A 56,807-nucleotide genomic window follows, 5' to 3' on the forward strand; every position below is an offset into this window, starting at 1 on the left:
AGGCCGATTCGATGAGCCCGTGCAGGCGCAGGATGTCCAGCTGCACGCGTTGGCCGTTGTCGATCACGTTCAACATGGGGGTTGCGGGCGCGAGCTGTTCCTGGTGGTGGGCACGCTCTTGTGTGCGGCGCTCGCGGTACAGAACATAGGCCCGGGCGACTTCGTGGTGTTCGCCGCGCATCAGGCCCAGTTCAACCTGATCCTGCACGTCTTCAATATGGAAGGTGCCGCCGCCGGGACGCGAGCGCATGAGGGCGCGGACCACATTCTGGGTGAGCGTGTCCACCACCTCGCGCACGCTGGCGGAGGCGGCGCCCTGCGTGCCGTGCACTGCCAGAAATGCCTTCATCATCGCCACCGCAATTTTTTGCGGCTCAAAGGGCACGACTGCTCCGTTGCGGCGAATGATCTGATAGTGCGCCAGCGAGTTACCCGCCCCTGCTGGTGCGGACTGGGTGTTTGGGGCCTCGGGGGAGGCGGCATGGGGCGTGGAAGGCGTGTTCAAAGCAGCTTGCATGGGGGGTCCTCTTCTGTGGGCTGTCTGGGGTGTGGTGCGCGGCCTGGATGCCGTCGCAGCGTGTGAGTGGTGCGGCGGACTACTGTCTGGCGCACACTATATATGGTGTGTCACATGCATTCAAGACACTACCGGTAGTGTACCGTCGTATTGCCCTCAGAAAAACGAAACAGCATGTCAGCGGCGCCGCAGGGCCTTCTGCTGACCCCGCCGGAACCCGTTGCCCCTGCGGAAAAGCAGGACGAAAACCTCGCAAAGACAAGCGTTTCGAGCGGATTTTCTGCGCGAGGCCGCGTGGTGTCTGGGGACGCGACGATGTGCAAATGCACATAGAAAAAAGTCGCTGAATGTGGCGCTGCCACAGCGCCCTCAGCGGGCGGCTTGAATGTCAGGCCAGGTGGCTGCCGGAAAACGTTGCACGGGCCAGTTCAGTGCTTTTTGTACCTGCGCCCAATCGAAGCCGGAGCCTGGGTCCTGCTTGCGCCCGGGCGCGATGTGCTCATGCCCTGCGATGTGTTCAATGGGGTAGCGCTGTTCGATGTCCTGGCAGAGCGTTGTCAGGGTCTGGTACTGCGCGGGTTCGAACGCAAGCCCTTCAAGGCCTTCCAGTTCAATGCCAATCGAGTCATCGTTGCACTGGCTGCGGCCACGGTAGGCCGACTGGCCAGCATGCCAGGCCCGAAGATCACAGTCCACAAACTGCCAAAGGGCGCCGGTGCGGTCAATGAAGAAATGCGACGAAACGGCCAAACCACGGATGCTCTGGTAGTAGGGGTGTGCGTCCCAGTCCAGCGAGTTGGTGAACAGCTGTTGCACTGCGTTTCCGCCATATTTGCCTGGCGGCAAGCTGATGGAGTGCACCACGATCAGGTCGACGGAGGAACTTGCTGGGGCTGGGCGCACGCCATGGTTGGGGGATTCCAGCCTCGTCGCTGCACTGTGCCATCCCCCGTCCCAAGGCTTTGATCCGCCTGGTGCTGCTTCAGCCGATCTCGTCATGCGGGTCCTGGTCATTGGGGACGGCGATGTTCAGACGAGCGATGCGGTAGCGTATCTGGCGCAGGCTGATGCCCAGACGGGCTGCGGTGGCCGTTCTGTTGAAGCCCGCTTCGCGCAGGGCTCGGATCAGGATATCGCGCTCCTGCTGGTCCAGCCAAGCCTGAAGGTCATTGGGCAAAGGAACTGAGCCGCCCGTGCTAGCGGCAGGCGGTGGTGGTTGGTAGGGAGGCTGCGCCTCGGTGTGGGCGGAGAAGGGGGGGGCTGGTGGCGTTCGCGCTCTTAGTGGGTCGGGGGTGCCAGAGGGCCAGTCCACATGCAGCGCGTCCCCGTCGCTGAGTGCCACGGCCCGGTGCAACAGGTTTTCCAGTTCGCGGACGTTGCCGGTCAGGGGATGTGCGGAAATGGCTTGGAGCGCATGCTCTGTCAGAGAAGGCACTGGCATGCCGGATTCCTGGGCGATGCGCGCCAGAAGTGCGGCACACAGCACAGGCAGATCTTCGCGCCGCTCGCGCAACGGGGGGATCACGATTTCGATCACGTTGAGCCGGTAATAGAGATCCTGGCGGAAGCGGCCCGATTGCACGTCGGCGGCCAGGTCGCGGTGTGTGGCGCTCACGATGCGCACATCCACGGTCTCCTCCTGGGTGGAGCCAAGAGGCCGTACGCTGCGCTCCTGGATGGCGCGCAGCAATTTGGACTGCATGGCCAAGGGAAGGTCACCGATTTCGTCCAGAAACAGCGTGCCGCCACGGGCTGCCTGAAAGTAGCCGTCCCGATCCTGGGTGGCACCGGTGTAAGAGCCTTTCCGGGCACCAAAAAATTCTGCCTCCAGCAGGTTTTCTGGGATGGCGCCGCAGTTCACGGCAACCAGGGGACCATCGGCACGCTGGCTGCTGGCATGCAGCGCTTGCGCAACCAGTTCCTTGCCCGTGCCGGATTCCCCATGAATCAGCACGGGCGCCATGCCTCGTGCCACCTTGGCCACGCGCTGCTTGACGTTGCGAATGGCCTCTGAGGTGCCCACCAGCCGGTCCAGTGCGGTGCCCGCCGCCAAGGGGTCTGCGCTGAACGCCCCCTGCCGACCCTGTACGCCGCCGGTGCGTGCGGCCCGGGGCGCGGGGACACCCCCGGTGCCTTGCACGGCCGATGCGACGACCGAGCGGAACTGCTTCAGATCCACGGGTTTGGTCAGATAGTCGAAGGCACCAGAGCGCAGGGCTTCCACGGCGTTCTCGGCGGAGCCATACGCTGTCATGACCACGCAGCGCTCGCGGCGCTGCTGGTCGCGCAGATCCTGCAGCAGTTCCATGCCGAAACCGTCGGGCAGGCGCATGTCGGTGATGACGGCGTCAAAGCGGTGGGCCTTGAGCTGTTCGCGCGCCTCCTGGACGCTGGATGCGGTCTCCACCCGGTAGCCTTCGCGCAGCAAGGTCAGTTCGTACAAGGTGCGCAGGTCGGGTTCGTCGTCCACGACGAGGATGGAAGCGGTAGGTGCGTTCATGGCAGGGCGTTTCAGACCACGATGGTGTCAAACAGCGTGGCGGCATCGGCAGGGCGTGTGGTGCGGCGAAAGCCGACGGTAAAGGCGTTGCCGCCCACCTCGCCCCGCAAGGTGGTGCGGGTCAGCCGCTGGTAGCTGATGGACGCTCCATGGCGCTGACACAACTCGCGGCAAATATAGAGGCCCAGGCCGCTGGAGCGGCTTTCGGAGGAAAAAAACGGTTCGAACAGGTGACGCTCCACGGACTTGTCCATGGGGGCACCGTCGCTCCAGACTTGCAGGCTGGTCTGGCCGGAGGGCAAGGTGCGGGTGGTCACCGTGAGGGAGTCAGGCTCCTGTCCCACATAGCGCAGGGCATTGTCCAGCAGGTTCACGAGCACGCGGCGCAGGTGTTCGGTGTCGAATTCCACCTGCGGATTGCCCGCTTCCAGCATCACCACCGCCCGGCGCTGCACGGGGTCCTGGGCCTGCCAGTCATTCCATATTTGCGACACCGTTTCGTCCAGAGGCAAGGTGGACGCGGGCGCATGGCTGATCTGGTGCTGCACGCGGGCGATGTCCAGTACCTCCTCGGCAATGCGCGCGAGGCGGTCGGCGTTCTGCTGCACCATGTGGGCCAGGCGCTTGTGTGCCGGGTCGTGCAGGTCTTCTTCGAGCAAGGCATTGGCCTGCACGATGGCGGCCAGCGGGTTGCGGATCTCATGGGCCACGGCGGCGGACATGCGGCCCATGGCCGCCAGCTTTTCCGTGCGCAAGCGGGCCTCCATCTCGCGCAGGTCGTGCAGGAACATCACGCACAGGCGCTCGGTCTGCGTCTGCCGCGCTGCCTCGCGCGTCGAAGTCAACCACGTGCGTACATGCAACCCGGTGGGGCTTTGTCCCGGGTGCAGGAGGTCTACGTCGGCGGTCTGGGGCTGTTCCTGGCGGAAGGTGCGCCGAGCCAGGATCATGAGCGGATTCCAGGGGGTCTCGGATGCCAGGATGAATGGCAGCTCGGGCAGCGAGGTACCCCCGAGCAACTGCAGCCCTGCGGGGTTTGCAATGCGCACAACATCGCTTTCGTCCACGACCAACACCCCATCGGTCAGGTTCTGGATGACCAGTGCGCTGACCTGCGTCTGCACGCGGGCAGCAACCTGGCTTTGCTGCGCCACTTCCTGCTCGCGCGCCAGGCGTGTTGCCAGTTGGTGCACAAGGTAGCTCACGATGAAATAGCCTGTGCCAGTCAGCGCGCTTTGCAGGTAGCGCGGTGCGTCGTCGCCCGCAGTGCCCGAGCCGAGCCACCAGGCCCAGCCCAGCAGCAGCAGCGTGACGCCTGCTGTGGTGCCCAGTGCCAAGGTCAGCGTTCCCAGCACGGCTGCCATCAGGATGGGCAAGCCAAACAGGGGGGTGTAGTTCATGGTGCCCGCGTTCAGCAGTTGCAGGGCGACAATCGCTGCAAGGTCAACACCAATGGAGGGGAGCCATTGGGGGCCGGTCTTGGGTGATGGCGGGCTGTGCCTGCCGAGCACGCGCAGCATGACGGCGGCCACCAGATAGGCCACACACACTGCCAGCACGGCGGGTTCGGTGGTCTGGTTGATGGCCTGCCCGGCCCCTTGCAGTACCAGCAGGGCCAGTGCGACCATGACGCGGCCTGTCAGAAAACCGCGCCACAGGCGCACAAATGGCGCATCCATGGTGGACGCAAAGGTACTTGCGGACAGCGGTGGCATGGTCGGCTTCAGACCGGGCCCAGGCGCCGGTGTTCTGTGCAGCAGTAGGCTTGTTCGCCCACCATCAGAGCGTCTGCCTGCGGAATGTGAACGCCGCAGTGGGCGCAGGCCAGCATGTTCTGCGGGAGGGCCAGCGGAGGTGCAGGCGTTTTGGAAGCGTTTGCATCTGGCGCGCGTCGGCTGCGCCAGATACCGATGGCGATGGCCAGAACCACCAGCAAGACCAGGTATTTCATGCGCTGCGGCCCAGGACGACTTCCATGACAAAGCGGGAGCCCACATAGGCCAGCAACAGCAGCGCTGATCCGGCGTAGAGCACGCGCACGGCATTGCGTCCCCGCCACCCGAAGCGTGCTCGGCCCACCAGCAACGTGGCAAACGTGATCCAGGACAGCAGCGAGAACACGGCCTTGTGGTCCCACCGCCAGGCCCTGCCGTACAACGTGTCACCAAACAGCCAGCCCGCCAGCAGCGTGGCAGTCAGCAGGATGAAGCCCGCCGTCACAAACCGGAAGGTCAGGCGCTCCAGCGTGAGCAGGGGGATGCCGCTGTGGGGATCTTCGGCCTGCCGGATGCGTTGCTCTGCCCGTGTCATCAGCCAGGCGTGCACCACGGCGGCGGCAAACAAGCCGTAGCAGGCAATGCCCAGCGCCAGGTGCAGCGGCAGCCAGGCGGAAGCCGTCACATGCAGCGGCTGGCCCGGAAAGAGCATCGCCAGCACAATGGCAACCGCCCCCAGCGCTGCCAGTATCCAGCGTGACTGCATCTGCGGAAACAGCTGCCGCTCTACCGCGTACACCGTCAGCACCAGCCAGGCGGTCATCGACAAGGCGGGTGCAAAACCAAATCGGGGGGAATCGCCCCACAGGCCCCATACCAGCACGGCGCCATGCAGCAACCAGGCCACCAGCAGTGCATTGCGCGCCGCTGTAGCGCCCAGCCGCGAGGATGCGGCAGCCGGAACGGCGTATGCCACGGCAGCGGCCAGGGCCAGGAGCCAGCTGGCAGGGGAAGCACTGGGTAAAATCATGGATCGCAGTTTAGCCTTTCGCCCCACCGCCAGCACCCTGGCGCGCAGGCAACACCGGACATCTCCCCTATGGCCTCCGCCCTTACCGACAAACTCACGCGCCTCGTCAAGGAGATGCGTGGCCAGGCCCGCATCACCGAAACCAATGTGCAGGACATGCTGCGCGAGGTGCGCATGGCCCTGCTCGAAGCCGATGTGGCCCTGCCGGTGGTGCGCGATTTCATCGCCCGTGTCAAAGAGAAGGCCCTGGGCCAGGAAGTGCTGGGCTCGCTCAAGCCCGGTCAGACGCTGGTCAGCATCGTCAATCGTGAACTGGCCGCCACCATGGGCGAAGGCGTGGCTGACATCAACCTGGCCGCCCAGCCGCCCGCCGTGATCCTGATGGCTGGTCTGCAAGGCGCGGGCAAGACCACCACCACGGCCAAGCTGGCCAAGCACCTGATCGAAAGGCGCAAGAAGAAGGTGCTGACCGTGTCGGGCGACGTGTACCGCCCGGCCGCTATCGAGCAGCTCAAGACGGTGACCAAGCAGGCCGGTGCCGAGTGGTTTCCCAGCACGCCCGACCAGAAGCCGCTCGACATCGCCCACGCAGCATTGGACTACGCCAAGAAGCACTACTTTGACGTGCTGCTGGTCGATACGGCGGGTCGCCTGGCCATCGATGAAGCCTTGATGAAGGAAATCAAGGACCTGCACGCCGCGCTGAACCCGGTCGAAACGTTGTTCGTGGTTGATGCCATGCAGGGTCAGGATGCCATCAACACCGCCAAGGCCTTCAAGGAAGCGTTGCCGCTCACCGGCATCGTGCTCACCAAGCTCGACGGCGATTCGCGCGGAGGTGCTGCGCTGTCTGTGCGCCAGATCACGGGCGCGCCCATCAAGTTTGCGGGTGTGTCCGAAAAGCTCGACGGCCTGGAGGTGTTCGATGCCGAGCGCCACGCGGGCCGCATTCTGGGCATGGGCGACATCGTGGCCCTGGTGGAGCAGGTCACCGCCGGGGTGGACATGGAGGCCGCGCAAAAGCTGGCGGCCAAGGTCAAGAGTGGCGACGGGTTCGATCTGAACGACTTCCTGTCGCAGATCCAGCAGATGAAGCAGATGGGGGGGCTCTCCAGCCTGATGGACAAGCTGCCGTCTCAGCTGACTGCCAAGGCAGGCGCACTGGACATGGACAAGGCCGAGAAGGACATCAAACGCAAGGAGGGCATCATCCAGAGCATGACGCCGCTGGAGCGCCGCAAGCCCGAACTCATCAAGGCTACGCGCAAGAAGCGCATCGCCAACGGGGCGGGTGTGCAGGTGCAAGAGGTCAACCGCTTGCTCAAGGAGTTTGAGCAGATGCAGGGCATGATGAAGAAGATGAAGGGCGGCGGCCTGATGAAGATGATGAAGAAGATGGGCGGGATGAAGGGTATGGGCGGGGGCGGCATGCCCAAGATGCCTTTCTGAGCCCCCGGCGCTGAAATGCAAAAACCCTGAAGAGGCACGGCTTCTTCAGGGTTTTTTGCATGCGGGGGAGACGGGCTTGTGGCGGCCGGCTTATGGCGCTTTCGGTGCTTGCAACCAGTTCTTCAGAGGTTGATTCGCCCAGGCCTTGGCCTCGTCACCGACAAAGATGCGCGGCTGGGATGCGGGGACCTTGCGGCGCCTTTCCTGCGCTGCGATGGATTTCTGCGCCTCGCCCATCCAGTCGGTCACAGAACGGTTTTCTGCGCCCGTCTGGCCAAACAGCGCTTCGGCAAACGGTGTGTGGTCGCCTTTGTACTGGCAATTGAAAGTGGTGCGGCGGGCGTCCGTGGCAGTGAGCAGCACGCGGTTCGGAGCTTTCAGGGGCTCGATGAACGCGCCGCTGTAGCAGGCGGAAAGCACCACCAGCGTTGGCACATCGTTGAGCGGGGCCAGCGCATTGCTAAGGATTTGGGGGGTGAGCGGCGGCAGGTGTTTGCCGCCCGCGTTGATGTTGAGCAGACCGGGGTTGCTGTGGGTCGAAATGAGCAGCAGAACGCGATCTCGCGGGCGCGCCACTTCGGCCATTTTGGACATCACCAGCGCGAAGTTCTCGGGGGTGGCCTGCGGCCAGTCGGCGCTCTGATCGCGTGCCGGGTTGGCCAGCTTGAGCATCAGCGCATTCGGATCGATGTCTTTGACCAGCTTTTCGGCCAGAAGCACGTCGTTGCGGAAAACCTTGGATTGCGAATGCATCGCAAATCCCGCAAAAATGATGCGCCCAGGGGGCTCGGGTGGTGGAGCCGGTGGCGCTGGGGCAACGACCGGGGCCGGTGCTGCCACAGGAGCCTGTGCCGTGGGCACGGCGCAGCCAGTGATGACAAGGGTCAGGGCGAGTGCGCTGGCATGGCGCAACCGCCGACGGGCGGCAGTGAAAAACAGAGACGATTGCATCGATAACAGGGCCGCTCACCGCAGAAACCGCGATGAATCGGTTTCACGCACAGGGGCCGGTTGGAAGGGATGCGTATCGTAACGGTGCCCCAACAACGGGGGGCGCCACCCCGCTGCTGGTTAATTTGCTGTTTTCGGTGCTAGCGCTTATTGGTAAACATTTTATTGCTATAAATAAAATAGCAATCGCAAAAAAGCCGGTGCATGCACCGGCTTGTGGCTTGTGGGGCAATTGTCACATGCCTACAACGCTGCCAGCGGCGCTGGCCGTGCCAGCCGGCTTGCATGCAGCCAGGCTCGGCGCAGCACCGGCGGTGACCAGGACTCCTCGGGGATCAGCAACAGGCGTTGTGCGCGCATGGCCTTGCCCAACGCGATCTGGCTGGTGAACACGGCCAGCGGTATGGCCAGCGCCAGGGGCAGGCCCACAGGCATGAGCCACAGCAGGGCGCTGCTATCGATCACGGCGACACCCACTGCCAGCAGGGCAATCACCAGGCTCATGGGTGCCAGCTGGCGCACGGCGTGGCGCCAGGGCACGGCATGGGCTTCGCGCGGAGGCGATTTCCATTCCAGCTTCAGGCCGGTGAGCGCAATCAGCACGAACAGCGAATGCGCCAGCATGCGGATGGGGGCCTGCAGGATGGCCAGCACGCTCTCCAGCGCGGCGCTCTTGAGCAGGCTGACGGCACCGCCGTATTCCTTTTGCTCGCGGCGCATGAACACGGCGGCCACACCCAGGATGCGGGGCAGGAACAGCATGCACAGCGTCCAGGCCCACAGCGACAGCAATTCGGCCGGCAGGATGTGCCAGTCGGCCACGAGCTTGGCGCCCGACAGCCACAGCGCCGTGCCCAGTGTCAGGAAGGCGAGCCACAGCGGCGCCGACAGGTAGGCCATGGCACCCGTGATGAACATCGAGCGGTGCACCGCGTGGATGCCGGGCTCGGCCATCAAGCGTGCGTTTTGCAGGTTGCCCTGGCACCAGCGGCGGTCGCGCTGCAGTTCGGCCAGCAGGTCGGGGGGTTGCTGTTCATAGCTGCCAATCAGGTCCGACACCAGCCACACGTGGTAGCCAGCGCGGCGCATCAGCGCGGCTTCGACAAAGTCGTGCGACATGATGCCGCCCGCCAGGCCACCATTGCCCTTGATGGTCGCGAGGGCGCAGTGTTCCATGAAGGGTGCCACGCGAATGATCGCGTTGTGGCCCCAGTAGTGGGATTCACCCAGCTGCCAGTACTGCATGCCCAGCGTAAACAGGCGACCGGTGACGCGTGAGGCGAACTGCTGCGCGCGGGCGTGCAGCGTGACGTGGCCGATGGCCTGGGTTGCCGTCTGGATGATGCCCGCCGTGGGGTTGGCTTCCATGAGCTTGGCCATCGAGACGATGCAGTCACCGCTCATCACGCTGTCGGCGTCCAGCACCACCATGTAGCGGTAGTCCTTGCCCCAGCGGCGGCAGAAGTCGGCCACATTGCCGGCCTTGCGGTGCGTGCGGCGTGCGCGCAGGCGGTAGTACACCTGCACCTGGGGTTGCTGACTGTGCTGCGCCAGGGCGCTGCGCAGTTCCTCCCAGGCGGCGCGTTCAGCCTGGGCGATGGCGGGGTCATAGCTGTCGGACAGCACAAACACGTCGAAGGTGGCCCCGTGGCCGGTCGATGCCACCGACTCGCAGGTTGCCCGCAACCCCGCAAACACGGTGGCCACGTCCTCGTTGCAGATCGGCATGATGATGGCCGTGCGCGCGTCGGGTGCCAGTTCATGCTCCACCACACTGCGCACGGATAGCGCATGCCTGTCGCCGCGCAGCATGACCCAAAAGCCCATCAAGCCGGTGAGAAAGCCGGTGACCACCCAGGCCGACAGCAGGGCGAACAGCGCGATCTGCCCATAGCCCAGCCAAGGGTTCTCATACTCAGGCTGCACGCCGGCAAACAGGAAACCCGCCAGGGCCGTGGTCAGCACCGTCAGCACCGCAAAGGTCCAGCGGCGGCGCTGCGCAGCGCCCTCCCATTCCTGGGCTGGCCGGTTTTCGGGCGATGCGGGAGGGCTGGTTTCGGTGCGACCGGTCAGCTTGAGAAGCAGGGCTGTGCCCATGCTGTTCCAGAAGCCGCGCCAGGGCACGGGTGCCATGGACCCCCGGTGGACGGGCGGCGCGGTGACGGCATTGGGATGCCGTTCCTCGCGCAGCGTGCTGCGTTGGGGGTGATGGGGCACCGGGGGGCTTACTCGGGAAGAATGATGTGCGTCCATGTTTCACTCACAGCGTTGTTGTCGTGTTGAAGAAAAGCGCGCAGCTCGATCGGGCGATCGGCCTTTTGGCGCTGTACGCGAACGGTCATGCGCCACTGCTCGGTGGCGGGATTGCGGTAGACGATGTTTTCCAGCACCTTGCCGTTGGCATCGCTGGTCACCACGGCTTTTACGGTCGCGTCAGCGGGCAAAGCCTTGAGGGCGGGGCCGTCGAAATCGACCACGTACTGCGCCTGCTGGCGCAAGGCGGCAGCGGTCTCTTTGGTGTAGCCCACGCCCCGGCGCGATTGCGTGGCCCAGGCCCCGGGCGGCCGCTGTTGTTCATCGCCTTGCCAGCTCAGCTCGTAGGCAAATTCCAGGGGCTGGCCGGGGGCGGGCATCTGGGCAGGCACCCAATACGCCACGATGTTGTCGTGCGTTTCGTCGGGGGTGTTGAGCTGCACCAGTTCGACGCGGCCAGCGCCCCAGTCGTGCAGGGGGCGCACCCAGGCACTTGGGCGGCGCTCATAGCGGGCCTCCAAGTCCTCATAGTTCGACCATTGGCGGTCGCGCTGCATCAGGCCAAAGCCTTTGGGATTTTTGGTGGCAAACGATGTGACCAGCGTCTGCTTGGGGTTTTGCAGCGGACGCCAGAGCCATTCGCCTTCGCCCGTGGCAATCATCAGCCCATCGGAGTCATGGACCTCGGGCCGAAAGTCTTCTTTGCGGGGCTGGTTCTCGCCAAAGAAAAACATGCTGGTCAACGGCGCAATGCCCAGCGTGGCGATGGGCTTGCTGCCCGTGCTGGGCCGCACAAAAATGCGGCTGCGCACGGTGGTGGTGGTCTGCGTGCCCGGCTGGATGTCGAAGCGGTAAGCGCCGGTGGCGCGGGGCGAATCCAGCAGCGCATACACGGTGACCTGCGTGGACAAGGGATCGGGCCGCACCAGCCAGAACTCGGTGAAGCGTGGGAACTCTTCGCCACTGCCCCCCACGGTGTCGATAGCCAGCCCGCGCGCTGACAGGCCGTACTGCTGACCCTTGCCCAGTGCGCGGAAGTAGCTGGCGCCCTGGAAGACCACCAGCTCATCCTTGTAGGCGCTGGAGTTGAGGTGGTTGTGCAGACGAAAGCCCGCAAAGCCGAGGTCGCCCCAGGCCTCAGGCCGCACCTGGTTCTTGCCGTAGTCGAAGTCCGCACGGCTGTAGCCGATGTGGCGCGCGCCCTGCGGTGTCACCTCGTTGATCAGCACCGGCTCCTTCTGGTACAGGCCCAGGTGGAAGAACATGGCCTCGAACGGCAGCTTTTCGGCGCGCCACAGGGCACGGTCGGGGCGCCAGCGGATGTCGCGCACCTGGTCGTAGTTGAGTTTGGCGAGGTCGGCGGGGAGCTTGTCGCTGGATGCGCGATAGGGCTTCTCCGCCCGTTCCCGGGCGATGCGGGTGACGCTGTCGAAATCGAAGCTCTGGGCCTGTGCGGCGCCTGCCAACAGGGTGGCGGCCAGCGCTATCGCGGCCTGTGGGAGGCGGCCGGTGAAGCGTGAACAGTGAGAAAAAACAGCTTGCATGCTGAGACTAGGGCAAACCCTGTGCCAGCTTCAAAAAACTGTTTTAAATCAATGGCTTAAGTCATCAATTGCATGTAAGCAGTTGTGCGACTCGTGGATTGGGGGGGAAATCCAGTGTTTTTGTCGCCGAATGGCGACAGTTTGGCAAGGCGCTAGAGAAAAACTGAATCAAATCAACGACCTAGTCGTGTCGCTCATCAGCGACGTCTTCGTTGTCCACAGCGTCGTTCTTGAAGTTTCCGGGGGTCAATGCGTGCTTTTGCAGCAGCCGGTAGAACTCCGTGCGGTTGCGCTGTGCCAGGCGCGCCGCGTCGGCTACATTGCCATCCGTCATCTTGAGCAGGCCCACTAGGTACTCGCGCTCAAACCTTTGCCGGGCCTCGGCAAAGCTCAGCACCTGGGTAGATGGCGTGCGCAGCGCGCGCTGCACCAGCGTCAGGGGCACCAGGGGCGTGGTGGACAGGGCACACACCTGTTCGACGACGTTGTAGAGCTGGCGCACGTTGCCAGGCCAGGCTGCCAGGGTCAGTGCCTTGAGCGCCTCGGGTGCAAAACCTGACAGGCGCTTGTCGTACTTGCGCGCCAGCTTGTCGAGAAAGTGGTTGGCCAGCAGTGCGATGTCTTCGCGCCGGTCTCCCAGGGTGGGCAGCGCCAGCGTGACCACATTGAGCCGGTAGTAAAGGTCTTCGCGGAACTGGGCCGTGGCCATGGCGGCTTCCAGGTCGCGGTGCGTGGCTGAGATGATGCGCACGTCGATGGGAATCGACTGGCTGGCACCCACGGGGCGCACCGCGCGTTCCTGCAGCACCCGCAGCAGCTTGACTTGTAGGGCGGGCGGCATGTCGCCAATCTCGTCGAGCAACAAGGTGCCGCCTTCCGCCGCCTGGAACAGCCCCTTATGGTTGCTCACTGCGTCGGTAAAGGCCCCTTTGACGTGGCCGAACAGTTCGGATTCGAGAAGGGCTTCGGGGATGGCGCCGCAGTTGACCGCCACAAAGGGGTGGCGCGCGCGCGGGCTGGCGCGGTGGATGGCCTGGGCCAGCAACTCCTTGCCCGAGCCGCTATCGCCCAGCAGCAGCACACTGGCGTCCGACTGGGCCACCATGTAGGCCTCGGCCAGCAGGTCGGTCATGCGGTTGGAACGGCTCACGATGTCGGCACGCCATGCTTCATGGGCGTGGGCATGTGTGACGGCGGGGGCGCTCAGGGCAAGTGCCTGGGCAATCTTTCCCAGCAGTTCTTTGCCGTCGTAGGGCTTGGTGAGGTAGGTGAACACCCCGCGCGAAGTGGCTTCCACCGCGTCGGGAATGGTGCCGTGGGCAGTGAGCAGGATGACCGGCAGCGAAGGGTGTCGCGCACGCACTTCGTCGAACAGCGCGAGGCCATCGCGCCCAGGTAGGCGCACATCGCTCAGCACGAGCTGTGGGCGTGCCACGTCCAGCTGCGCTAAGGCCGCCTCGGCCGAGCCCACGGCGACCACGTCGTATCCGGCGGCCTGCAAGCGCAGCGACAGCAGCCGCAGCATGTCGGCATCGTCGTCCACCACAAGGACGCGGGCGCGGGGCGTTGTGCGGGATGGGGTGGGGGCAGCTGCCATGGCGGTTTCCTTTGACACCTTCCTGAGCGATCAGGGCGTGGGGCGCTGGGGGCTACTGCCCGGGGGCGAGGCGGGGGCGGCAGGAAGCGGGGCCGGGCGCGTGGTCAGGCTGCGTTCGATGGCGCGCACGGCCTCCAGCCGTTCGTTGAGCTGGTCGTTGCGGCGCTGCGCCTCGCGCAGTTGCTGGCCCTGCCGCTCCAGCTGGTCTTCCAGCCTGCGTTGCTGCAGAAGCCGCGACTCCATCAGCCGCGCCAGGGGGTGGAGGGCTTGTGCCGCTGCCGTCGTGTTGCTCATCACCCGCTGCACCAGGCCCAGGGCACGGGCCGTATCGACGGGCTGGCGCGTCTGGGCCAAAGCTGCGGCCAGAAGGAGGGGGGTCTCCACCGAGGCATCTTCCGCCTCGCCCAGGCGGGCAATCTCTTTGGCCAGCTCTGCGGGGGCCATGCGCAGGGTACGGTCCGTTTGCGCCAGCACCTGCAGGACCGGGATGGCATCCGAAGGAGCGCTGGTGGCGGCGGCCGGGTTGGGGCTGGGGGATTCCGTAGCCACCGGGGCTGGCGCGGGGGCGGTCATGGGCGGAACAGGCGCTGCAACCGCTTGGGGCGCCGTCGCATTGCATCCGGCCAACGTGATGGCTGCAGCCAGCAACATCACCCATACCGGAAAGTCCAGGGCGCGCATGTTGGTGGGGTGGACGGGAAGACAACTAGGCAGCATGCGGTAGTTCCATGCGAAAAAAGGTGTGGACGCCATCTTCCACCAGCCGCACCTGGCCGCCGTGGGCGACGATGTACTCTTGGACGATGGAAAGCCCGATGCCGGTGCCGCGCACTGCGTCGTCCGGCTGGCGGATGCCACGGTAAAAAGGTTCGAACACGCGGTCACGGTCTGCCTGGGCCACACCGGGGCCCTGGTCCGAAACGTCCACGCGCACGCAGCCCGCATGGCGCGAGAGGGACAGCCGCACCGTTCCCCCTTTGGGCGAAAAACGAATGGCGTTGGACAGCAGGTTGCTGATTGCCGAGGCGATTTTGTCGGCGTCAATGGGCAGAGAGATGGCGGATCCTTCCACCAGAACCCGCAGGCCCCGGGCTTGCCATTGCAGCCGCTGGGCTTCCACCTGGGCTTCCAGCAGCGCGAGCAGATCGGTGTCGCGCCGCTGCAGCTGGCGTGCCTCAAAGGCTGCAGCATTAAAGCGCAGCAAGGCTTCAATCTCACCTTGTAAAACCAATGTATTGTGGTGAAGGATCTGTGTAACTTCGCGCTGGTCGGCATTGAGTTCACCGGTCACACCGTCCTGCAGCAGCGCCACGCCCTCGCGCATCGCGGCCAGCGGCGTCTTGAGTTCGTGCGAGACATGGCGCAGGAAGCGGGCCTTGTCCGAATCCAGTTCCAGCAGCCTCAGGCGCAGCCATTCCAGCTGCTGCCCCACGCGGCGTACATCGTCGGGGCCGGAGATCACCACGGGCGCTTCAAGCTGGTTCTCGCCCAAACGCCGGATCGTGCCTTCCAGCCGCTTGAAAGGACGGGCAAGCCAGATGCCGAGCGCCAGGGCCAGGACGAGCGCCAGGACGATCACCCCTACCACCTGGTGCGTCACGTTGCGGCGGCTCGCTTCCACCCGGTCCTGCAGCGCGCGGTTACGTTGTGCATTGATCTCCTGGACCGATTGCACGATGGTGGTATGCAGCGCTTCAAGCGTGACAAATTCTTCCGCTACCCGTTGCTCGTTTTCCAGGGCCCGTTCCGGCGGTGCATCCAGCAGTGCCTTCACGGCGTCAAGATGCGCACGCCACTGGCTGGCCTGGTCTTCGGGAAGGCCGCCCTGGTGCAACTGGTCGAGAACGGCTTGTGCCTCTACGGACATTTCGTTGAAGCTGCGCCGCAGCGGCGCATCCCGCAGCACCAGGGACTGGCGCGCCGCGCGTTCCAGGGCCTGCCCGCGCTGGTTCAATGCCTGGGCCGCTGTGCTCAGCGTGGTGGCCTCGGCGGCACCAAGCCGGCTTTGCACCATGAGCTGTTCCAGGGTGTACAGCGCCCGCAACGAGCTCACCCCCAGCAGTCCCGCTATGAGCAGAAAGGCCAGCAGCAAAAGCTGCTGGAACGAGAGGCCGTGCAGCGGGCCGTCGGCCTTGCGAAGATCCGCGCTTGGCGGGGTGTCTGCCGTCATTGCCAAGGGCGCCGGGTGCGCGTCAGGCTGCGACTGCCGCCTCGCGGGTGAGCACTTCGCCGCGCAGCGTGTAGGCCTTGGCTTCGGTGATGGTGACATCCACCATCTGGCCTACCAGGCGTGACTGACCCACAAAGTTCACCACGCGGTTGCATTCGGTACGGCCCATCAGCTCGGTGGTATCGCGCTTGGAAGCGCCTTCCACCAGGATGCGCTGCACCGTGCCCACGCGGCTCTCGCTGATGGACTTGATGTTGGCGTTGATGACGCCTTGCAGGTGCTGCAGGCGGCGCAGCTTTACGTCGTGCGGCGTGTCGTCGTGCAGGCCAGCCGCTGGGGTGCCGGGGCGGGGGCTGAAGATGAAGCTGAAGCTGTTGTCAAAGTGGATGTCGTCAATCAACTTCATCATCTTGTTGAAGTCGTCCTCGGTCTCGCCGGGGAAGCCCACGATGAAGTCGCTGCTCATGGCCAGGTCGGGGCGGATGGCGCGCAGCTTGCGCACCGTGCTCTTGTATTCCATGGCGGTGTAGCCGCGCTTCATGGCCATCAGGATGCGGTCGCTGCCGTGCTGCACAGGCAGGTGCAAGTGGCTGGCCAGTTTGGGCAGCTTGGCATAGGCCTCGATCAGTCGGGGCGTGAACTCATTGGGGTGGCTGGTGGTGTAGCGGATGCGCTCGATTCCCGGAATGTCGGACACGTATTCGAGCAGCAGGGCAAAGTCGGCAATCTCGGCCGTGCCACCCATCTTGCCCAGGTAGGCGTTCACGTTCTGGCCCAGCAGGGTGATTTCCTTCACGCCCTGGTCGGCCAGCCCAGCCACTTCCACCAGCACGTCGTCAAACGGGCGGCTCACCTCTTCGCCCCGGGTGTACGGAACCACGCAGTAGCTGCAGTATTTGCTGCAGCCTTCCATGATCGACACAAAGGCCGAGGCGCCCTCCACGCGCGCGGGCGGCAGGTGGTCGAACTTCTCGATCTCAGGAAAACTGATGTCCACCTGCGGCTTGTCCAGGCGCTCGCGCTGGTTCAGCATCTCGGGCAGGCGGTGCAGGGTTTGGGGTCCAAACACCACGTCCACATAGGGGGCGCGCTTGATGATCTCGGCGCCTTCCTGGCTGGCCACGCAGCCGCCCACGCCAATCTTCACGCCGCGTGCCTTCAGGTGCTTGATGCGGCCCAAGTCGCTGAAGACTTTCTCCTGCGCTTTCTCGCGCACGGAGCAGGTGTTGAAGAGGATGAGGTCGGCTTCGTCCACGTTCTGCGTGGGCTCGTAGCCCTGGGCGGCATTGAGCACGTCGGCCATCTTGTCCGAGTCGTACTCGTTCATCTGGCAGCCGAAGGTTTTGATGAAGACTTTTTTGGCCATGGCAGGCTCTCTTGCAATCAGAAAGAAAAAGGGCGGAGCACCGCAGCGCACCGCAAACATTCGAGGACCGCGCCGAGGCACAGGGCGCGGCTGATGGGTCAACGCATCACTTGCGGATGGCGTCGTACTCGGTGCGGTAGTTGCGCTCGACCGTGTCGCTGCCCTTGCGTGGCTGCTCGGCTTCGCCCTGGGTCAGGATCCAGGCGGTGATCAGCATGCCGGTGCTGTTTTCGATCACGTAGTTCACCTTGTAGCTCTGCCCCAGCACCGTGTGCATCATGACCAGCGTGTTCTGAGGGCTCAGCAGGCGCATGCCGGGCGCCAGGCGGATGGTGCGGCCATTGAGCGTGGCCTCCGATGCCGTGTTGAGGGTCAGGGTGCCGCGCTGGGCCGCATCGGGAAAGGTCCGCATGCCGCCAAGCCCGGGCTGTACCTGGGCGGACACCGGCAGGGCGCCACAGAGCAGGGCGCAGGCCACTGCCGCGATGAGCTTTCGCGCGGGTGCCGTCGGCGAAGTGAGGGAGAAAGCAGGCGAGGAAGTCGTGGTGCAGCGGTTCATGGTTTACATCCAGGGGCTGAAACAGCGATTCTAAAAGCGGGGCCAATCCCGCAGTTCTCAAAAATAATAGCTGCTCGCGCTTGGTTTTAAAGGATTTCCGGCGGTTTCCCATTGAAAACCAATGGTACCAAGCGTCGGCAGCTATGATTTTTTCGGTGCGGCTGCCCAATAAAAAACCCACAGTGCGCAGGCACTGTGGGTTGGATTTGGTGGTCGTAGGTGGACTTGAACCACCGACATCAGCATTATGAATGCTGCGCTCTAACCAACTGAGCTATACGACCGCAGTCCAAGATTATAGAACAAAAATTATTGGTGTGTGAAGTTCGCGGTGCGCTTGTTCATGAAAGCGTCCATGCCTTCCTTCTGGTCCTGGGTGGAGAACAGGGCGTGGAAGAGGCGGCGCTCGAACATCACACCGTCCGACAGGCTGCCTTCGAAGGCGCGGTTGACCGACTCCTTGGCCGCCATCACGGCGATCTGGGAGAAGCCTGCAATGATGATGGCGGCACCCAGCGCTTCGTCCATGAGCTTGTCGTAGGGCACCACGCGGCTGACCAGGCCGGAACGTTCGGCTTCCACCGCGTCCATCATGCGACCGGTCAGGGCCATGTCCATCGCCTTGGATTTGCCCACTGCGCGCGGCAGACGCTGCGTACCGCCTGCGCCGGGGATCACGCCCAGTTTGATTTCGGGTTGGCCGAATTTGGCGTTTTCAGCGGCGATGATGAAATCGCACATCATGGCCAACTCGCAGCCACCGCCCAGCGCAAAACCGCTGACAGCGGCAATGACGGGCTTGCGGATGGAGCGGATCGCTTCCCAGTTGCGGGTGATGTAGTCGCCCTTGTAAGTGTCTGCGAAACTGTATTTCGCCATGGCGCCAATGTCGGCGCCTGCGGCAAACGCCTTTTCACTGCCTGTGACGATGATGCAGCCGATTTTTTCGTCCGCATCAAAGGCCTTCAGTGCCGAGCCCAGCTCATCCATGAGCTGGTCGTTCAGCGCGTTGAGCTGCTTGGGCCGGTTGAGCGTGACGATACCAACCTTGTCCGCCTCAATGCGAACCTCGATAGTTTCGTAAGACATGAAATCTCCTGGGTTTATAGGTAGTTATGAAAGCACGAACGAATATACCCAAGCATGCCCGAACCTATGCGTTGGTAGGTAGAACACCGTACCAATCCGGTGTCATGTCCCTGGCTCAGTTCAACCAGCGCCCCAGGGTGCCAGCGTTGGCAATCGACAGGCTCACCGTATCTGGCACCGTGGCGGTGGTGGTGCGGGAGGTCTTCTTGGGGGGGGTGGACGCACTGCGGGCCGACAGTTCGAGCGGCAATCGCAGCAGTCGGCCGTCCCGCGCCACTAGGGCCGTCAAGGATGTCTCGGTGCCAGCATAGAACGCCACATCTTCCAGCTTGCTGATGCGCCACCCCTGGCCTTTCACATCGATGCCCAGCCACTCATCGCCAGCCGCCATGCCCGCCTTTTCCGCAGGGCCACCTCGCAGCACGGTCTTGATTTGCACGCTGTGGTTTTCTCCCACCCGCAGCCCCAGCCGCTGCGCCCATTGGGGGGGCTCCGCCTTGAGCAAAACGCCGTTGGCTTCCAGCAACTCTGCCAGCGGCAGTTCTGCGGTGCTGTGCACCCACCGCGCCAGTTCTGTATCGAAGGGCCGGTCGGACAGTTCTTTCAATACTGCCAGCAAATCGTCTTGCGACATCGGGCCGCCCTGGCACCGCAGCCACAGCGTGCGCATGACCTCATCCAAGCTGGTCTTGCCGTCGCGGCGCAGGGCCAGGTCCAGGCACAGGGCCACCAGCGAGCCCTTGGTGTAATAGCTGACCGTCGCGTTGGGGGTGTTTTCGTCCTGGCGGTAGTACTTGACCCAGGCGTCAAAGCTGGCTTGCGCCACGGTCTGCACGGCCCTGCCTGGTGTCTGGAGCACCTGGTTGATGGTTTTGGTGATGAGCTTCAGGTACGCAGCATCGTCAATCAACCCTGCTCGGCGCAGCAGCAAATCGTCGTAGTAACTGGTAAAGCCCTCGAAAAACCACAGCAGCTCCGTGTAGTTTTCGCGGTTGTAGTCGTATTGGGCAAAATCGGCGGGGCGCAGCCGCTTGACGTTCCACGCGTGGAAGTACTCGTGGCTGATCAGGCCCAGCAGCGTGGTGTATCCATCACCAGTGCGGGCCTCATCGACCCGTGGCAGGTCGCGCCGGCCACAGATGAGCGCGGTGGAGTTGCGGTGCTCCAGCCCTCCGTAGCCGTCGCCCACGGCGTTGAGCATGAACAGGTAGCTCTTGAAAGGCGCCTTGCCTTCACCATGCCAGAAGCGGATTGCGGTCTCGCAGATCTTCTGGGTGTCTGCAAGCAGGCGCTTGCCGTCAAAAGAGGGCGCTGCACCAGCCACCACAAAGCGGTGCGGAACGCCGCAGGCCGTGAAGCGGCCGGTCCAGAACAGGCCCATTTCCACCGGGCAGTCAACCAGCTCGTCGTAGTTCGCCGCAGCGTAGAGGCCAAAACCCTTCTTGTCTGTCTTGATGGGGTGCAAGCCGGTGGCCACTGACCAAGTGGCCGTAGCAGGCGTGCTGGCAATATCGAGCGTGTGGCGCTGCGTTTCCTGGCCCTGCACGCGCAGGCACAGGCTGGTGCCGTTGAAAAACCCGCGCGAAGCGTCCAGCCAGGCCGTGCGCACCGAGGTGTCGTAGGCGCAGACGGCGTAGGACAGCACAAGGGGCTTGTTGGGGCTGCATTCAGCTTGCCACCGATGCTTGTCCAGTTGCGTGAGCTTCACTTCCCGCGTACCCTGGTGGGCTTTGAGCTCTTGCAGATTTTTGGAGAACTCCCGCACCAGATAGCTACCCGGAATCCAGATCGGCAGCGAGACCTCTTGCTGCGCCGAAGGGTGGGGAATCGTCAGTGAAATGCGAAACAGATGACCGTGCAGGTCCGCTGGCTCAACGTGGTAGTGAATGGCGACGGATTCTGGCTTGCGGGTTGAGGGCATGGGCAACTGCAGGTTCGGGCCTTGTGGTCAGATGGCGCGGCCCGTGGGCACGGGGCCTGCGCGCATGCAAAACGCGTATTAGTTGGCGGCAGGGGTTTCGCTGCTGGCCTCGGCCAGGCGCTTTTCCACTTCCTTGGCGCCGATGGCTCCCGGCACGCGGGCGCCGTTGGCAAAAATCAGCGTAGGCGTTCCTGTGATCTTGTGCTTGCGGCCAAATGCCAGGTTGCGCTGCAAGGCGCTGGTATCGCAGCTCGCTGCAGGCACAGGCTTGTCCCGCACCATGAGATCCTGCCAGGCCGTCACCTGGTCTTTGGAGCACCAGATGTTGCGCGATTTTTCCGCAGAGTCGGGGCTGAGGATGGGGTACAGGAACAGGTACACCGTCACGTTGTCCACGTTCTGCAGATCGCGTTCAAAACGCTTGCAGTAGCCGCAGTTGGGGTCCTCAAAAACGGCCAACTTGCGTTTCCCGTCGCCGCGCACAATGGTGAAGGCGTCTTTGAGGGGCAATGCCGAGAACTCGACGGCTGTGAGCTTTGCAATGCGGTCTTCGGTCAGATTCCGGCGCACTTTCGTATCGATCAGTTCACCCTGGATCACATAGTTGCCCTTGGCGTCCGTATAGAAAAGGTCCGTCCCGATGCGTACCTCGTAGAGGCCCTTCATGGGGGTGGGGCGCACCTCGTCAATCTTGTCCATTTGGGGAATGCGTTCAGCGAGCGCCTTGCGGATGTCCGCTTCTTGTGCAGTGGCGGCAAAGCCGGAGGCCAGCGCGGCGGCAGCGAGCAGGGTGGGAATCAGTTTCATGGTGTTCTCGTTAAAACGGTCTGGTGGCTTCCAGAGGGCGGCCACCGGTGTGGTCAGTAATTTCCCATGGCCTGGCGGGCCACGAAGTGCTTCAGCGGGCCGCTCAGTTCAAAGCCCTTCATTCCCCAGTTGCGCAGCGCCTGCAGCGGCCCTTCCTGGCGGGAGAAGAGTTGTTGCAGGCCATCCGTCGCCAATCCCATCGGCAGCAGGGCTGCCTTGCGCTCGCGCTCGTAGCCCCGCAGCAAACGTACATCAGCCACACTGCGCCAGTAGTCGCGCCCATGCAGTGCGCTGGCCAGGGCTTGGGCGTCTGCCAGTCCCAGGTTCAACCCCTGGCCTGCGAGCGGATGCACGTTGTGCGCCGCGTCACCAGCCAGCACCCAGCTGCGCGGGTTTTTTCCGGTGGATGGCAAGCTGCCACACCAGCGGTCTGCTTTTGCAAGCTGCAGGGGCCAGGCTGCTCGTTCCGCACTGAGCGTCAGCGACCCCAGGGATTCCCGGCTGGCCATCTGGAGCTTCTGCGCGAATTCTTCAGGGGACAAGGCCATCAGCGGCGCGACATGTTCCTGCAAGACGGACCAGACAACCGCCACGGAGTTCCCCTGCGGCCCGCCCAAAGGCAAAAAAGCCAGAATGCCGTCGGGCAAAAACCATTGCCGTGCTACCTGTTCGTGGGCGCGTTCACACTGCAATCGGGTGGCGATGGCGTGTTGCCCATACGGCGTCACCTGAAAACCCACACCAAACTCTTCGCGCGTGCTGCTGGCGCGGCCCTCGCACACCACGGTCAGGGCCGCTGGCACGGGGACATCGACCATTTCCACCTGGGGCTGGTAGCGCAGAGCTTCGGCGAGGCGGGCCTCCAGGGCGGGCACGTCAACGATCCAGGCCAGGGCTTCCACCCCTTGGGTGGCCGCATCAAAATGCACGGCGCCATCCCGGTCTCCCTGTACCTGCATGGATCGCACGGCTGTGGCGTGCTCTGCATCGGGCCAGCTGCGAAGCGATTCCAGCAGTTTGCGCGATGCTGCGTTCAGCGCATAGGCCCGCACATCGGCGGTTGCGGGGGCCTTCGGGCCGGGTGCAGGTAGCAGGGCCACTTTCAGCCGCTCGCGGGCCAGCAGCAGTGCCAGCGTCTTGCCCACAATGCCGGTGCCGCGAATACAGATATCAAAGGTTTGGGCCATGGCGGCATTGTAGGAGCGGGCCTGGGCCCTTGGGCGCGGTGCAAAATCGGGCTCGCTGTCCAACTGGTCATTTTTGAGGAGCACCTTCGCGTGAGTTTCCACCCTGATTCCGATCTGTCGGGCACCATCGCGCGCCTGTTTGTCTATCCCGTCAAGTCGTGTGCCGGCATTGAAGTGCAGCAGGCCTTGCTCACCGATACGGGGCTCGATCTGGACCGTGCCTGGATGGTGGTAGACGCTGAGGGCATGTTTGTAACCCAGCGCGCGCTGCCGCGCATGGCGCTGATTCGCCCGCAGCTCAAAGGCGATGAGATGGTGCTGCGTGCGCCTGGCATGCTGGCCTTGCATGTGGCCATCGATGCGGTCGAGGCGCCCGCCACAGTGACCGTGTGGCGCGACACGGTGCCCGCATGGGACATGGGTGCCGTGGCGGCGCAGTGGTTTACGGACTTCCTCGGTCAGCCCTGCCGCCTTGTCCGTTTTGATCCTGAATACCGCCGCTTGTCCAGCATGGAATGGACGGGCGGTGTCGAGGCGCCGAACCAGTTTGCCGATGGTTTTCCGTTGTTGCTCGCCAGCCAGGCATCGATGGATGAGCTGAACGTGCGACTTCAGGCTGCAGGCCATGCCGCCGCTGGGATCGAGCGGTTTCGGCCCAATGTGGTCCTGGCCGGGGTGGACGCACACGACGAGGACCGAGTGGATCTGGTGCGTGTGGATGCGCAAGAGGGTGAAATCCACCTGCAGCCCGTCAAACCCTGTTCGCGGTGCCCCATTCCTGACATCGACCCCGCGACAGCCGAAAGCAACCCATCGGTGGGGGACACCCTGCGGACCTATCGGAAGGACCAACGGCTCGATGGCGCCATCACGTTCGGAATGAATGCCATCGTGCGCCAGGGGGCGGACCAGATGCTGCGCGTGGGTCAGCGGGTGGCGGCCAATCTGCGCTTCGACTGACGGTGTGAACATGGCGTGAAAGGGTGATAGCTGGCTGGCCCGTAAAATCGGCGGTTTGTCTCCGAAATCCAGAAAGCCCTGCCATGAGCCTCCAATGCGGCATCGTGGGCTTGCCCAACGTCGGCAAGTCCACCCTTTTCAACGCGCTGACCAAGGCCGGCATCGCCGCCGAAAACTATCCGTTCTGCACCATTGAGCCCAATGTGGGCGTGGTGGAAGTGCCTGACCCCCGCCTGCAGCAGCTCGCCCAGATCATCTCGCCCGAGCGCATCGTGCCCGCCATTGTCGAGTTTGTGGACATCGCTGGTCTGGTGGCTGGTGCCAGCCAGGGTGAAGGCCTGGGCAACCAGTTCCTGGCCCACATCCGCGAAACCGACGCCATCGTGAACGTGGTGCGCTGCTTTGAAGACGACAACGTGATCCACGTGGCTGGCCGCGTGGACCCGATCTCGGACATTGAAGTCATCCAGACCGAGCTGTGCCTGGCCGACATGGGCACTGTGGAGAAGGCGCTCAATCGCTACACCAAGGCTGCCAAGTCGGGCAACGACAAGGATGCCGCCAAGCTGGTGGCGCTGCTCACGCGCATCCAGGCTGCGCTCAATGAAGGCAAGCCCGCCCGCTCGGTCGAGATCACCAAGGAAGAGCAGCCGCTGCTCAAGTCCCTGTGCCTGATCACCGCCAAGCCCGCGATGTTCGTGGGCAACGTGAGCGAAGACGGCTTTGAGAACAACCCTTTCCTCGACCGCCTCAAGGACTACGCCGCCAGCCAGAACGCCCCCGTGGTGGCCATTTGCGCCAAGATGGAAGCCGAGATGGCTGAAATGAGCGACGAAGACCGTGACATGTTCCTGGCCGAAATGGGCCAGACCGAGCCCGGCCTCGCACGCCTGATCCGCGGCGCCTTCAAGCTGCTGGGCCTGCAGACCTATTTCACTGCGGGTGTGAAGGAGGTGCGCGCGTGGACCATCCACATTGGTGACACGGCACCCCAGGCGGCCGGCGTGATCCACGGTGACTTCGAGCGCGGCTTCATCCGTGCGCAGACGATTGCCTTTGACGATTTCATCGCCTACAAGGGTGAGCAGGGCGCCAAGGATGCTGGCAAGATGCGCGCCGAAGGCAAGGAATACGTGGTCAAGGACGGCGACGTGCTGAACTTCCTGTTCAACGTCTAAAAATCACTGAAAACGCCATCGGGTTATGGCCCGGTGGCCCGCAATCCCTGCAGGGCCCCTGGCATGCAGGGATTTTTTACGACCGTTTGGCAGGGGGGCACGCATCCCCCTGAGCATCGATTTCTATGAACACTGGAATCCTCTACGCCGCCCTGGCTTACATCGCCTGGGGCCTGTTCCCCTTGTATTTCAAGCAGGTGGCAGACGTGCCCTCGCTCGAGGTGGTGATGCACCGCACACTGTGGTCGCTGGTGTTTGTATTTGGCGTACTGATGGTGCGCAGGCAATGGTCGTGGATGGGGACCGTGCTGCGCCAGCCCAAGGTGCTGGCGGCATTTGTGCTATCTGCGATGCTGCTGTCGGGCAACTGGCTTACCTATGTGTGGGCGGTGCAAAACCAGCACGTGGTAGACGCCAGCCTGGGCTATTTCATCCTTCCGCTGGTCAACGTCGCGCTGGGCTTTGTATTTCTGCGTGAGCGGCCTCGCTCGGGCCAATGGATGGCGGTGGCCGTGGCGGCCGCTGGCGTGCTGTGGCTGGCGGTGCAAGCTGGGCGCCTGCCTTGGATTGCACTGTTGCTGGCCTTGAGTTTTGGCTTTTATGGGTTGTTGCGCAAGGTTGCTGTGCTGGGCGCACTGGAGGGTCTCGCGCTGGAGACGCTGGTGCTCGCGCCGGTGGCCGCCGTTGTGCTGGGCTGGTGGGCGTGGCAAGGCCAGGGTGCGCTGGTGCAGGGCACGCCCGCCACCGTCGGCTGGCTGCTGCTTGCGGGCCCCATGACGGCAGTTCCGCTGCTGCTGTTTGCGGCGGGTGCGCGCCTGATCCCGATGTCCACCTTGGGCATCCTGCAGTACATCTCGCCCAGCCTGCAGTTTGCGCTGGGCGTGTGGTTGTTCCATGAACCGTTCGAGCCAGCGCGCCTGGTGGGGTTTGTCTTGATCTGGGCGGCGCTGCTGGTCTACAGCATGGAAGGCTGGTGGACGCGTCGGCGGGTTATAGTGGCCTGAAGAAGGGCCGAGTGCTCCCCGCACCGCATGCGTGGGACCAGGGGCTGGGAGTCTTTCCGATGGGGCTCGCGTCGCATTCATTGCACAGATTTGCTGCGCCGCTGGTGGCGCTACTGGAAAACACGGAGCGCGACGGTGTCAGTTCTGCGTAAGATGCGCGGGCTCGTCTGCCGGGTGTTGGTGCCTGCAGCCTGCGCATTTCGGTGAAGCATCACCCGAACGAACCCGGGCTCAGGCCTGCCTCCACATGTTTTTTGGTCGCAAGAATCCGTTTTCGGCGACGGACGCCTTTCCCCTGTCCGACGCTGTCATGGAGTTCGATGACTCGTCTTCAGCCATGGTGCGCCCGGCCCGTCGCGCGCTGGATGGAATGGGGCCGCGCAGTGGGCGCAGTGCGCGCGAAAAATGGTTGCTGGCCGCAGGGCTGATGGGGCTCTATGCGCTGGCGATGCTGGGGTTTTGTGCGCTGGGCATGGTGGACCTCCAGGTGCTCGCCGTGTTGGGCGTGCTGGTGGCTGTGGTCTGCGCGACCTTCTGGGGCATTTTCAACACGGGCTTGCACAAGAATGTGCGGCATCGGCACCTGAAGCTGGCCATGGTGGCTACAGCGCTTGCGTGCATGCTCGGCATTGTCTACCTGGCGCCCGTTACGCAAATCCTGTTGGCGCCATTCACCTTTGTGGCCGTGGCCTATGGCATTTTCACTGTGCCACGGCCCACCCTGCTGGCACTGGCGGCCTGCATGTTGTGCCTCTATGCCGGGGTGGTGGGGCTGCACTACCTGGAACAGCAGAACAACGCCCTGCTGCGCCTGGAGGCATTGCATTGGGTGGCTCTGGCGGTCTCTCTGCCCGCCTTCATTGCCCTCATGGGCCGGGTGCAGCGCCTGTACCGCAGCCTCTACCATGCAAGCCGCAAGATCAAGAACATCCAAGAAGACGCCCAGCGCGATCCGCTGGTGGGATGCTTCAACCGCCGCTACGTGTTGGCCGCGCTGGAAGAGCAAAAACAGCTGGCCGACGAAAGTGGCATCCCGTTGTGCCTGGCCGTGCTGGACATTGACCACTTCAAGCGCATCAACGATGAGCTGGGGCATCTGGGGGGCGACGAGGTGCTGCGCACCTTTGCGCGCATCGCGCAGCAGGGCGTGCGCGGGGGCGATGTGTTTGGCCGGTATGGGGGTGAAGAGTTTCTGCTCATCTTCCCTGGCACTTCGTTGCTGCCTGCGCTCAATACCTGTGAGCGCATTCGCGCGCAGGTGGAAACCCATGCCTGGACCGGATTGCTCAAGGGCCGGGTGACGGTATCGGTCGGGGTGACGCAGTATGTGTTGGGGGAATCGGTGCTGGAGTTCTTCTCGCGGGCCGATACCGCCATGTACATGGCCAAGGAAGGCGGGCGCAACCAGGTGGTGGTCGAGGAGCCAGTTGCCAAAGGCGATTCGCAGCTGTCGGACTTGTCGATCTCCAGCAGCAACGTTTTCCTATAGCTGCTGGCCGTTGTTTGCGCTGGCCGGGTTGACAAGCGGCCTTCGGTGTTCACACTGAACGCCTGTTCCCATCCCCCGCGTTGGGTGGCATGGCTGCCTTTCGCGCTTGCGCGTTGGTGCCTTTCCCCCGCGTCCGTTCCATGCCCTTACCCACCGACCTGTCGGCCGAATTCGCCACCGCCCAGCAGCGTGTGCGTCTGCTGCAGCAACAACCGCAGGCTTTTCCCCACCCTGTAGAGCGCGTGGAATGTATCGAGACCCACATCTCCTGGGTGCTGCTTGCGGGTGACTTTGCCTACAAGCTCAAGAAACCCTTGCAGCTGGACTTTCTGGACTTCAGTACCCATGCCCTGCGGCACGCCGCCTGCGAGGAAGAGCTGCGCATCAATCGCCGCACGGCGCCGGGCCTGTACTTGGGCCTCGTCGGTTTGGTGGGTCAGGTGACTGCTGGGGCGGATGGCGCCCCCACCACGCTTCAGGTCGTGCCGTGGAAAGACGCTCTGCCAGGCGCCGAACCCGTCGTGTGGATGCGACGTTTTGCCCAGGACGCACTACTCGCCACTGCACTGGATGCGCATCGCGTGTTGCCTGCGCAGATCGACCAGCTGGCGTGCCATGTGGCGCAGTTCCACGACGCAGCCGCCATCGCTGCAAGCACCGACAGCTGGGGCACGGCGGCTGCGGTGCAAGCGCCAGTGGATGACTGTGTGGCGGCTCTGCGCGCACCCGTGGCAAGCGCGTTGCCCGGTCAGGGCCCCCTGCTAGCGCAGGTGGTCGGCTGGTGCCGGCACCAGGGGCGGACCCTGGCCACCACATTCGAGGCACGGCGGGCAGCCGGTCGGGTGCGCGAATGCCATGGCGATTTGCATCTGGCCAACATTGTACTCATCGATGGCGAGGCCCAGCTGTTCGATGCCATCGAGTTCAACCCCGCCTTGCGCTGGATCGACTGTGTGGCCGATATCGCCTTTGTGGTGATGGACCTCGCGGCCCATGGCCGGGCCGATCTGGCCTGGCGGTTTTTGAACCGGTGGCTGGAGCACACGGGAGACTACGCGGGCCTGTCCGTTTTGCGGTACTACGGAGCCTACCGCGCGTTGGTGCGGGCGCGGGTTGCTGCCCTGCGGCTGAATCCAACCTGCGGTGATGGCAGTGCGCAGGCTGTGCAAGCCCTGGAGGAATATCTGGAACTGGCGGCGGGTTTTGCGGGGCAACGGCCTGCGCGCTGGCCGGTGGCGCGCCCTGCTGCGTTGTGGCTGGCCCATGGCTTTTCGGGGGCGGGCAAGAGCACCCATGCGCTGACCCTGGCGTGCCACCGTGGATTGGTGCGCTTGCGGGCGGATGTGGAGCGCAAGCGCCTGTTCGGCCTGGCGCCTAATGCTTCCAGCGACGGCGTACCTGGCGGCATCTACACCGCCGAGGCTACATTCCGCACGCACCAGCGGTTGGCGCAAGTGGCACGCGAGGTGCTGGTGGCAGGCTACTCCGTGATCGTGGATGCCACCTTGCTGGACCGCGATGCCCGCGCGCTTTTCCTGGCCCTGGCCGATTCTGTGCAAGTGCCCTGCCACATCCTGTCGTTCGAGGCCCCCTTGCCGGTGCTGCGCGAGCGTGTGCGCCAGCGCGCGCTGGCCGGAGCCGGTGCGTCAGAGGCGGACGTGGCCGTGCTGGACGCCCAGTGGGCCCGCGCCCACCCGCTGCAGTCCCACGAAGAGGCGATCACGCTGCACGTGGACACCACGGTGCCCGTGAACTGGGACCGTCTATTGCCGCCCTGATCCCGGTGGCTTCGGCGGGCCACTACATCGCCAGATGCCCTGGCATGAAGTACAGCAACACGCTCGTCATAACCAGATAGCGGAAGAATTTGCCCACAGCCATATAGGCCAGGCAAGGCCAGAACGGCAGCTTGAGCCAGCCTGCCACAGCACACAGCGGGTCGCCCACCACGGGCAGCCAGCTCATCAGGCAGGCGGGGGCGCCAAAGCGCCGAAGCCAGTTCAGCGCGCGAACTTCAGTGGCATTGCCACGGGCCTTGTCCACCACCTTGTGAGCGCCCAGGCCCATCCACCAGCTCACACCACCGCCCAGCGTGTTGCCAACCGTGGCCACCAGGATGGCGGGCCAGAAGAGTTCAGGGTTGATCTTGATCAAGCCGAACACCGCAGGCTCCGAGCCCAAAGGCAGCAGCGTGGCGGAGATGAACGCCACCACAAAGACCGTGCTCAGGCCGAACTGCGGCAGCGCAAGCCATTCCAGCAGCTGGTGCATCCAGATTTCCATAGGGGCCAAGTGTAGGGCTGCGCAGCCGGTGCTTTGGTGCCAGGGGGCGCTGTCCTACGCCGGGCTGCGCCATCTGCGCATGGCCTGCAAGGGGCTCCTTTCTTATCGTGGTAACCACACCGTCCCCCGAAAAATTCCCAAGGAGGAGGCCGCATGCAACGTTTTGAACCTCACGTCTTCCCCAGCACCACCCCTCAGGCTGGTGCGCCTGTTGGCTCTCGCTGGCTGCCGCTGGCGCTGGCGCTGCTGATGGCTGCCTGTGTGCACAGCCCACAGGCAGCGGTGCCTGAACTGCAACCCGCTGAGGTGCATGTCGCCAGCCCTTGCAGCGAAACTCCTTCTGCGCGTGCCGCCTTGCAGCGGGTGGGCCAGGAATTGCAGGCGCAGGGCATGGTGTTGCAAGCCACCTGCCCGGCCACTGGTGGCGGCTGGGTGGTGCAGGTGCGTGTGGTGGATGGTATGAAGGCCAGCAAGGTGGTGCGCGGGCCGCTGGCCGACGGGCACGACGTGGACATGGGAACGCCTGCGGGTGCGGCGCTGGCAGGTGCAGAGTCGGCCGCCCAGGGCTTCTCGCCCGATGTGCTGCACAACCGCGCCTGGCTGCGTGCGACGATGGCCCGCCACCAGTTTGAAAACACCCCCGATGCTTGGTGGCACTTTGCGCTGCGCGGCGCTGCACCGGTGCACACCGCGGACGCTGACCTCGCCGCGCGATGACCTTGCTCCCTGCGGGGTGGTACTCGCCCCGGCTGCGCGTGAGGGTGACAAAGCCGTCCGATTTTCAGCGGTCGAGATATTTCATTTGCTGAAATTTTGAGCAGGTACAATCCTGCCTCCTTTTTCAGCATCTGCTGCTGCCTCCCTATCCCACCCCGCCCATGCACATCGGCCACATTCCTTTGGCGAACCGGTTGTTCGTCGCCCCGATGGCGGGCGTCACCGACCGGCCGTTCCGCCAGCTGTGCAAGGCGCTGGGTGCGGGCTATGCGGTGAGCGAGATGGTGACCTCGCGCAAGGACTTGTGGAACAGTCTCAAGACCTCGCGCCGGGCCAACCATGAAGGGGAGCCGGGGCCCATTGCCGTGCAGATCGCTGGCACCGATGCACCGATGATGGCCGAGGCTGCGGTCTACAACGTGGAACGCGGCGCGCAGATCATCGACATCAACATGGGCTGCCCGGCCAAGAAGGTCTGCAACAAATGGGCGGGCTCCGCCCTGATGCAGAACGAAGCGCTGGCAGTGGAAATTGCCGCTGCGGTGGTCGAGGCCTGCGCGCCCTTCAACGTGCCTGTCACGCTGAAGATGCGCACCGGCTGGTGCCAAGAGCACAAGAACGCCGTGGCATTGGCGCGGCAGTTTGAAAGCGTGGGCATCCAGATGCTCACCGTGCATGGCCGCACGCGCGAGCAGGGCTACAAGGGCCACGCGGAGTACGACACCATCGCAGCCGTCAAGGCGGCGGTGAAGGTGCCCGTGGTGGCCAACGGCGACATCACCTCGCCCGAAAAGGCGCGCGACGTGCTCGCTGCCACTGGCGCCGACGCGATCATGATCGGCCGCGCCGCACAGGGCCGACCATGGATCTTCCGCGAGATCGGCCACTTTCTGGCCACGGGCGAACACCTGGCGCCGCCGCTGGTGGCCGAGGTGCGCCGCCTGCTGCTGGACCACCTGCAAGACCACTACAGCCTGTATGGCGAGCTGACCGGGGTGCGCAGTGCGCGCAAGCACATTGCCTGGTACCTGCGCGCGCTGCCGGGCGGCGAGGCCTTCAGGCAACACATCAACACGATCGAAGACTGCACCACGCAGTGGCAGGCCGTGGCCGACCACCTGGACGCCCTCGGGCAACAGATGGACCGGCTGCCTGCCGTTACGGGCTTGGACGCAGAACCAGAAGAACAAGAGGGATTGGCTGCATGAGCAAGAAACACATAGAAGAATGCGTGCGCGAGAGCCTGCAGGGCTACTTTCGCGACCTGGGCGGCGAGACGCCCGATGGCATGTACGACATGCTGGTGCGTGTGGTCGAAAGGCCGCTGCTGGAAGTCGTGATGCAGCAAGCCGACAACAACCAGTCCCGCGCGGCCGAATGGCTGGGCTTGAACCGCAACACGCTGCGCAAAAAGCTCGTCGAGCACAAACTGCTCTGACGTCATTGTGTTATTTGCTATTTAATTTGTAGCTGCTTGCGCTTGATGGATAAGCGCTAGAGCCTGTTTTTATTCAAACTCTCCCCCCCCACACCATGAACGCACTTCTCTCCGTCTCCGACAAGACCGGCATCGTCGAATTCGCCCAAGCGCTGCACGCGCTGGGCATCAAACTCCTGTCCACCGGTGGCACCGCCAAGCTGCTGGCCGACAAAGGCCTGCCCGTCACCGAAGTGGCCGAGGTCACCCAGTTCCCCGAGATGCTGGACGGCCGCGTGAAGACGCTGCACCCCAAGGTGCACGGCGGCCTGCTGGCGCGCCGCGAGCTGCCCGAACACATGGCAGCGTTGAAGGAACACGGCATTGACACCATCGACCTGCTGGTGGTCAACCTCTACCCCTTTGAAGCCACCGTGGCCAAGGCCGGCTGCACGCTGGCCGACGCCATCGAGAACATCGACATCGGCGGCCCCGCCATGGTGCGCAGCGCCGCCAAGAACTGGAAGGACGTGGGCGTGATCACCTCGGCCGACCAGTACGACGCCGTGCTGGCCGAGCTGAAAGCGGGCGGCAAGCTGTCTGACAAGCTGCGCTTTGCGCTATCGGTGGCCGCATTCAACCGCATCGCCCAGTACGACGGCGCCATCAGCGACTACCTCTCGTCCGTCACGTTCGAAGAAGAAAAGCTGTCGGAAACCTACGTGCCTACGCGCACCCAGTTCCCCGGCCAGAGCAACGGCATCTTCACCAAGGTGCAGGATCTGCGCTACGGCGAAAACAGCCACCAGCAGGCCGCGCTGTACCGTGACCTGCACCCCGCGCCCGGCTCGCTGGTAACCGGCGTGCAATTGCAGGGCAAGGAGCTGAGTTACAACAACATCGCTGACGCTGATGCGGCGTGGGAATGCGTGAAGAGCTTTGACGCCGCCGCCTGCGTGATCGTCAAGCACGCCAACCCCTGTGGCGTGGCCGTGGGCCTGGACGCGCTGAGCGCCTACAGCAAGGCCTTCCAGACCGACCCCACCAGCGCTTTCGGCGGCATCATCGCGTTCAACCGCGTGGTGGACGGCCCGGCCGCCCAACAGGTGAGCAAGCAGTTTGTCGAAGTGCTGATGGCCCCTGACTTCACGGCAGAGGCGCTGGAGATCTTCAAAGCCAAGGCCAATGTGCGCTTGCTCAAGATCGCGTTGCCCGCACACGGGGGCAAGACGGACTGGGAACGCGGCCGCAACGCCATGGACGCCAAGCGCATCGGCTCGGGCCTGCTGCTGCAGACCGCCGACAACCACGAGCTGTCGCTCATCGACCTCAAGGTCGTGACCCAGAAGCAGCCCACGCTGGAAGAAATGGAAGACCTGCTGTTCGCCTGGAAGGTGGCCAAGTACGTCAAGAGCAATGCCATCGTCTTCTGCAAAGGCGGCATGACCATGGGCGTGGGCGCTGGCCAGATGAGCCGCCTGGACTCGGCCCGTATCGCCAGCATCAAGGCGGGTCACGCAGGCCTGACGCTGCAGGGCACCGTGGTGGCCAGCGACGCCTTCTTCCCCTTCCGCGACGGCCTCGATGTGGTGGTGGATGCGGGCGCCACCTGCGTGATCCAGCCCGGTGGCTCCATGCGCGACAACGAAGTGATCGACGCCGCCAACGAGCGCGGCGTAGCCATGGTGTTCAGTGGCGTGCGCCACTTCCGCCATTGATTCGACCGGCGGTCATCCAACAAAAAGCGGCTTCCAAGGAAGCCGCTTTTTTTATGCCCGTTGTCAGGATGAAGTTGAGGTTCAGGTGCCGAAATTCATCGGCAGTCCGACATAGTTCTCGGCCAGCGACACCGAGGCTGCGCGCGAGTTCACCAGGTAGTCCAACTCGGCCTCCTGGATCTTCTGGCCGAACTCGCCTGTCTCGGGAAAGCGGTGCATCAGCGAGGTGAACCACCACGAGAAGCGCTCTGCCCGCCACACGCGGCGCAGGCAGCGGTCGGAGTAGGTGTCGATGCCCACGGCGGATTTCTCTGTGTAGAAGTCGGTGAGCGCGGTCCACAGGTAACCCACGTCGCTGGCCGCCAGGTTCAGGCCCTTGGCGCCCGTGGGCGGAACGATGTGGGCCGCGTCGCCCGCCAGGAACATGCGGCCAAACCGCATGGGCTCGGCCACAAAGCTGCGCAGCGGGGCAATGCTCATCTCCAGCGCCGGGCCGGTGACCAGATTGGCACGTGCCTCAGGGTCCAGGCGGTTGCCCAGCTCGGCCCAGAACTGGTCGATGGTCCAGTTCTCGATCTTGTCGGTGTTGGGCACCTGCACGTAGTAGCGGCTGCGGGTGGCGCTGCGCATGCTGCACAGCGCAAAGCCGCGCTCGGTGTTGGCGTAAATCAGTTCGTGCGAGACGGGCGGCACATCGGCCAGCACACCCAGCCAGCCAAAGGGGTAGACGCGTTCGTAGGTCTTGAGCAGGTCGGCCGGGGCGCTGGCGCGACACACGCCGTGGTAGCCGTCGCAGCCTGCGATGAAGTCACAGGCCAGCTCGTGAGTCTGTCCGTCCTTCTGGTAGGTCACGCGGGGGCTTTGGCCTTCGAAGTCGTGCACTTGCACGTTCTGCGCGTCGTACACGGTGGTCAAGCCTTCTGCCGCGCGCGCGTCCATCAGGTCGCGCGTCACTTCGGTCTGGCCGTACACCGTGACGCGGCTGCCGCCGGTCAGCGCATGCAGGTCGATGCGGTGGCGCTGCCCCTTGAACAGCAGCTCGATGCCGTCGTGGGGCAGGCCCTCGGCATGGGCACGGGCACCAACCCCAGCCTGGTCCAGCAGGTCCATGCTGACCTGCTCCAGCACGCCAGCGCGGATTCGGCCCAGCACGTAGTCGGGGCTGCGCTGTTCGATGATGACGGCGTCAATGCCGGATTTGTAGAGCAACTGGCCGAGCAGCAGACCGGCGGGGCCTGCGCCGATGATGGCAACCTGGGTACGCATGGTGGACAACCTCACAAAGGCGTTAGAAAGCGGTAAAGGAACAGGGCCAAGCGTAGGTTGATCCATGTCAATTGAAGCCCGGCCCACGCCGCTATCGTGCGATTGATGGATCTGATGTGCGATCATCGCGCAATCTTCCATAGCCTCGGCTCACCTCCAGTCTTCGACAGGGCGTCCGACCCCAGGCGCCCCAAGCAAACCATGACCACCGTTCCCATCGCCAAGGCAGATTTCATCGCAGGCATGGCCAAGGGCATGGCGGTGCTGGAGAGTTTTGACACCGAGCGCCAGCGGCTCAATGCCACACTGGCCGCGCAGCGCACGGGTCTTACGCGCGCGGCGGCGCGGCGGCACCTGCTGACGCTTGCGCACCTGGGCTATCTGGAGACGGATGGCAGCTACTTCTGGCTGGCGCCCAAGGTGCTGCGGTTTTCAGGCAGCTACCTGGCCTCGGCCCGCCTGCCGCGTGTGCTGCAGCCCACGCTGAACCGGCTGGCGGCCCAGACGCAGCAGTCGTTTTCGGCCGTGGTGCTGGATGGCAGCGAGGTGGTGATCGTGGCGCGCAGCGGGGTGTACGGCGCGCCGTCGCGCGTGCTGGCCTATGGCCTGCACCTGGGGGCGCGGCTGCCGGCGCACCCCACATCCACGGGGCGCGTGCTGCTGGCGGCATTGCCTCCTGCGCAACTCACTGCGTGGCTCAAGGCCTGCTCACTGCACCGCCTCACGCCCCACACCATCACCCAGGTCGGCCCGCTGCGGCAGGTGATTGCCAAGGTGCGGCGCGATGACTATTGCCTGGCGGTGGAAGAGCACGAACTGGGCGTGCACGCGCTGGCCGTGCCCCTGCGCAACCTTCAGGGCGACACGGTGGCGGCGCTCAATGTGGTGGCGTCGCCCAAGCAGGTGGATGAGAGCAGCCTGCAGCGCGACATGCTGCCGCTGCTGCAGGAGGCCGCCCGCGAGTTGCGCGGGCTGCTGTAAGCCTGAGCTTATGCCGCGACAATGCGCCCCGTGCCCGCCGCGCCCGCCAGCACCTTCAGAGATTTGTCGGTGCTGGCCGTGTAGTTGCGGCTGGTGATGGTGCTCACGTACACCCAGTCGGCGCGGCACTCAGTGGCGGTGGCAGTCAGCACCATGTAGCCACGGCGCGAGGTATCGCAGTACTTCAGCGGCGCGATGAGCTGCTGCAGCGCACCGGCCAGTGTGGCGGGGTTTTCGTTCGGCAGGTATTCCTCAAACCCCGGCGAGGTGACGGACGAGGTGGCAAATTCCACACCCACGGCATTGCCGCTCATGTCCCGCAGCTCGTTGGCCCAGGCGTTGTGGGTGTCGCCCGACAGCACCACCAGGTTCTTGCCCAGGCTGCGCGAGGTGGCCAGCACCGTCTCGCGTGCCACCTGGTAGCCGTCCCAGGCGTCCAGGTTGTAGGGAATGGAGGGCTGCGCCAGGATGGCCTGCTCGGCCGGTGTGAGACTGGCGGGCGCTGTCTGCGCGCGTCCCACCAGGGCCGCGTACTGGCTGACGGTGACGCCTGCGCCTGGTTGCAGCGTTTCCATCAGGATGGGCGCTGGAATGTTCATGTGACCCATCAACACCTGCTGCCCCAGCACCTGCCAGGTAGCGCTGGATGTGGCCATCTGCTGCTGAAGCCACTGTGTCTGCGTGGTGCCCAGCAGCTGGCGACTGGTGCTGCCCACGGCGGCGGTGAATGCGGCAGCGTCAAAGCCGGTGGCAGTGAAAAACTGGCCGTAGTCGAGCTGCTCATCACGTGCCACCACGCGGGTGTCGAGCATGTGCAGCGCCACCAGGTTGCCAAAAGCAAAGCTGCGGTAGATCAGCTCGGGCTGCGCGTTGCGGGTGGGCATCCACTCGTGGTACGCCTGCATGGCCGCGGCTTTGCGCGCGCTGAAACTGCCTTCGGTGGCGCTCTGGTGGTTTTCTGCGCCGTTGCTCCAGGTGTCGTTGGTGATCTCGTGGTCGTCCCACACGGCGATCATGGGGGCGGCTGCGTGCAGGTCCTGCAGGTCGGAGTCGGTTTTGTATTGGGCGTGGCGCTGGCGGTAGTCGGCAAGGCTCAGGATCTCGTGGGCAGGCTGCGACAGGCGCCCCAACGCGCCTGCGTTGGCTGACGCATATCCACCCCGGGCATATTCATAGACGTAGTCGCCCAGGTGGACGGTGGCATCCAGGTCATTGCGGCGGGCCGCGTCGGCATACACATTGAAGTAGCCGGCGGGGTAGTTGGCGCACGAAAACACGGCCAGCTTGACCTGCGCCACGCTGCCGGTGGGCAGGGTGCGCGTGCGGCCGGTGGCGGTGTGGGCAGCGTACGCACGAAAGCGGTAGTAGTACGCAGTGGCCGCCTTGAGCCCGGTGGCATCGACCTTGACGGTGAAGTCCTTGCTGGCCAGCGCCGTGGTCTTGCCTTGGGCAGCGATGGAGGTGAAGTTGCTGTCTGTGGCAAGTTCCCATTCGACAGGGATATCGCTGGTGTGGCCAGCGGGTGGGGTCACCCGTGTCCACAGCATCACGCGGTCGGCCAGCGGGTCGCCGCTGGCGATGCCGTGTGCAAACTGCACGGCAGGCGCATCGTCATCGCCGCCGCCGCAGGCCGCCAGCGGCAGGGTGCCCAGCGCGGCTGCAGCGATGCCGAGCTGGCGCACGAAGCGCCGCCGCCCGGCATCGGCCTGCGCAGCGTCGCGGAAAGGGTGGGAGGTAGAGACGAGGGGTTTGTGTGCCATGGCGCGGGTGGTGTGGGGTAAAACACCCGAGCCTGCCCGCATTGCATGACGGCCGCGTGAAGCGAGGGCGCTGCGCCCTCTGCTACAAAAAAATATCAATAAAAAAAGCCTCTAGCGCTTGGTGGTAAAGCGCTGGCAGCTATTATTTTGATAGTCCTTTGAACACTTCGCGCGCGGCAGCCACGGTGGCGGCAATGTCTTCGGGTGTGTGGGCGGCGCTGACAAAACCGGCCTCGTACAGCGCAGGTGCAATATAGATGCCGCGATCAAGCAGGCCGTGGAACAGCTGGTTGAAGCGCGCGCTGTCGGTCTTGAGCACCTGGGCGTAGTTTTGGGGCAGCTCGGGCATCAGGAAGAAGCCGAACATGCCGCCTTCGCTGTCGGTGCTGAAGGGCACGCCTTCAGCCGCCGCCGCAGCGGCGAGGCCATCAACCAGGGAGCGTGTGGTGGCCGACAGTGCGTCGAAGAAGCCCGGCTTCTTGATCTCGCGCAGCGTGGCCAGCCCACAGGCCGTGGCCACCGGGTTACCCGACAGCGTGCCCGCCTGGTACACGGCGCCCAACGGTGCGAGGTTTTCCATGATGGCGCGCGGGCCACCAAAGGCTGCCAGCGGCATACCACCGCCAATGACCTTGCCCAGCACCGTGATGTCGGGTTTGAAGCCGGGGATGCTCTTGGCGTACACGCTCTGCGCGCTGCCCAGGGCCACACGGAAGCCCGTCATCACCTCATCCAGCACCAGCAGCGCGCCGTATTCGGTGCACAGCTCGCGGCAGCGCTTCATGAACGGCACGCTGGCGCGCACCAGGTTCATATTGCCCGCGATGGGCTCGATCATCACGCAGGCCAGTTCCTTGCCGTGCAGGGCAAAGGCCTCTTCGAGCTGAGCGACATTGTTGTACTCGAGCACCAGGGTGTGCTGCACCACCTCGGGCGGCACGCCCGCGCTGGTGGCGTTGCCAAACGTGGCCAGGCCCGATCCGGCCTTGACCAGCAGCGAATCGGCATGGCCGTGGTAGCAGCCTTCGAACTTGATGAACTTGCTGCGGCCTGTGGCGCCACGGGCCAGGCGGATCGCGCTCATGCCCGCTTCGGTACCCGAGCTGACGAGGCGGATCATTTCCATCGACGGCACGAGGCTCAGGATTTCCTCGGCCAGCTCCACCTCGCGTTCGGTCGGTGCGCCAAAGCTGAAGCCTTCGAGCGCTGCGCGCTGCACGGCTTCGAGCACAGCGGGGTGGCCGTGGCCCAGGATCATCGGGCCCCAGGAGCCGATGTAGTCGATGAAACGCTGGTCGTTGGCGTCCCAGAAGTAGGCGCCTTTGGCGCGCTTCACAAAACGCGGCGTGCCGCCCACGGCCTTGAAGGCCCGTACGGGGGAATTCACGCCGCCGGGGATCAGCGCCTTGGCGCGTTCGAACAGGGGGATATTGAGATCAGTGCTTGGTGTCATGGGGGGGCATCACAAAGCCTTCGAGGGCCTGTGCTTCGTCAATCGGGGGTTCTTCTTCGTCACCATCGGCCTCGTCATCGTCGGGCTGGGCCCAGAACATGCGGTCGGGCACGATGTGCCCCATGCCTGGGCGAAAGCCGGCATCCAGGCAGCGGTCGAGGTAGCCCAGAGCTTCGCTGGTGGCTTCGCCCAGGTCGTTGCCGCTGGCCACCAGGGCCGTGAGGGCCGCCGACAAGGTATCGCCGGCGCCGGAGAAGGTGGCGTCGAACAGTTCGAACTTGCCACTGCCCAGCACGGTCTGGGGGGAGGCCAGCACATTCTCTACAAACTGCTCGGGCAGGGGAATGCCGGTGACCAGGGTATAGGGCACGCCCATTTCGGAGGCGGCCCGGGCAATGTCGCGCGCCGTGGGGCTGCGGTCGCTGGTCCAGTCGGGCAACAGCCAGCGCCACAGGGTGCTGTGGTTTCCAACCAACACCGAGGTCTGCGGTAACAACAATTCGCGGAAGGCATCCAGGTACTCGTCGATCAGCTCATCGCGCCACCAGGACAGGTTGGGCATGTACGCTATCACCGGGACTTCATCATAGTCTGTGGTTATCTCGGCGATAGTGCTGATGTTCTCCGGACTGCCCACGAAACCGACCTTGATGGCCTGGACCGGCAGGTCTTCCAGCACGGCCCGGGCCTGCTCGGCCACCGCCTCGTCGTCAAAGCTGAAGTGGTCGAAAATCTGCGCCGTGTCGCGGGCATAGGCGCCTGTGACCACGGCAATCGGATGCCCGCCCACGGAGGCAATGGTGGTGATGTCGGCTGTCAGTCCGCCAGCGCCGCTGGGGTCGCTGGCATTGAAGACGAGCACGCATGCAGGGCTTGCGTCCTCCAAACCGTCATCTTCAATATCTATGCTTTCGGGGGGGGGAGGGGATGCTTTGATGGTCATGGACCAGATCCTGCTTGAGGGGTGGCACCGAAGCCGCAGCCCACGGAGATGACTAGATACAATCGTTGCATTCTATGTGAAGGCCCTTTAAGCTGTGATCGACTCTAAAACTTGGATGTGTTTGATTTGCGGTTGGATTTATGACGAAGCAGAGGGTTCACCTGAGCACGGCATTGCACCCAATACACCATGGGATCAGGTTCCGATGAACTGGACCTGCCCCGAGTGTGGGGCCCGCAAGGAAGACTTCGAGATGGTTCAGATTTGAGGCGCACCAGCATCATGTGCTGCTGCGTTGTTTTTTTCTCCATCAGGAGCAGTAACAATTGACTACAACAGGCGCATCTTTCAAAGTGCTCGTGGTGGATGACAGCAACACCATCCGTCGAAGCGCCGAGATTTTTCTCAAGCAGGGGGGGCACGAAGTCTTGTTGGCCGACGACGGCTTTGATGCTTTGGCCAAAGTCAATGATTACCAGCCTCAGCTGATTTTCTGCGACATCCTCATGCCCAAGCTCGACGGGTACCAGACCTGCGCCATCATCAAGCGCAATGCCCGTTTTGCAGATACTCCGGTGGTGATGCTGTCCTCCAAGGATGGTGTATTCGACAAAGCGCGCGGGCGCATGGTCGGCTGCCAGGAATATCTCACCAAACCGTTTACCAAAGACCAGTTGCTGCAAGCCGTGCAGCAATTTGGCAATGCCCAACAAGGAGCGATGTAATGCCCATCCAGAAAGTATTGGTCGTCGACGACTCGAAGACCGAGTTGATGTTTTTGACCGACCTGCTTCAGAAAAAAGGCATGCAGGTACGCACCGCAGAAAATGCCGATGAGGCTTTCCGCCGTCTGGCGGAGGAAAAGCCCGACCTGATCCTCATGGACGTTGTCATGCCCGGCCAAAACGGCTTCCAGCTCACACGTGCCATCACCCGCGACCCGCTGTACGCCGATGTGCCCATCATCATGTGCACCAGCAAGAACCAGGAAACGGATCGCGTCTGGGGGATGCGGCAGGGTGCGCGCGGCTATATCACCAAGCCCGTGGATCCCGCTGAACTGCAGGCCAAAATTGACGCTCTGAACTAAGGCTGCGGCGCGTTCATGGCCAACCGCGAAGCCCTGCGAGAGCTCCAGACCCGACTTGCCAGCCGCCTTCAGGCTGCAAGAACCGAAGGGTCCTCTGTTTCATCCTGGCTGGCTGTCGAGTCGGCCGGGAGTTTTTACTTGCTGCCACTGGGTCAGTCGGGGGAGATCTTTCCCTGGGTCTCGATCCAGGCGGTGCCCTACACCCAGCGGTGGTTTCTGGGTGTGGCCAACCTGCGCGGCGGACTGGTCGGCGTGGTGGATCTGGCAGGCCTTCTGGGCTCAGCCGCTCCGCGCACGGAGCAGGCCTTGTCGGAAGCCAGCCTGCTGGCCTTCAATGCCGCCCTGGAGGTCAATGCAGCGTTGCTGGTGGATCGCCTTGCGGGCCTGCGTGGGACCGATGCATTTGTGTCTTCTGAGCCGCCCGCCGAGGATTCGCCCGCGTTCTTTGGCACCACCTATATCGATTCCAGCGGCACACGCTGGCAGGAGCTGAACTTGCAGATCCTGTCCCAACATCCCGCTTTCCTGAGCATCAGTGCTTGAGTTTTTCTGTAAGGCTGCACCATGTCCGTCGTCAATCAATTTGGAAAACTGTTCAACCGGAAACCTGCCACGCCGGAAACCGGCGCGACTGCCGGCGCCGCCGACGACGGGCAGGATCTTCTTGCCACGGGTTCGCTGGATGGTGCGCAGCTGCGCGACACCTACCAGGCTGAAGCGATGAACAGCGTGCAGGGCGATCCAGATGGTTATTCGCCGGAACTGGCCGCATCGGACGCAGAGGAAGACTTGATCGCGCTGCCGGTGCTGGGGCGTGCCACGGCCGCCGCTCACCAGCGTCGATTGCTCGCGCTGCTTGGTATCGGTGTGGCAGTTCTTGCGTTGATTGCCTTCTGGGTGCTGCAGCAGGCAGACCGATCAGCTCAGCAGCTTGCGGCTACCGGCCAATCCCTGATGCAATCACAGCGTCTCGCCAAGTCCGTATCTCAGGCCCTGGTGGGTAGTCCCCAGGCCTTCCCGGACGTGGTGGAAAGCTCCGGCGTGCTGGCGCGCAATGTGCGTGCCCTCAACGCGGGTGATGGCGAACTTGGCGTGGAATCCCTGGGCGAGCCCTACAAGCCCGATCTGGACGCCGTGAACCCGCTCATGGAACGTGCCGAGCGCAATGCCAGCGTGGTGATGGGTCAGCAGAAGATCCTGACCCAGGTGGGTGACGCTCTGCGCACCATCAACCGCCAGTCGTCTGACCTGCTGGAAATCGCCGAAACTGTGTCTTCGCTGAAACTCCAGCAGAACGCCCCGGCCGCTGAAATTTCTGCTGCTGGCCAGCTGGTGATGTTGACCCAGCGTATCGGCAAGTCCGCCAACGAATTCCAGACCATGGAAGGTGTGAGTCCTGAGGCCGTGTTCCTGCTGGGCAAGGACTTGAATTCGTTCAAGGAAATTGCCCAGGGCCTGCTGGACGGCAGCCCGGAACTGCGCCTGGCTGCCACCAAGGATGCCCAGACCCGCGAACAGCTGGAAGCTCTGGTGAAGCTCTATGAGCAGACCCGCACCCAGGCCAGCGCCATTCTGGGCAACCTGCAAGGGCTGGTGTCGGCCCGTGAAGCGCAGTCCGCCATCATTGCTGACAGTGAGCCTCTGCGCCGTCAGCTCGAAGGACTGCAAACCAAACTGTCGGCCCAGACGGGTGTGGGTGGCGGCCAACTGGCAGCTCTTGCGCTTGCTGGTTTGTTTGTGATCTTTTGCGGTGTGGGAATCTCTCGTGTTCAGCTGCTCGACAGCCGTGGCCGCCAGGCGGCTGCTGAAATGCAGCAGAAGGACGCCAAGCGCCAGGAGCAAGAAGCCAAGCGCGTCAACGACGCCAACCAGGCTGCCATTTTGCGTTTGATGAACGAACTGCAATCGGTCGCTGAGGGTGACTTGACGCAAGAAGCCACGGTGACGGAAGACATCACGGGCGCCATTGCTGACTCGGTGAACTACACGGTGGAAGAGCTGCGCCAACTGGTGGGCAGCGTGCAGAACACGGCCACCCGCGTGGCACAAACGACGGCTCAGGTGGACAACACCTCCACCGAACTGCTGGCAGCATCGACCGAGCAACTGCGCGAAATTCGCGAAACCGGCCGCTCGGTGCTCGACATGGCGACCCGCATTAACGAGGTGTCCACACAGGCGCAAGAATCCGCCACGGTGGCCCGCCAGTCGCTGCAAGCGGCTGACTCCGGTCTGCAGGCCGTGCAAAACGCCATCGGCGGTATGAACTCCATCCGTGACCAGATTCAGGACACCTCCAAGCGGATCAAGCGACTGGGCGAATCGTCGCAGGAGATCGGTGAAATCACGGAGCTGATCTCTGACATTACCGAACAGACGAACGTGCTGGCTCTAAACGCAGCCATTCAGGCCGCATCCGCTGGTGAAGCCGGTCGTGGCTTCTCGGTGGTGGCGGAAGAAGTGCAGCGACTGGCCGAACGTTCCGCTGATGCGACGCGCCAGATTTCTGCGCTGGTGAAGGCGATTCAGACCGACACCCAGGATGCCGTGGCCGCTATGGAGCGTTCCACGCAGGGTGTGGTGGAAGGGGCCCGCCTGTCTGACAGCGCCGGTACCGCACTGACCGAGATTGACCGCGTGTCGCGTCGCCTCGCCGAGCTGATTGAGCAGATTTCGTCTTCAACTTCGCGGGAAGCCGTTTTGGCCAACGAAGTGGCCGACAACATCCAGCACATTTTTGCGGTGACCGAGCAGACGGGTGAAGGTACCCGTACCACAGCGCAGCAGGTGCGCGAGCTGTCGCACATGGCTGAGGAACTGCGCCAATCGGTGGCACGGTTCAAGATTGCCTGACGCTGTAGTCATCAACCAGCTGGCTCATAGCAGCCGGGGACGAATCCATGTCATCTATTGATGTCAACAATGCACCGGCCGCGGATGGGACCCAGGGGGATCAGGACCTGGGCCCTTTGGCGTGGGTGCTTGACGAACTGCGCAAATCTCTGGATGGCGCTGTCAAGGCCATGCGCCGTTTTGTGCGAGATGCAGAAGCCGCACGCGAGTCGGATCTTGCAGCGCTGGACGCAGGCCCACTGCGCATCGCTCGCCAGCAGTTGCACCAAGCGTGTGGTGCGCTGGAAATGGTGGGCATGGGCCCTCCAGCTTTGGTTCTGCGCGCCATGGAGTCGGCAGTCCAGAAGTTCGTTCAACGGCCTGAGACCTGCAGCGACGATGCTGCCGCAGTGATTGAGCGTGCGAGCTTTGCGCTGATCGAATACCTGGAAACCGTTCTGGCTGGCAAGGCAGCGTCGCCTGTCGCGTTGTTTCCCCAGTACCGCGATGCCCAGGCCCTGGCAGGTGCAGACCGTGTCCATCCGGCCGATCTGTGGCCCGTGGAACGCCGGTTTCGCGAGCCTGAGGGGGCTGTTGCAGCCACGCCGCTGCCCTACGGGCCTGAGGCGCGTGCTCGCCTGGATGCGGCAGTTCTCAGAATCGTCAAATCCGGCGATCTCAGGGCTTCGTTGAGTTTGCGGGATACCTGCCTGGGATTTGTGGCATCCCAGCAAGACCGCCAGTCCCGCGCTTTCTGGAAGATATGCGCAGGCTTTTTTGAGGCTTTCGGCTCCGGCCTTTTGCCTGCAGACGTCTACGTCAAGCGTGTGGCATCCCGCGTGCTGATGCAGTACTCCACCCTTGCCAAGGGTGACACGACGATTGCAGACCGCTTGGTTCAGGATCTGCTGTTCTTCTGTTCGCAGGCCAAGCCAGCCGAATCCAACGAAAATGCGGCTCCGTCTTTGCAGGCGGTCCGGCAGGCTTTTGCCCTTGATCGGTTCAAGCCGGTGGACTATGAAGCAGCCCGTTTTGGCAGGTTTGATCCTGCCATGCTGGCGCAGGCACGCAAGCGAATAGCTGCTGCCACGGAAACCTGGTCTGCCCTGGCGGGCGGCGACCGCAACAAGCTCAAGCCGGCGGCGGACCAATTCAGTCTGGTCTGCGACTCGCTGCGCAAGCTGCACCCCGGTAGCGAAAGCCTCGCTCAGGCGCTGACCCGCGCGCTGGAATCCACCACCCGCTCGGGTGAACCTCCTTCGGCCGCGCTGGCCATGGAAGTAGCCACCTCGGTCTTGTATCTGCAAGCAGCCTTTGAAGAGCTGGATGCGGACGGCAATCAGATGGAAATCCGCGCGGGCCGACTGGCAGAGCGCCTGGATGCGGTGGGGGCGGGCGCTGAGCCAGAACCTCTCGAGCAATGGATGGAAGAGCTGTACCGCAGGGTCAGCGACAACCAGACCATGGGCAGTGTGGTGGACGAATTGCGCTCCACGCTCGGCGAGGCGGAAAAGGCGCTGGACCAGTTCTTCCGCAGCCCGCAGGACACTGCAGTCCTGGCAACCGTACCGGGGCATCTTGCCCAAATGCGCGGCGTGCTGTCGGTGCTGGGGCTGGACCAGGCATCGCTCGCCGTGGTTCGCATGCGCGACATGGTGGAGCGTTTGCTCATCAATGAAGTCCCCGAGTCGGACCGCCAGGGCGTGTTCGAGAAACTGGGCAACAGCTTGGGCGCCCTGGGCTTCCTGATCGACATGCTCAGCTACCAGCGCACCATGGCGCGCAAGCTGTTTGTGTATGACGAGGAACTGGGCGAGTTGCGCATTCTCACGGGCAAGAGTCGGCCGCGTGCCTCGGATGCTTTGGAAGAGACTCCTGCCAAGCTGGAGGAGCGGTCGGCCGTTCCCCTGCCTGACGTGGTGCCGCGTTTTCCTGTGCAGGAGCCGCTCAGCGAGCCGACCGATTTCGGTTCGCTGCCTTCGTTGCCGGACATTCCCGCAGCGACCGCCGCTGAGCCATTGGCTCCCGTAGAGGCGGATTCGCTTGCCCCTGATATTTCGTTCGATCTGCCCGCTGTGGCGGGCAGCGAGCCGGCGCCCTTGCCCCTGGCTGCGGCAGCGCCCGCACCAGCCCCTGCGCAGGTGCCTGAAGTCGAGGACGAATTGCTGGAGGTCTTCCTGGAAGAGGCGCGCGAGGTGGTAGTCAATGGTCTGGCTGCGATCGAGGTGCTGAAGGACGATCCGGGCAACCTGAGTGAGCAGACCACGCTGCGGCGTGCCTTTCACACGCTCAAGGGCAGTTCGCGGATGGTGGGGCTGAACGATTTTGGTGAGGCCGCCTGGTCGATGGAGCAGTTGCTCAATGCCTGGCTGGCTGAGCAAAAGCCCATGCACCCTGGTTTGCTGCAGCTTTCTTCCGACGCGTTGCGGGCCTTCAGCCGCTGGGCGGACGACATTGCGGCGGGCCAAGCCTCTGGCTGGCAACCGGACGCGTTCCGGCAATCTGCGGATGCCATGCGCCTGGATGGAACCCTGTTGCCACTGGTGGTGCCGTCTGCCGACGGAGAAGCCCCGGTCCTGGCTGAAGTGGCACTTGAGCCTGAGGTGGCTGTGCTGGATGACCTGCCTCCTGAGGTGCCCGCGCCAACGGTTGCAGAAGTTCCGAAGGTCGTGGAAGAAGAGCTGGCGATGCCGGACTTCGAAGCCACCGAAATTTTCGACCATGTGCCCGAACTGCCGGCAGAGGCAATCGCTCCAGCCCCCGAGGTGGCCGAGGAGATCGATTTCTCCGTGTTCGCCGCTGCGCTCAATGAGGCGCCTGCTGCTCCTGAAGCTATCGCCCCCTCCAGTGTCGACTTTGTTCTGGATCTCGAACTCCCAGACCTGGAACCTGTCGCGACCGCTCCCGAGGTGGAGGCTCTTTCGCAGGCACCCGTGGTGCCCGACGAACCTGCAGTGGATGAGGCCTTTGTTCTGCCTGTCGAGTCGCTCGATGACATCGAATCCCATGAAGTGCCGAGCGAGACAGGGCCCGAGCATCAGCTGTCGGGTGCCGATGGGTCGGAATCTGTGGGTCAGGATGTACCCGCCGAAGTCATAGAAGCAGCAGAGACTGTGGCCTTAGAGGCTGCCTCTGAAGTGCCGCAGGCCATCGAGGCCGTGCCGCAGGAGCCGGAAGACAGCGCCAGCGATGAAGCGGTGAAGGTCATTGACACCCTGCGCATTGGCATCCCGCTCTATAACGTTTATCTGAACGAGGCCGACGAGTGGTCGCGCCGATTGGTGACCTGCCTGCAGGAATGGTCGCTGGAGCTGCACGAACCTCTGCCCGATATGGCCGTGGCATTGGCGCACTCGTTGGCGGGCAGCTCGGCCACGGTGGGGTTCAATGCCCTGTCAGAGATGGCCAGGGTGCTCGAACACGCGCTTCAACACGTGACGCTGCAGTCTGGCGGCACACAGGAGCAGGCCCAGGCCTTCATGGCAGCGGCGGAAGACATCCGTCGTTTGCTGCACCAGTTTGCGGCAGGTTTCCTCAAGGAACCAAGTCAGGAGGTGCTGGAGCAGCTGCGCCAGATCCTGCAAACCGAGGTGGACAACACCTTGTCACCGCCTGAAGAGGAGGCTGCAGACGAGTTGTTGTCGGTGCAGGACCAGACTGCTCCGGTGGAAGCAGAAGTGGCGCAGCCACTGCCACCTGCCGAACCCGAGCCGGACCTTCAAGCCATGCCGGAGCCTGCGGCTGTTGTGGGCCCCAAAGGGCATGTGGCCCCTGCTTTGTCGGCCGTCATCCACGACCACGATCAGCATATTGATGACGCAATCGCCCATGCTGTGGCGCTCGGCTCGGATGTGGACGACGATATCGATGCGATTGACGTTATCGACCCGGATCTGTTCCCGATCTTTGAGGAAGAGGCTGCTGAGCTACTGCCACAGCTTGGTGGTGCGCTGCGCCAATGGGCCTCGCGCCCCGACAACCTTGGTGCCCGCAGTGAAGTGCTGCGTGCGTTGCACACCCTCAAGGGAAGTTCGCGCTTGGCAGGTGCCATGCGCCTTGGTGAGATGGCCCACCGGCTGGAATCCGCCATCGAGCAGCTTGACGCTGAGACGGTGACATCCGATCAAATCGAGCCTTTGCAGGGTAGTTTTGACGGCATCCAGGCGAACTTTGATGCGCTGCGTGCGATTGGCCAGGGGCCCGCCGATACGGTGGTTTCTCTGCCCGTTGAAACACCGCGCAGCCAGCCTGAAGCCTCCGAGGCCCCATCAGCTCCAGTGCCAGCAGCAGCACCCGCGTCTGCCGTGTCCTCTGCTCCGGCGGTGCGCCTGCCTGGTCCTTCGCAGCTCGCGCCTTTGCGTGTTGCTGCTAACCAGTCGGTGCGGGTGCGTGCCCAGTTGCTGGACCGGTTGGTCAATCAGGCGGGTGAGGTGATGATCAGCCGCTCGCGCCTGGATGTGCGTCTGGGTCAGTTCCGCAGCTCGCTGACTGACCTGTCGGGCAATTTGGACCGTCTGCGCCAGCAATTGCGGGACATCGAGCTGCAAGCTGAGTCGCAGATGCAGTCTCGCCTGGCCCTGTCGAAGGACTCGGCGGCGGGCTTTGATCCGCTGGAGTTTGACCGCTTTACCCGTGTGCAGGAGCTCACACGCATGATGGCCGAGTCGGTGAACGACGTGGCCACCGTGCAGCGCAACCTGCAGCGCGCGATGGAAGGTGCGGAAGACGACCTGATTGCCCAAGGCCGCCAGGCGCGGGAGCTGCAGCGCGACTTGCTGCGCACCCGTATGGTGGAGTTCGAAGGCATTGCTGAACGTCTGTATGCCGTGGTGCGCCAGGCCTCCAAGGAAACCAACAAGCAGATCAAGCTCGACATCACCGGCGGCTCCATTGAGATGGACCGTGGTGTGCTGGACCGCATGACCCCCGCGTTCGAGCATCTGTTGCGCAACTGCGTGGCCCATGGCATTGAAGATCCGCAGGTGCGCACGGCCGCAGGCAAGCCTGCATCGGGCACGATCACTGTGGAGTTGCACCACGAAGGCAACGACGTGTCGGTGGAGTTCCGGGATGACGGTGCCGGACTGAACCTGCCCCGTATCCGTGAAAAGGCGTTGGCGCAGGGCATTGTGGCGCCCGATACCGAGTTGAGCGATGCCGAAGCTGCCAACCTGATTTTCATGCCCGGGTTCTCCACGGCTTCCGAGGTGACCGGCTTGGCAGGGCGTGGTATTGGCATGGACGTGGTGCGTGCCGAGATCAATGCGCTGGGCGGTCGGATCGAGACCTCGACAGAAGCTGGCAAGGGCGCGGCCTTCCGCATGGTCCTTCCCTTGACCACGGCGGTGACGCAGGTGGTGATGCTGCGCGCGGGTGACCTCGCGATCGGCGTGCCGGCCAACGTGGTCGAGATCGTTCGGCGCACGTCTGCGGCAGACCTGGAGGTTGCATACCGCACGGGCCATTTTGATGACGGCATGGAGCAACTGCCTTTCTTCTGGGCTGGAGCGCTCCTGCAGGCTTCTTCCCGCAGCAACGAGCCTGCTGGAAAGACGCGCCCTGTGGTGATCTTCCGCAGCGCATCGCAGCGCATCGCCATGCACGTGGACGAAGTTCTGGGCAACCAGGAAGTCGTGGTGAAGAACCTGGGTCCGCAACTGTCCCGTTTGCCCGGCTTGGCCGGCATGTCGGTGCTGGCGTCGGGTGCTGTGGTGCTGATCTACAACCCCGTGGCGCTGGCGACGGTGTATGGCGACCAGGTGCGTGCCGCCAGCGCCGGTCTGCCTTCAGTGCTAGAGGCCGATGGCTCTTCGGGTGCGGGCAAGTCGGTCGTCTCGCCCCAATTGGCGGGCCCCAGCCAGGTGCCCCTGGTTTTGGTGGTGGACGATTCGATCACGGTGCGCCGGGTCACGCAGCGTTTGCTGCAGCGCGAAGGCTATCGTGTGGCGCTCGCGGCCGATGGCTTGCAAGCGCTGGAGCGTCTGCAGGAAGAGCGCCCCACCGTTGTGCTGTCCGACATCGAAATGCCTCGCATGGACGGGTTCGACCTGGCGCGGAACATCCGTGCAGACGGTGCGCTGCGTGACCTGCCCATCATCATGATCACGTCGCGCATCGCTGAAAAGCACCGCGAGCATGCGATGGAGCTGGGCGTTAACCATTACCTGGGCAAGCCTTACTCCGACGAAGAACTGCTGAGCCTCATTCAGCACTACGCCCGCATCGCGGCAACCGCAGAGGCCTAGACAGCATGCATGTGCACCACAGGTCTGCCTTGAACCGGCGGGCCTGTGGCCTGCCAATATGCCTGTTGGTGCGGGCCTTGGCCACGGCGGCTTTCCTTTGGAGGCTGTCCTGATGGAGCCGATGGCAACTGTACCTTCTCCGGACCCTCGCCTCCTGGCTTGTCTGGCTGTGGTGGTGCGGGAAAGGGCGTCTGATCTATTCATCATGGCGGGTGCGCCACCCACGCTCAAGCGGCAGGGCGTGTTTGTGGCCATGGGGCAGCAGCAGCTGTCCGCCGACGATGTCAGGCAGATGGCGTATTCCATCCTCCGCGAAACGCAGCGGCAGGAGTTCGATGCCACCATGGAGTGCGACCTGTCCTTGCAGACCCCGGAGGGCGAGCGGTTTCGTGTGAATGTGCACCGGCAGCGTGGGCAGGTAGGCATGGTGATCCGCCATGTTATTGCCCAGATCCCCAGCCTGGCGGCGCTCGGCCTTCCGCCAGTGCTCCAGCAACTGGCGTTTCTCAAAGGGGGGCTGGTACTCACGGTAGGGTCGGCGGGTTCTGGCAAGACCACCACATTGGCCGCGCTGCTGGACCACCGCAATGCCCACACGGGCGGGCATATCCTGACGGTGGAAGACCCCATCGAATACCTTCATACCCACAAGAAGTCACTCGTGACACAGCGCGAGGTGGGGCTCGATACGCTGTCCTATGACGAGGCCCTGCGTCGCGCGATGCGGGAAGCGCCGAACGTGATCATGATTGGTGAAATCCGCGACCGGGCCACCATGCAGCACGCGCTGCACTATGCCGAGTCCGGCCACCTGTGTGTTTCCACACTGCATGCCAACAATGCGAACCAGGCGGTGCAGCGCATTGTGAATTTCTTCCCCGAAGACGCCCACCGCCAATTGCTCATGGACCTGTCCCTCAACCTGCGCGCTGTCGTAGCGCAGCGCCTGGTGGCGGGGCTGGCGGGTGGCCTGGTGCCTGCCACCGAAATCATGCTGCTCACGCCCTATGTGGCCGAGCTGATCCAGAAGGGGCAGATCGACGAACTCAAGACCGCCATTACCCGCAGCGCAGAGCAAGGCATGTGGAGCTTCGACCAATCCTTGCTGGCCATGGTCGAGTCCGGTGCCATATCGCCCGAAGAAGCGATTGCCAATGCCGATAACCGCACCGATGTGCGGCTGCGCCTTCGGCTGGCGGCGGGGGCGCCGCTGGGGGGCGAGGGCATGCAGATGAGCCCGGATGAGCCCGCTGGGCCCGACAGCGTTCCACCGCCTGCCACCCGCCGGTGAGTGCGGGGATCAGACCGCAGCAGACTTTACGACCGCATACCGCTCCAGGGTGCGGTGCCGCGCTGCGTCGTGCTCCACCACCGGCAGCGGGTAGGTATCCCCCAGCCGCACTCCCGCATCCTGCAACTCCAGCGGGCGCGCCAGCCAGGGCGCGTGCAACGCCTTGGTAGGCAAACTCGCCAGCTGCGGCAGATAGCGGCGGATGAACTTACCCTCGGGGTCGAACTTTTCACTCTGGCTCACGGGGTTGAAGATGCGGAAATAGGGCTGGGCATCGCACCCGCTGGAGCTGGCCCACTGCCAGCCACCGTTGTTGGCGGCCAGATCGAAGTCATTGAGGTGCGTGGCGAAGTAGGCTTCGCCCCAGCGCCAGTCGATGCCCAGATCCTTGACCAGGAAGCTCGCCACCACCATGCGCAAGCGGTTGTGCATGTAGCCCGTCTGGTTGATCTGCGCCATGGCCGCATCCACCAGCGGGTAGCCCGTGCGCCCCTCACACCAGGCGGCAAACAGGGTGTTGGCCTCGGGGCCTGATTCCCACTGGATCGCGTCATACGCGGGCTTGAAACTGTGGCCCACCACATGGGGATGGTGGTGCAGGATCTGAAAGTAGAAGTCCCGCCAGATCAGCTCGCTGAGCCAGGTGGCGGCGCCTGGGTTGCCTTGCAGCATCAGCCCGTGCGCGGTGCGTGCCAGCAGGCGCGGCGAGATGGTGCCAAAACGCAGGTGCACGCTGAGGTAACTGGGCCCTTTGACAGCTGGAAAGTTGCGCGTGTCCTCGTACCGCTCGATGCGGCCCAGGAAGTCGTTGAACAGCCGCTGCGCGCCGCTGGCGCCCGTGGGCAGATTGAGCTGCGATAGGGCCGTGGCCTCAAAACCCAGGCGTGCCAGGGTGGGCACCGCCTGGCAGTGCGCCTGCGGGCGCGGTGCCAACCGGTGTGCATGGCGCTCCACGGGGTAGCCGGTGAGTTGAAACGCATCCACCTTCTTGAGCCAGGCGTTCTTGTACGGTGTGAACACGCTGTACGGATTGCCGGTCTGCGTCAGCACCTCGCTGCGTTCCAGAATGGTGTGGTCCTTGAAGGTGTGAAATGCCCTTCCGGCAGCGGCCAACCGTGTGCGCACCAGTCGGTCGCGTTCCAGGGCCTGGGGCTCGTCATCGTGGTTGGCAAACACGGCCTGCACGCCCAGGGCGTTGGCCAGTTCTGGAATGGCATCACTGGCCACTGCATGCAGCACGATGAGGCCACCCTGTTCATGCCCGGAAAGCGTTCGCAGCGTTTCATCCAGCTCCACGAGCGACTCGCGGATGAACTCCACCCGCCGGTCAGCCCGGGGCAGGGCGTCGATGATCTCGCGGTCAAAAACAAAGGCGCAGTGCACCTCCTGGCATTGAGTCAGTGCGCGGTAAAGAGCGGCCTGATCGTTCGCGCGCAGGTCGCGGCGGAACCAGACCAGACCGCTGGGGTACGAGGGCTCGGAGGAGGGGGCCATGTTCACCGTTAAAATTGCCGAATGTCTTTCGATTCTGCGCCCATCAACCTGACGCATCACTTCCTGATTGCGATGCCCGGTCTGGAAGATGAGTCTTTCTCGCGCAGCGTCGTTTACCTGTGCGAGCACAGCGAACGCGGTGCACTCGGCCTCATCATCAACAAGCCTTCTGACATCACCCTCAAAGGCCTTTTTGACAAGGTAGACCTGTCCCTGCGGCGCGAAGATCTCACCCAGGAACCTGTTTTCCAAGGCGGCCCGGTGCAGACCGAGCGCGGTTTTGTGTTGCATGAGCCCATGCTCATGGACAAGGCAGAAACCGATGAATCGGCATATGCCTCCACCATGACCATCCCCGGCGGGCTGGAGATGACCACCTCCAAGGACGTGCTCGAAGCGCTGTCCACGGGCGCAGGCCCGCGCCGCGTGCTCATCACGCTGGGGTATTCGTCCTGGGGTGAGGGCCAGCTTGAATCGGAGCTGGCCGAGAACGCCTGGCTCACCGTGGCGGCCGATCTGTCCGTGATCTTCGACACCCCTGTGCCCGAGCGCTACGACCGGGCCCTTTCGCTGCTGGGCCTCAAGGCCTGGATGTTGTCGCCCGAGGCGGGGCACGCATGACCGGCCTGCCCGTTCAGCCCGCCGTTCCTGCGCATTTCCAGACCTTTCTTGCTTTCGATTTTGGCCTCAAGCGCACGGGGGTCGCCACGGGCAACCGCATGTTGCGCAGCGCCACGCCGCAGGCCACCATCAAGGCCGAGGGCGACGCCCGTTTTGTGCAGGTGGCGCAGCGCATCAAGGAGTGGCAGCCCGACGCCATCGTGATCGGCGTGCCCTACCACCCTGATGGCGCGAGCCATGAGAACACCGAGCGCGCGCTCAAGTTCGGCCGCCAGCTGCGCGGCCGCTTTGGTTTGCAGGTGTTCGAGGTGGACGAGCGTTACAGCACCACCGAAGCCATCGCAGGTGGCGCCAAGGATGCCGACGCCGCTTCGGCCTGCATCATCCTGGAACAGTTTTTGAGGAATCTCCCATGACCACCCCCTCCCCCGGAGTGTCCGGCAGCCTGGTGCTTGATGCCGAGGCGCTGTACCGCGAACTGCTGCGCGGAGTGCGCAGCATGCTGACCCCCACCACGCGCCTGGCGGGCATTGCCTCGGGCGGTGCCTGGCTGGCCGAGCGCCTGCAAAAAGACCTGGGCCTCGAAGGCCCCGCCGGTGTGCTCTCGTCGGTGATGCACCGCGACGACTTCGCCCAGCGCGGTCTGTCGGCCAGCGCGCAGACGGCGCTGCCGTTTGATGTGAACGGTGCCGATGTGCTAGTGCTCGACGACGTGCTCTACACCGGCCGCACCATCCGCGCCGTGCTCAACGAGCTGTTCGACTACGGCCGCCCCGCCAGCGTGCGCCTGGCCGTGCTGGTGGACCGGGGCGGGCGCGAGCTGCCCGTGCAGGCCGACTTTGCCGCCGCGCGTGTGGCCCTGCCTGCCGCCCAGTCGCTGGCCCTGGCGCGTGACGACAGCGGCATCTTCCAATTCCAAGTCAAAGAGGCCTGACCGTGCTGCACAAGCGCAACCCCCAACTCAACGGCAACGGCGAACTCATCCACCTGCTGTCCATCGAAGGCCTGCCGCGCGACATCGTCACGCACATCCTCGACACGGCGGCCAACTTCGTGAGCGTGAACGACCGCGAAGTGAAGAAGGTGCCCCTCCTGCGCGGCAAGAGCGTGTTCAACCTGTTTTTCGAGAACAGCACGCGCACCCGCACCACCTTCGAGATCGCGGCCAAGCGCCTGTCGGCCGACGTGCTCAACCTCGACATCGCGCGCAGCTCGGCCAGCAAAGGCGAATCGCTGCTCGACACCATCGCCAACCTGTCGGCCATGGCGGCGGATTTGTTCGTGGTGCGGCACAGCGAATCCGGCGCGCCGTACCTCATTGCCCAGCACGTGGCGCCCCATGTGCACGTGATCAACGCAGGCGATGGCCGCCACGCCCACCCCACGCAGGGGCTGCTGGACATGTACACCATCCGCCACTACAAGAAGGACTTCAGCAACCTCACTGTGGCCATCGTGGGCGACGTGCTGCACTCGCGCGTGGCGCGTTCTGACATCCACGGCCTCACCACGCTGGGCTGCGCCGAAGTGCGCGTGGTGGGCCCGCGCACGCTGGTGCCCAGCGACATGGCGCAAATGGGTGTGCGCGTGTGCCACACGCTCGAAGAAGGCATCAAGGATGCCGACGTGGTCATCATGCTGCGCTTGCAGAACGAGCGCATGAGCGGTGCCCTGCTGCCGTCGAGCCAGGAGTATTTCAAGAGCTTCGGCCTCACGCAGGAGAAGCTGCAACTGGCCAAGCCCGACGCCATCGTCATGCACCCCGGCCCCATCAACCGGGGCGTGGAGATCGACTCCGCCGTGGTCGATGGCAAGCAGAGCGTGATCCTGCCGCAGGTGACTTTCGGTATTGCGGTCCGTATGGCTGTCATGTCCATCGTTGCTGGTAACGAAGCATGACGCTTGGAATGAATACTCCTGTTTTCATAGCTGCTAGCGCTTATTCAGTAAGCGCTAGCAGCCAATTTGGCTTGAAATCATGAAGATACTGATCCAGAACGGCCGTGTGATCGATCCCGCTTCGGGGCTTGACCAGACCTGCGACATCGCGCTGGCGGCAGGCCGCATCGTGAGCGTCAACCGCGTGCCCCCCGACTTTGCGCCCAACCGCACCATCAATGCTGCTGGCTGCATCGTGTTGCCCGGCCTAGTGGACCTGGCGGCGCGCCTGCGCGAGCCCGGCCACGAACACGAAGGCATGCTCGAATCCGAAATGGCCGCCGCCGTGGCCGGTGGCGTGACCAGCCTGGTCTGCCCGCCTGACACCGACCCCGTGCTCGACGAGCCCGGCCTGGTCGAGATGCTCAAGTTCCGCGCCGAAAAGCTGCACCAGGCGCGTCTGTTCCCTCTGGGGGCCCTCACGCGCAACTTGGCCGGCGAGGTGCTGACCGAGATGGCCGAGCTGACCGAATCCGGCTGCGTGGGCTTTGGCCAGGCCGAGGTGCCGCTGGCCAGCACCCAGGTGCTGCAGCGTGCGCTGCAGTACGCCGCCACCTTTGGCTACACGGTGTGGTTGCGCCCGCAAGAGATGCACCTGGGCAAGGGCGTGGCTGCCAGCGGCCCGCTGGCCACGCGCCTGGGCCTGTCGGGCGTGCCCGTGGCGGCCGAGACCATTGCGCTGCACACCATTTTTGAACTGCTCAAGACCACCGGCGCCCGTGTGCACCTGTGCCGCATCAGCAGCGCTGCCGGTGTTGAGTTGCTGCGCCGCGCCAAGGCCGAGGGCCTGAAGGTGACGGCCGATGTCAGCATCAACTCGCTGCACCTCACTGACGTGGACATCGGCTTCTTCGACAGCCGTGCGCGCCTGTCGCCCCCGCTGCGCCAGCAGCGCGACCGCGACGCACTCAACGCCGCGCTGGCCGACGGCACCATCGACGCCCTGGTGTCCGACCACACGCCCGTGGATGAAGATGCCAAGACCCTGCCGTTTGCCGAGGCCGAGCCTGGCGCTACGGGGCTGGAGCTGCTGCTGTCGCTCGCGCTCAAGTGGTCGCAGGACAGCGGTGTGCCCCTGCAGCGTGCGCTCGCCACCGTCACGTCCGAACCCGCGCGCGTGCTCGGCAGCGCCCTGGGCACACTGCAGGCCAGCGTCGGCCAGATCGTGGAAGGTGGCGTGGGCGACCTGTGCATCTTTGACCCGCAGGCGGCGTGGACGGTGCAGGACGACGCATTGCGCAGCCAGGGCAAACACACCCCGTTCTCGGGCTACGAACTGCCTGGCTGTGTGCGCATGACCCTCGTCGGTGGCCAGGTGGCTTTTGACCGGGGTTGAGGTAGTGCGACGCTGCGAGGCCCTGCGGTGAAGTCTTTGCGTGCCTGCTGGCGCCTGCTGCGCCTGCTGGGCCACATTGTCAAAGGGCTCGCCATCGTGGCGTTGCGTTTTCCAGCGCTCTCGCCGGACCAGCAGC

48 protein-coding genes and 1 tRNA gene (2 of these 49 running past the window's edge) are annotated in these 56,807 nt (G+C 64.0%); 24 read left to right on the forward strand and 25 right to left on the reverse strand.

Features of this window, described 5'->3' with window-relative positions; all coding sequences use genetic code 11:
* From ACSQ22_RS19720 to ACSQ22_RS19745, 6 genes are all read right to left on the reverse strand, one after another.
* Window positions 1-517 carry the start of a ribonucleoside-diphosphate reductase subunit alpha gene (locus tag ACSQ22_RS19720; RefSeq protein WP_436131302.1) on the reverse strand. 2,423 nt of this gene lie to the left of the window's left edge, so 517 of the gene's 2,940 nt are visible here — the first part of the coding sequence; the start codon lies at window positions 515-517; its stop codon lies beyond the left edge, outside the window.
* Between the two features lie 369 nt (window positions 518-886).
* On the reverse strand, window positions 887-1,516 hold the full coding sequence (gene ampD, locus ACSQ22_RS19725; RefSeq protein WP_436131303.1) for a 1,6-anhydro-N-acetylmuramyl-L-alanine amidase AmpD: 630 nt from the start codon (window positions 1,514-1,516) through the stop codon (window positions 887-889).
* On the reverse strand, window positions 1,500-3,017 hold the full coding sequence (locus ACSQ22_RS19730) for a sigma-54-dependent transcriptional regulator (protein ID WP_436131304.1): 1,518 nt from the start codon (window positions 3,015-3,017) through the stop codon (window positions 1,500-1,502). The genes ampD and ACSQ22_RS19730 overlap by 17 nt, the downstream gene beginning before the upstream one ends.
* Before the next feature lie 11 nt (window positions 3,018-3,028).
* Window positions 3,029-4,732, reverse strand: coding sequence for a two-component system sensor histidine kinase NtrB (locus tag ACSQ22_RS19735; protein WP_436131305.1), 1,704 nt, complete (start codon window positions 4,730-4,732; stop codon window positions 3,029-3,031).
* An 8-nt stretch (window positions 4,733-4,740) separates the two neighbouring features.
* Entirely contained in the window at window positions 4,741-4,968 is a 228-nt protein-coding gene (locus tag ACSQ22_RS19740; protein ID WP_218301722.1) for a PP0621 family protein, read from the reverse strand.
* Window positions 4,965-5,762, reverse strand: a complete 798-nt coding sequence (locus ACSQ22_RS19745) for a cytochrome C assembly family protein (protein ID WP_055395019.1) — start codon at window positions 5,760-5,762, stop codon at window positions 4,965-4,967. Before ACSQ22_RS19745 ends, ACSQ22_RS19740 begins: the two co-directional genes overlap by 4 nt.
* Before the next feature lie 69 nt (window positions 5,763-5,831).
* On the opposite strand from ACSQ22_RS19745, the gene ffh reads away from it, so the two are divergent.
* Window positions 5,832-7,211, forward strand: a complete 1,380-nt coding sequence (ffh, locus tag ACSQ22_RS19750) for a signal recognition particle protein (protein WP_436131306.1) — start codon at window positions 5,832-5,834, stop codon at window positions 7,209-7,211.
* 90 nt (window positions 7,212-7,301) lie between these two features.
* Here the strand turns inward: ffh and ACSQ22_RS19755 are convergent, their stop codons facing one another.
* From ACSQ22_RS19755 to ACSQ22_RS19815, 13 genes are all read right to left on the reverse strand, one after another.
* Window positions 7,302-7,964, reverse strand: coding sequence for a C13 family peptidase (locus ACSQ22_RS19755; protein WP_436131307.1), 663 nt, complete (start codon window positions 7,962-7,964; stop codon window positions 7,302-7,304).
* A 441-nt stretch (window positions 7,965-8,405) separates the two neighbouring features.
* Entirely contained in the window at window positions 8,406-10,415 is a 2,010-nt protein-coding gene (mdoH, locus tag ACSQ22_RS19760; RefSeq protein ID WP_436131308.1) for a glucans biosynthesis glucosyltransferase MdoH, read from the reverse strand.
* Window positions 10,388-11,959, reverse strand: coding sequence for a glucan biosynthesis protein G (locus ACSQ22_RS19765; protein ID WP_436131309.1), 1,572 nt, complete (start codon window positions 11,957-11,959; stop codon window positions 10,388-10,390). The genes mdoH and ACSQ22_RS19765 overlap by 28 nt, the downstream gene beginning before the upstream one ends.
* Before the next feature lie 181 nt (window positions 11,960-12,140).
* The gene (locus tag ACSQ22_RS19770) at window positions 12,141-13,556 is read right to left on the reverse strand and encodes a sigma 54-interacting transcriptional regulator (RefSeq protein WP_436131310.1); all 1,416 of its coding nucleotides are present in this window, start codon (window positions 13,554-13,556) and stop codon (window positions 12,141-12,143) included.
* 30 nt (window positions 13,557-13,586) lie between these two features.
* Window positions 13,587-14,237: a hypothetical protein gene (locus tag ACSQ22_RS19775; RefSeq protein ID WP_436131311.1), complete on the reverse strand. Its 651-nt coding sequence runs from the start codon at window positions 14,235-14,237 to the stop codon at window positions 13,587-13,589.
* Between the two features lie 25 nt (window positions 14,238-14,262).
* Window positions 14,263-15,726, reverse strand: coding sequence for a sensor histidine kinase (locus ACSQ22_RS19780; RefSeq protein WP_436131312.1), 1,464 nt, complete (start codon window positions 15,724-15,726; stop codon window positions 14,263-14,265).
* A gap of 22 nt (window positions 15,727-15,748) precedes the next feature.
* Window positions 15,749-17,092 carry a tRNA (N6-isopentenyl adenosine(37)-C2)-methylthiotransferase MiaB gene (gene miaB, locus ACSQ22_RS19785; protein ID WP_121422855.1) on the reverse strand — a complete coding sequence of 448 codons (1,344 nt, stop codon included), beginning with the start codon at window positions 17,090-17,092 and terminating at the stop codon, window positions 15,749-15,751.
* A gap of 106 nt (window positions 17,093-17,198) precedes the next feature.
* Window positions 17,199-17,651, reverse strand: coding sequence for a hypothetical protein (locus tag ACSQ22_RS19790; RefSeq protein ID WP_436131313.1), 453 nt, complete (start codon window positions 17,649-17,651; stop codon window positions 17,199-17,201).
* Between the two features lie 207 nt (window positions 17,652-17,858).
* Window positions 17,859-17,935 (reverse strand) — tRNA-Met (locus ACSQ22_RS19795).
* A 25-nt stretch (window positions 17,936-17,960) separates the two neighbouring features.
* A complete protein-coding gene (locus ACSQ22_RS19800) occupies window positions 17,961-18,740 on the reverse strand; it encodes an enoyl-CoA hydratase (RefSeq protein WP_436131314.1) in 780 nt (259 codons plus the stop codon).
* Window positions 18,741-18,855: 115 nt separating this feature from the next.
* A complete protein-coding gene (locus tag ACSQ22_RS19805; protein ID WP_436131315.1) occupies window positions 18,856-20,661 on the reverse strand; it encodes a M61 family metallopeptidase in 1,806 nt (601 codons plus the stop codon).
* Between the two features lie 78 nt (window positions 20,662-20,739).
* Entirely contained in the window at window positions 20,740-21,468 is a 729-nt protein-coding gene (locus ACSQ22_RS19810; protein ID WP_055393390.1) for a DsbC family protein, read from the reverse strand.
* A gap of 53 nt (window positions 21,469-21,521) precedes the next feature.
* Window positions 21,522-22,655 (reverse strand): FAD-dependent monooxygenase, encoded by a 1,134-nt coding sequence (locus ACSQ22_RS19815; RefSeq protein ID WP_436131316.1) that lies wholly within the window; start codon window positions 22,653-22,655, stop codon window positions 21,522-21,524.
* Window positions 22,656-22,745: 90 nt separating this feature from the next.
* Between ACSQ22_RS19815 and ACSQ22_RS19820 the strand changes: the two genes are divergently transcribed.
* The 5 genes from ACSQ22_RS19820 to ACSQ22_RS19840 all read left to right on the forward strand — a co-directional run bounded on the left by ACSQ22_RS19820 (window position 22,746) and on the right by ACSQ22_RS19840 (window position 29,064).
* The gene (locus tag ACSQ22_RS19820) at window positions 22,746-23,615 is read left to right on the forward strand and encodes an MOSC domain-containing protein (protein ID WP_436131317.1); all 870 of its coding nucleotides are present in this window, start codon (window positions 22,746-22,748) and stop codon (window positions 23,613-23,615) included.
* A gap of 83 nt (window positions 23,616-23,698) precedes the next feature.
* Complete coding sequence (gene ychF / locus ACSQ22_RS19825; RefSeq protein WP_121421105.1) at window positions 23,699-24,793, forward strand: redox-regulated ATPase YchF; 1,095 nt, start codon at window positions 23,699-23,701, stop codon at window positions 24,791-24,793.
* Window positions 24,794-24,918: 125 nt separating this feature from the next.
* Window positions 24,919-25,797 carry an EamA family transporter RarD gene (gene rarD / locus ACSQ22_RS19830; RefSeq protein WP_436131318.1) on the forward strand — a complete coding sequence of 293 codons (879 nt, stop codon included), beginning with the start codon at window positions 24,919-24,921 and terminating at the stop codon, window positions 25,795-25,797.
* A 247-nt stretch (window positions 25,798-26,044) separates the two neighbouring features.
* Complete coding sequence (locus ACSQ22_RS19835) at window positions 26,045-27,286, forward strand: diguanylate cyclase (protein WP_436131319.1); 1,242 nt, start codon at window positions 26,045-26,047, stop codon at window positions 27,284-27,286.
* Between the two features lie 140 nt (window positions 27,287-27,426).
* Window positions 27,427-29,064, forward strand: a complete 1,638-nt coding sequence (locus ACSQ22_RS19840) for an AAA family ATPase (protein ID WP_436131320.1) — start codon at window positions 27,427-27,429, stop codon at window positions 29,062-29,064.
* Between the two features lie 22 nt (window positions 29,065-29,086).
* On the opposite strand, the gene ACSQ22_RS19845 is transcribed toward ACSQ22_RS19840, so the two are convergent.
* Window positions 29,087-29,569 (reverse strand): YqaA family protein, encoded by a 483-nt coding sequence (locus tag ACSQ22_RS19845; RefSeq protein ID WP_055393381.1) that lies wholly within the window; start codon window positions 29,567-29,569, stop codon window positions 29,087-29,089.
* Between the two features lie 153 nt (window positions 29,570-29,722).
* On the opposite strand from ACSQ22_RS19845, the gene ACSQ22_RS19850 reads away from it, so the two are divergent.
* From ACSQ22_RS19850 to purH, 4 genes are all read left to right on the forward strand, one after another.
* Window positions 29,723-30,286 (forward strand): D-Ala-D-Ala dipeptidase, encoded by a 564-nt coding sequence (locus tag ACSQ22_RS19850; protein ID WP_436131321.1) that lies wholly within the window; start codon window positions 29,723-29,725, stop codon window positions 30,284-30,286.
* 161 nt (window positions 30,287-30,447) lie between these two features.
* A complete protein-coding gene (gene dusB, locus ACSQ22_RS19855) occupies window positions 30,448-31,494 on the forward strand; it encodes a tRNA dihydrouridine synthase DusB (RefSeq protein ID WP_436131322.1) in 1,047 nt (348 codons plus the stop codon).
* Window positions 31,491-31,724 (forward strand): Fis family transcriptional regulator, encoded by a 234-nt coding sequence (locus ACSQ22_RS19860; protein WP_015015597.1) that lies wholly within the window; start codon window positions 31,491-31,493, stop codon window positions 31,722-31,724. The genes dusB and ACSQ22_RS19860 overlap by 4 nt, the downstream gene beginning before the upstream one ends.
* A 95-nt stretch (window positions 31,725-31,819) precedes the next feature.
* Entirely contained in the window at window positions 31,820-33,421 is a 1,602-nt protein-coding gene (purH, locus tag ACSQ22_RS19865; RefSeq protein WP_436131323.1) for a bifunctional phosphoribosylaminoimidazolecarboxamide formyltransferase/IMP cyclohydrolase, read from the forward strand.
* Window positions 33,422-33,502: 81 nt separating this feature from the next.
* On the opposite strand, the gene pobA is transcribed toward purH, so the two are convergent.
* The gene (pobA, locus tag ACSQ22_RS19870) at window positions 33,503-34,687 is read right to left on the reverse strand and encodes a 4-hydroxybenzoate 3-monooxygenase (protein WP_436131324.1); all 1,185 of its coding nucleotides are present in this window, start codon (window positions 34,685-34,687) and stop codon (window positions 33,503-33,505) included.
* 201 nt (window positions 34,688-34,888) lie between these two features.
* On the opposite strand from pobA, the gene ACSQ22_RS19875 reads away from it, so the two are divergent.
* On the forward strand, window positions 34,889-35,668 hold the full coding sequence (locus ACSQ22_RS19875) for an IclR family transcriptional regulator domain-containing protein (RefSeq protein ID WP_436131325.1): 780 nt from the start codon (window positions 34,889-34,891) through the stop codon (window positions 35,666-35,668).
* An 8-nt stretch (window positions 35,669-35,676) separates the two neighbouring features.
* Here ACSQ22_RS19875 and ACSQ22_RS19880 read toward each other — a convergent pair whose 3' ends face one another.
* From ACSQ22_RS19880 to thiD, 3 genes are all read right to left on the reverse strand, one after another.
* Window positions 35,677-37,428: an alkaline phosphatase D family protein gene (locus ACSQ22_RS19880; RefSeq protein WP_436131326.1), complete on the reverse strand. Its 1,752-nt coding sequence runs from the start codon at window positions 37,426-37,428 to the stop codon at window positions 35,677-35,679.
* Window positions 37,429-37,570: 142 nt separating this feature from the next.
* Window positions 37,571-38,881 carry a glutamate-1-semialdehyde 2,1-aminomutase gene (hemL, locus tag ACSQ22_RS19885; RefSeq protein ID WP_436131327.1) on the reverse strand — a complete coding sequence of 437 codons (1,311 nt, stop codon included), beginning with the start codon at window positions 38,879-38,881 and terminating at the stop codon, window positions 37,571-37,573.
* Window positions 38,865-39,824 carry a bifunctional hydroxymethylpyrimidine kinase/phosphomethylpyrimidine kinase gene (gene thiD / locus ACSQ22_RS19890; RefSeq protein ID WP_055393365.1) on the reverse strand — a complete coding sequence of 320 codons (960 nt, stop codon included), beginning with the start codon at window positions 39,822-39,824 and terminating at the stop codon, window positions 38,865-38,867. Before thiD ends, hemL begins: the two co-directional genes overlap by 17 nt.
* 94 nt (window positions 39,825-39,918) lie before the next feature.
* On the opposite strand from thiD, the gene ACSQ22_RS19895 reads away from it, so the two are divergent.
* The 7 genes from ACSQ22_RS19895 to ACSQ22_RS19925 all read left to right on the forward strand — a co-directional run bounded on the left by ACSQ22_RS19895 (window position 39,919) and on the right by ACSQ22_RS19925 (window position 51,282).
* The gene (locus ACSQ22_RS19895) at window positions 39,919-40,092 is read left to right on the forward strand and encodes a rubredoxin (protein ID WP_008903269.1); all 174 of its coding nucleotides are present in this window, start codon (window positions 39,919-39,921) and stop codon (window positions 40,090-40,092) included.
* 58 nt (window positions 40,093-40,150) lie between these two features.
* A complete protein-coding gene (locus tag ACSQ22_RS19900) occupies window positions 40,151-40,549 on the forward strand; it encodes a response regulator (RefSeq protein ID WP_034692846.1) in 399 nt (132 codons plus the stop codon).
* On the forward strand, window positions 40,549-40,914 hold the full coding sequence (locus ACSQ22_RS19905) for a response regulator (protein WP_010459520.1): 366 nt from the start codon (window positions 40,549-40,551) through the stop codon (window positions 40,912-40,914). Before ACSQ22_RS19900 ends, ACSQ22_RS19905 begins: the two co-directional genes overlap by 1 nt.
* A 15-nt stretch (window positions 40,915-40,929) precedes the next feature.
* Entirely contained in the window at window positions 40,930-41,457 is a 528-nt protein-coding gene (locus tag ACSQ22_RS19910) for a chemotaxis protein CheW (protein WP_055393363.1), read from the forward strand.
* Between the two features lie 21 nt (window positions 41,458-41,478).
* A complete protein-coding gene (locus tag ACSQ22_RS19915; protein ID WP_055393361.1) occupies window positions 41,479-43,767 on the forward strand; it encodes a methyl-accepting chemotaxis protein in 2,289 nt (762 codons plus the stop codon).
* Window positions 43,768-43,814: 47 nt separating this feature from the next.
* Window positions 43,815-49,991: an Hpt domain-containing protein gene (locus tag ACSQ22_RS19920; protein ID WP_436131328.1), complete on the forward strand. Its 6,177-nt coding sequence runs from the start codon at window positions 43,815-43,817 to the stop codon at window positions 49,989-49,991.
* Window positions 49,992-50,103: 112 nt separating this feature from the next.
* Complete coding sequence (locus ACSQ22_RS19925) at window positions 50,104-51,282, forward strand: PilT/PilU family type 4a pilus ATPase (protein ID WP_436131329.1); 1,179 nt, start codon at window positions 50,104-50,106, stop codon at window positions 51,280-51,282.
* Window positions 51,283-51,291: 9 nt separating this feature from the next.
* Here ACSQ22_RS19925 and ACSQ22_RS19930 read toward each other — a convergent pair whose 3' ends face one another.
* A complete protein-coding gene (locus ACSQ22_RS19930; protein ID WP_218301746.1) occupies window positions 51,292-52,776 on the reverse strand; it encodes a cryptochrome/photolyase family protein in 1,485 nt (494 codons plus the stop codon).
* A gap of 21 nt (window positions 52,777-52,797) precedes the next feature.
* Between ACSQ22_RS19930 and ACSQ22_RS19935 the strand changes: the two genes are divergently transcribed.
* The 6 genes from ACSQ22_RS19935 to ACSQ22_RS19960 form a co-directional block, all read left to right on the forward strand.
* Complete coding sequence (locus ACSQ22_RS19935; protein ID WP_055393353.1) at window positions 52,798-53,397, forward strand: YqgE/AlgH family protein; 600 nt, start codon at window positions 52,798-52,800, stop codon at window positions 53,395-53,397.
* Window positions 53,394-53,813, forward strand: a complete 420-nt coding sequence (gene ruvX / locus ACSQ22_RS19940; RefSeq protein WP_055393351.1) for a Holliday junction resolvase RuvX — start codon at window positions 53,394-53,396, stop codon at window positions 53,811-53,813. The genes ACSQ22_RS19935 and ruvX overlap by 4 nt, the downstream gene beginning before the upstream one ends.
* Complete coding sequence (pyrR, locus tag ACSQ22_RS19945; RefSeq protein WP_055393349.1) at window positions 53,810-54,331, forward strand: bifunctional pyr operon transcriptional regulator/uracil phosphoribosyltransferase PyrR; 522 nt, start codon at window positions 53,810-53,812, stop codon at window positions 54,329-54,331. The genes ruvX and pyrR overlap by 4 nt, the downstream gene beginning before the upstream one ends.
* Before the next feature lie 2 nt (window positions 54,332-54,333).
* Entirely contained in the window at window positions 54,334-55,296 is a 963-nt protein-coding gene (locus ACSQ22_RS19950; protein WP_008903259.1) for an aspartate carbamoyltransferase catalytic subunit, read from the forward strand.
* A 79-nt stretch (window positions 55,297-55,375) separates the two neighbouring features.
* Window positions 55,376-56,671 carry a dihydroorotase gene (locus ACSQ22_RS19955; RefSeq protein WP_218301747.1) on the forward strand — a complete coding sequence of 432 codons (1,296 nt, stop codon included), beginning with the start codon at window positions 55,376-55,378 and terminating at the stop codon, window positions 56,669-56,671.
* A 27-nt stretch (window positions 56,672-56,698) separates the two neighbouring features.
* On the forward strand, window positions 56,699-56,807 hold the 5' portion of the coding sequence (locus ACSQ22_RS19960) for a lysophospholipid acyltransferase family protein (protein WP_436131330.1). Its footprint extends 629 nt past the window's final position; 109 of the gene's 738 nt are visible here — the first part of the coding sequence; it begins with the start codon at window positions 56,699-56,701; the stop codon falls past the right edge of the window.

The sequence above is a fragment of the Acidovorax sp. LjRoot38 genome, from assembly GCF_964252975.1.
GTDB classification, from domain to species: domain Bacteria; phylum Pseudomonadota; class Gammaproteobacteria; order Burkholderiales; family Burkholderiaceae_C; genus Acidovorax; species Acidovorax facilis.

Excerpts from the sequence above, each read along its gene's own strand:
- ampD (WP_436131303.1), bottom strand. The coding sequence starts at position 1,516 with ATGACGAGATCGGCTGAAGCAGCACCAGGCGGATCAAAGCCTTGGGAC.
- ACSQ22_RS19730 (WP_436131304.1), bottom strand. The coding sequence starts at position 3,017 with ATGAACGCACCTACCGCTTCCATCCTCGTCGTGGACGACGAACCCGAC.
- ACSQ22_RS19735 (WP_436131305.1), bottom strand. The coding sequence starts at position 4,732 with ATGCCACCGCTGTCCGCAAGTACCTTTGCGTCCACCATGGATGCGCCA.
- ACSQ22_RS19740 (WP_218301722.1), bottom strand. The coding sequence starts at position 4,968 with ATGAAATACCTGGTCTTGCTGGTGGTTCTGGCCATCGCCATCGGTATC.
- ACSQ22_RS19745 (WP_055395019.1), bottom strand. The coding sequence starts at position 5,762 with ATGATTTTACCCAGTGCTTCCCCTGCCAGCTGGCTCCTGGCCCTGGCC.
- ffh (WP_436131306.1), top strand. The coding sequence starts at position 5,832 with ATGGCCTCCGCCCTTACCGACAAACTCACGCGCCTCGTCAAGGAGATG.
- ACSQ22_RS19755 (WP_436131307.1), bottom strand. The coding sequence starts at position 7,964 with ATGCATTCGCAATCCAAGGTTTTCCGCAACGACGTGCTTCTGGCCGAA.
- mdoH (WP_436131308.1), bottom strand. The coding sequence starts at position 10,415 with ATGGACGCACATCATTCTTCCCGAGTAAGCCCCCCGGTGCCCCATCAC.
- ACSQ22_RS19765 (WP_436131309.1), bottom strand. The coding sequence starts at position 11,959 with ATGCAAGCTGTTTTTTCTCACTGTTCACGCTTCACCGGCCGCCTCCCA.
- ACSQ22_RS19770 (WP_436131310.1), bottom strand. The coding sequence starts at position 13,556 with ATGGCAGCTGCCCCCACCCCATCCCGCACAACGCCCCGCGCCCGCGTC.
- ACSQ22_RS19775 (WP_436131311.1), bottom strand. The coding sequence starts at position 14,237 with ATGCGCGCCCTGGACTTTCCGGTATGGGTGATGTTGCTGGCTGCAGCC.
- ACSQ22_RS19780 (WP_436131312.1), bottom strand. The coding sequence starts at position 15,726 with ATGACGGCAGACACCCCGCCAAGCGCGGATCTTCGCAAGGCCGACGGC.
- miaB (WP_121422855.1), bottom strand. The coding sequence starts at position 17,092 with ATGGCCAAAAAAGTCTTCATCAAAACCTTCGGCTGCCAGATGAACGAG.
- ACSQ22_RS19790 (WP_436131313.1), bottom strand. The coding sequence starts at position 17,651 with ATGAACCGCTGCACCACGACTTCCTCGCCTGCTTTCTCCCTCACTTCG.
- ACSQ22_RS19800 (WP_436131314.1), bottom strand. The coding sequence starts at position 18,740 with ATGTCTTACGAAACTATCGAGGTTCGCATTGAGGCGGACAAGGTTGGT.
- ACSQ22_RS19805 (WP_436131315.1), bottom strand. The coding sequence starts at position 20,661 with ATGCCCTCAACCCGCAAGCCAGAATCCGTCGCCATTCACTACCACGTT.
- ACSQ22_RS19810 (WP_055393390.1), bottom strand. The coding sequence starts at position 21,468 with ATGAAACTGATTCCCACCCTGCTCGCTGCCGCCGCGCTGGCCTCCGGC.
- ACSQ22_RS19815 (WP_436131316.1), bottom strand. The coding sequence starts at position 22,655 with ATGGCCCAAACCTTTGATATCTGTATTCGCGGCACCGGCATTGTGGGC.
- ychF (WP_121421105.1), top strand. The coding sequence starts at position 23,699 with ATGAGCCTCCAATGCGGCATCGTGGGCTTGCCCAACGTCGGCAAGTCC.
- rarD (WP_436131318.1), top strand. The coding sequence starts at position 24,919 with ATGAACACTGGAATCCTCTACGCCGCCCTGGCTTACATCGCCTGGGGC.
- ACSQ22_RS19835 (WP_436131319.1), top strand. The coding sequence starts at position 26,045 with ATGTTTTTTGGTCGCAAGAATCCGTTTTCGGCGACGGACGCCTTTCCC.
- ACSQ22_RS19840 (WP_436131320.1), top strand. The coding sequence starts at position 27,427 with ATGCCCTTACCCACCGACCTGTCGGCCGAATTCGCCACCGCCCAGCAG.
- ACSQ22_RS19845 (WP_055393381.1), bottom strand. The coding sequence starts at position 29,569 with ATGGAAATCTGGATGCACCAGCTGCTGGAATGGCTTGCGCTGCCGCAG.
- ACSQ22_RS19850 (WP_436131321.1), top strand. The coding sequence starts at position 29,723 with ATGCAACGTTTTGAACCTCACGTCTTCCCCAGCACCACCCCTCAGGCT.
- dusB (WP_436131322.1), top strand. The coding sequence starts at position 30,448 with ATGCACATCGGCCACATTCCTTTGGCGAACCGGTTGTTCGTCGCCCCG.
- ACSQ22_RS19860 (WP_015015597.1), top strand. The coding sequence starts at position 31,491 with ATGAGCAAGAAACACATAGAAGAATGCGTGCGCGAGAGCCTGCAGGGC.
- purH (WP_436131323.1), top strand. The coding sequence starts at position 31,820 with ATGAACGCACTTCTCTCCGTCTCCGACAAGACCGGCATCGTCGAATTC.
- pobA (WP_436131324.1), bottom strand. The coding sequence starts at position 34,687 with ATGCGTACCCAGGTTGCCATCATCGGCGCAGGCCCCGCCGGTCTGCTG.
- ACSQ22_RS19875 (WP_436131325.1), top strand. The coding sequence starts at position 34,889 with ATGACCACCGTTCCCATCGCCAAGGCAGATTTCATCGCAGGCATGGCC.
- ACSQ22_RS19880 (WP_436131326.1), bottom strand. The coding sequence starts at position 37,428 with ATGGCACACAAACCCCTCGTCTCTACCTCCCACCCTTTCCGCGACGCT.
- hemL (WP_436131327.1), bottom strand. The coding sequence starts at position 38,881 with ATGACACCAAGCACTGATCTCAATATCCCCCTGTTCGAACGCGCCAAG.
- thiD (WP_055393365.1), bottom strand. The coding sequence starts at position 39,824 with ATGACCATCAAAGCATCCCCTCCCCCCCCCGAAAGCATAGATATTGAA.
- ACSQ22_RS19905 (WP_010459520.1), top strand. The coding sequence starts at position 40,549 with ATGCCCATCCAGAAAGTATTGGTCGTCGACGACTCGAAGACCGAGTTG.
- ACSQ22_RS19910 (WP_055393363.1), top strand. The coding sequence starts at position 40,930 with ATGGCCAACCGCGAAGCCCTGCGAGAGCTCCAGACCCGACTTGCCAGC.
- ACSQ22_RS19915 (WP_055393361.1), top strand. The coding sequence starts at position 41,479 with ATGTCCGTCGTCAATCAATTTGGAAAACTGTTCAACCGGAAACCTGCC.
- ACSQ22_RS19920 (WP_436131328.1), top strand. The coding sequence starts at position 43,815 with ATGTCATCTATTGATGTCAACAATGCACCGGCCGCGGATGGGACCCAG.
- ACSQ22_RS19925 (WP_436131329.1), top strand. The coding sequence starts at position 50,104 with ATGGAGCCGATGGCAACTGTACCTTCTCCGGACCCTCGCCTCCTGGCT.
- ACSQ22_RS19930 (WP_218301746.1), bottom strand. The coding sequence starts at position 52,776 with ATGGCCCCCTCCTCCGAGCCCTCGTACCCCAGCGGTCTGGTCTGGTTC.
- ACSQ22_RS19935 (WP_055393353.1), top strand. The coding sequence starts at position 52,798 with ATGTCTTTCGATTCTGCGCCCATCAACCTGACGCATCACTTCCTGATT.
- ruvX (WP_055393351.1), top strand. The coding sequence starts at position 53,394 with ATGACCGGCCTGCCCGTTCAGCCCGCCGTTCCTGCGCATTTCCAGACC.
- pyrR (WP_055393349.1), top strand. The coding sequence starts at position 53,810 with ATGACCACCCCCTCCCCCGGAGTGTCCGGCAGCCTGGTGCTTGATGCC.
- ACSQ22_RS19955 (WP_218301747.1), top strand. The coding sequence starts at position 55,376 with ATGAAGATACTGATCCAGAACGGCCGTGTGATCGATCCCGCTTCGGGG.